Below are 45,176 nucleotides of genomic sequence, written 5' to 3' on the forward strand. Positions count from 1 at the left end.
ACGGACAATTTCACTCTGCACCTCAAGAGGTGGCAGAGGAATAATAACATTCTCCATCAGCTTTTTCGATACATTGAAGCGAGTAACGCCGCTTGCGGTTTTACCGATCTGGTATCGTAAATCGCTTGAACGGAACAGGTGCTTTGCGAAGTCCGGCAACATGATACTTAAATCATTGAAACGGAAGAAGAAGCAGAAACTATTCAGATACAGCTTTTCTTCTGTTTTAACGGTTACAACAGAAGAAATACCACATTCGTCTGGGGTCTCGGAAGAACCTGTGAAAATAACATCTCCGTACTGCAATGTACGCTGTTTCTCTCTATCAGCGATTTTTACTCTGTCCTCTACATCAATCTGCAATGCAGGGTTAGAGTAAACATTCTTATAGGTAATGAACTTTGCGTTGCCATCGGTAAAATCGTCTTTCGATTTGCCCGTCAGACCACCAAAGAACGTTCCCAACTCTCCAAGCGTTTTATGCGGAACACCGTCTGGACAGTAGAGGGAAATCAATTCGTCTAATTTACTCATTATTGCCCTCCTTTTCCGCAAGTATCACTTTCAGAGCTTTGCCATTTTCATCTTTCCATGCGGTCAGTCCGTTTGTGCTTGCTCCTGTCACAAAATTTGCGGCTGTGGAAGCACTCTTGAAAGGGACATCTTTGATTACTCTTGTACCATCAACCACACCTACACGGGATTTTTCAATGGACTTTGCACCTCTGAATTTCTCGCTATATGCAATCGTTTCAGAAATAACGCTATCTTTCAGAACTACAAAAGATTTACTTGCCATATCATACTCAGCTACGGCTTTTATGTTTGAACGAGGTCTTGTCAAATACAGTCTCATACGCCCACCTCGATTTCTGCGATAATCTTCGCAATTTCATCACGGAGAACCTGTTCACGGGCAACGATTTCCTCAATCTCGGCATTGAGCTTTACAATGTCGATTTTTTCTCTGGTGTCCTCTGCTTCAACATAAGTGGACACGGAAAGATTGTAGTCGTTTTCTGTGATTTCTTCATAGCTTGCCAGATGGGAGAAGTGTGCTTCCTCCGCACGGGCGGCAAAGGTCTCCACGATTTTGTCCATGTTCGCCTGTGTCAGCTTGTTGTTGTTCGTAACCTTGATGCACTCGTTGGAAGCATCAATAAACAAGGTCTTGTTGTCGGACTTGCCTTTCTTCAAAACCATAATGCAGGTTGCAATGGAAGTACCAAAGAACAGATTGCTCGGCAACTGGATAATGCAGTCGATAAAGTTATTGTCAATCAGATACTTTCTGATTTTCTGCTCTGCGCCGCCACGGTACATAATGCCGGGGAAACAAACGATAGCCGCCGTACCGCCTGTTGCAAGCCAAGATAGGGAGTGCATGATAAACGCAAGGTCAGCCTTGGACTTCGGTGCAAGAACACCAGCAGGAGAAAAACGAGGATCGTTGATCAGCAGAGGATTATCGTCACCCGCCCATTTGATCGAGTAAGGGGGATTGGAAACGATCAGCTCAAACGGCTCGTCATCCCAATGCTGCGGTGCGGTCAAGGTGTCCTCGCAGGCAATGTCGAACTTATCAAAGCCCACGTCATGCAGGAACATATTGATACGACAGAGGTTGTAAGTCGTGATATTGATTTCCTGTCCGTAAAAGCCGTTTCTGACGGCATCCTTACCGAGAATCTTTTCTGCTTTCAGAAGCAGAGAACCCGAACCCTCTCGTGTCAAGCGAATGACACAAAATGTATTGTCTATTTTTGGACAACAAAAGAGAGTGATTTCTCACTCCCTCATGCGTCTATTTCCATATGATTTTCTGAACAATACTTCCCTCACATAGGACAGAGTCAATGTACTTTTCCATTAACTCCCTTGTAAGCTCATTGTCCTTAAAGACCTCATCTTGTTTAGACAGTTCCTCTATTCTTTCCGATAGGCTTTCAAGTTCTTTGTCGATGCTCTTTTTGTTTTCTATGAATTTGAGCTTTGTAATTTTACCAAGTTTGTATTTTTCAAAGTCTGAAGTCTTTTTAGCTTCAAGTCTTGCGACTTGCTTTTCCAAATCTTTAATGCTTGCCCTATCCTTTTGCTCAGCTTTAACCTCTCCATATTTTTCTTTAATAAGAGTTAACACCTGTTCTTCCAGTTTTTCAGCTCTTGAGTTCTTATGCTCCACATTGTTGCATTTACAAATTCTACAATGAAAATACTTGTGTACTCTTACGCTTCCATCAAGCCTCGGTCTTTTTGACTGAACAAATCCCAAGATGTGGTTACAAGTAGGGCATTTAGCAAAGCCTTGAAGTGGCGAATGCTGTCTCCAAGGGTAATCAGTGTTCTTACCTTTAATAAAGCGTCTGCTTTCTTTTATGGCTTGAACCTTATCAAATTCTTCCTGAGAGATAATAGCTTCGTGATGGTTATACACCCTGCCCCATTCCTCTTTTGGATGAAACTTGAAGCTTCCAGGTGTCAGCACTGATTTTTCTTGCATATTAAAAACATAAGTGCCTGTGTAATTTTCGTTTGAGAGCATATCCGTTACAGTTCCGTTTGTCCAAGTAGGATTTTTTCTGTTTTCCGAAGATACGATTTTATACTCGTAGTCCATATTGGTAAGCTCTTTTTTACGCTCATTCGGTGTTGGGATATTCTCCGCATTCATTATGGCTGCAATCTTTCTGGTAGCCATTCCGCTTAACGCTAAGTCGAACACTTTTCTGACTATCCAAGCCGTTTTTTCATCAATGATAATATTATGCTTATCAGCCGGATCTTTCATATATCCAAGCGGAGGACTCCAGGCAAGGAATTTTCCTTGCTTTTTAAGTTCCGTTGAAACCGACTTAATCTTTTGTGAAATATCCTTTGTGTAAAAGTCATATAGCAGTCCCTTGAACTGAATATCAAGGTCTGTTCCATTTCCTTTTTCTTTGGCACTGTCATATCCGTCATTGATGGCTATAAATCTGATACCAAGAAACGGAAAGATATTTTCAAGGTAATCGCCAAGAGCAATATAGTCCCTCATAAACCTTGATAGGTCTTTTACGATGATTGCGTTAATCTTTCCGGACTTTACTTCCTCAAGCATTCTTTGAAAAGAAGGACGCTTTTCGTTTGTTCCGGTGTAACCGTCATCAATATATTCTTCCCTTTGAAAAGACTTAAACTCTTCATTTTTATTGAGATAGTCATTCAGATATTGCCTTTGATTTATGATGCTTTCGCTCTCGTCTTTCTTCATCTGATCTTCTACGGAAAGTCTGATATAAAGGGCTATCTTACTCATTTTCTGCACCTCCCATCAGCATATCCATATTAAATTTAAAAACCACCTCAAAGTTGTGATTGGCATAAACGATTATCTTTTCTACCAGGCTGTGAATTAAATCGCCTGAAAGCTTTTCAATTTCCTTTGCCGAGAATACATCCTTTATCCATTTGAGTGATTTTCTCTTTTCCTTTTCAAGCTCCTTCGCCTTGTTTTCAAGGGCAATCACTTCATTGTTAATCGTTGCTATATGACTTAGAGCAATTTCTCTTTTCAATGAATAAAGCTCTCTGTCAATCTTTCCAAGGCTATATTCCTCATACGCCTTTTGAATGAGCAGCTCTTCTTTCAGCACCTTATCTTTTAGCTTATCAATATCTTTTATGGCAAGGGAAAGCCCCTCATCAAATCTCAAAGACACTCTTTCAATAAACTTTTTCTTACTTGTAGCTTTGGTAATAAACTCGGATACCCTATCACTGATAGCCTTATCTAAATCTCTTTCCATGACGAAGACACTTTTTTCTTTTTCAAGTGTTCCCGTATAGGTGTCATTTTGAAAAGAATAGTAAAGTCTATCCTGATTTTTACCGTATATTCTTGTTCTTCTAAAAAGCTCTTTGCCGGTGTTATTGTTGAAAACCAAGCCCTTATATCTATTTTCATAATCTCTTTCAAAGTCGTGCATTTTGGCAGCGAAACGATGATTTTCAAGTCTTTGTTTTCTACCCTCAAGCACCTTTTCAAAATCTTCTGTTGAAATAATAGGTTCGTGAGCATTTTCAAATACTATCTGCTCATTTTCCTCTACAAAATGCTGTTTTACACCCTTTGCAAGATTTTGCTGTCTTACTCCCTGCACCAATGTGCCGGTATAAGCTCTATTTGTAAGGATTTTAGAAATAGTAGACTTATGCCACTGTGATTCTCCCTCAAGCCTGTAAACTCTTCCGGTCTTGTAGTAAACCATCCCTGTGGCATAGCCTTTTTTATTAAGGTATTTTGCAACTTCATATTGGCTTTTTCCCTCAAGCGTTAAACGAAACATCTCTTCTACTATAAAGCGAACTTTTTCATCTACCTCTAATTTCTGTCCCTCTTTCAGCTTTACAACCTTATATCCGTAAGGCGGAACAGTACCGATAAAATATCCGTTTTTTGCCCTGTTATGCTTGCTTGTTTTTATCTTGACGGAAATATCTTTGGCATACATATCGTTGACGATATTTTTAAGCGTTACCTCAAATGACTTTTTTGAGTCTAAGTTCTTTACGGTATCAACCTTGTCATTAACCGAGATAAACCTAACGCCTAAAAACGGAAATACCTTGTCAATCAGTCTTCCCATTTCAAGATATTCTCTGCCAAGTCTTGATAAATCTCTTATGATAATGCAGTTTATCTTTCTATCCTTAATATCCTGCATCATCTCCTGAAACTGAGGTCTTTCAAAATTTGTTCCGCTGTATTCATAATCAGTGTATGTGTTTAATACCTTAATGTTTTCTTTTAAGGCATATTCTTTACAGCAAAGCACCTGCGTTTCAATGGAAGAAGATTTCTCTCTCCATTCTTCTTTTCTTTCAGATGACAGTCTTGTGTAAATACCTGCTTTATAAAATACCTTTTCTGTACTATCCTCAGCCTTTTGAATGTATCTTTTGGAAGTCCTTGCCATCAGCAAACACCTCCCACCGCAAGTTTTGGCATATTCATTTCTAAGGCTTCGCCATAAGCTCTGCCTATGGTAAATACTCTCACCTTATTTTCATCTAAAGCCTTAAACTCGCATTTTTCACTGTCTAAAATTGCCTGCATTAGATTTACTGTATCCATATTATTAAAGACAAAGTTTATGGCGTTATCTTCGCCAATCTCTATGCGGTCAATGAAAGACACCAAGGATAATCTATTCAGCGTACCCTCTTCTACATTAGGAATAATATCGGAAACAAAACTACCCTTATCTTTAATTTTTTCTTTTAATTCTTCTATCGTTTTTTGCTTTGTAATAATTTGTTTCTCAATCTCCCTAATCTTAAGAAGATAATTTTTTCTAAATCTCTCAAACTCTTCTGTGGTAATAAGCTCTTCCTCCAAGTCCATATAAAGAGAGCCTCTAAGTCTTTCGTACTTTTTCTTCTCTGCTTTTAAGGAGTCGAAATCAGCCTTGATTGTGAGCTTAGAAACATCAATTTTACTTACCTTTTTAAGAAGCTCATTATATTTTGAAAGATAATCATTCAGAGCGTGAATGGTAGCACCTATTACATAATCTTCTTTAACGCTGTGCCTTGTGCATTCGCCCTTAATGTTGTATTCAGAACATATATAAAAGATGTTGTAGCCATCTTTTGACTTAACTTTTCGTCTAATCATCGGGCTACCACAATCTTTACAGTAAAGCATTCCTGACAGAATGCTCGGATTTTCTTTTGAAGCTTTTACATCACGAAGCAGCATTTTATTTGCCAGTGCAAATACGGATTTTGAAACAATGCTTTCATGAGCATTTTCTATTGTGATCCAATCATCCTTGGCTACATCGACTTCTCTTTTGGATTTGTAATTGAGCTTTGCCGTCTTGCCTTGTTCTAAAACGCCTATATATACCTTATTGGTGATGACTCTGTTGACCATCTTAGCGTCCCACTTGGCATCTTTTACGATAAAACCCGTACTAAAGTTATCGCCCTTATTTTCCTTATGCCTTGACGGAGTAACCATACCTATGCTGTTTAGAAAATCAGCGATTGCCTTTGAGGAATATCCCTCAATTTTCATATCAAAAATACGGCTGACAATATGAGAAACCTCCGTGTCAACCACAAGCTTATGTTTATTCTTACTGTCTTTCTTATAACCGAATGGAGCGAAAGAGCCGATAAATTCTCCGTTTTTCCTTTTGACCTCCTTAGATGATTTTACTTTCATAGAAATATCACGGCAGTAACTGTCGTTAATAAAGTTTCTAATAGGAAGTATCAGGTGGGTATCGCTCACATCAGCGTTGTCGCTGTCGTAATTATCATTTACGGAAATAAAGCGTATACCTTTTTCGGGAAATATCTTTTGTAAGTATTTGCCGGACTCGATATAATCTCTACCGAAACGGGATAAGTCTTTTACGATAATTATCTTAAACTTACCTGCGTTTAAGTCTTCAATCATATTCTTGAAGTTCGGTCTGTCAAAATTAGAACCGCTAAAGCCGTCATCTACATACTCATTCGATATGGTAATGCCGTTTTCTTTAGCATAAGACTTGATAATTTGTCTTTGATTTGAAATAGAATTGCTTTCTGAAATATCCCCGTCCTCTCTTGAAAGACGAAGATACATACAAGCGATATTATTGTTCATAAGAACCCTCCTAAAATTTTATTTTGGCAAATAGTCATTTAGGAAGATTGCTTCTACCGCTTATATTGTACCGCACTCGGATTTTTATGTCAGCCCTATAGTTTTATGACCGACCTTAAGAGGTGCATTTCAATAATATCCAGCAAATCAAGCTTTTCGCTCTTGCTGCTTGAGTAGGTTATCTTCTTCTCATAATTTTTCTCTATTTGCTTTTTATCTTCATTTTTCTTGTTTTCATTTTTCATAATCATAACCTCGCATTTTATCAAATATAAGTTTTTTGACATTGGTAGGTGCATTGGCTGCTACATAGGAATCTCACCTCCGCCCCCTGTTCCAGACGAGGCGGCTTAAACTATTGAAGTATCATTATCACCACTTGCATCATCGAAATAAGTTGCCACACTTATCTTTTATGTATTCCTATCTGTCGCTCGTTTTCTTCTATCCTCGGTTAGCTCCGGTATTCATTTGAACCGATTTTCATCAGCAGAAAAGTCTTGGCGTAGGTCATAATTCTTAGCAAGCGGATAAAGTCCTACCTTGGTCTATTCAGTTGTCAAAGAACAAATAGCTTTCGCTATGAGAGTTGCTTTTAAGTTTTGGGATATAGATTTCTCTATCACGAAAGAAGCAATTACCCCCTCACTATGTACAGTGAAAATTCGACCTTGATGTTAACCACTTTTATGAGAAATTTTTGAGAAAATAAAAAAGCACCTACTTTATTTCAAGTAGATGCTTGCAGATATACTGGCTTTTAATTAGATTAAACTGAGTTTCTCTGTTCTGTCTTTAATAATTTTATTGCTATTATTGAAATATCTTTTATATTCCTCTTTTTGATTTGGAATATATATATCTTCTCTCTTTAACGGAATTATCAATCCTTTTTCCAAATCTGAACTGACCAAATCAATTATAGACTCATCATATATAAAACCCTCTAACCCAAAAAATGATATAAACTTATCAAAAGTTCTAAATAAAGCAAACCAATCGCTGTAATTTTCAATCGCATAATTTATCTTTGAATTATCATTTAAATACCATTTTTTTTATTGCAAGAAGTGTTAAATCAAATCTATCATAATATGAATTTTCTCCACTTCTCGCTTGATTTACTGTTGTTCCTTGACCTCTTGGGAATACCATATGACCTCCAATAGTTCTGGAAATCATTAAGTATTCAACAATCTCTTCGTCAGCTAATCCTGCTTGTTTTGCCCAATAAACAGAAGCTCCTATATAATCTGATGACAGTCTATACTTACCATCATCAATAAATAATGTATAGAAATCTCCATTGTTAAAATTTTGGCACTTATTTTCTATAGAGTTTAGTTCTAAGCTATCTAACCGTTCTTTACTAAAGAAAATCTTCTCTATATCATCATAAAGTTGTTCGCTACACTTATCAGGATCTTTTCTTGTCTTTAAATTAAACCCAATTGGATATTCGGGATATAAGTCGAACAAATAATTTTTTAATTTCAAATATACCACCTCTAATTTGTATTTTCTTATTTAATCATACCCTATCTGAAGTATGTTTAACAATGCACAAAATATCACCCTCAAATATAAAGGGTAGCAGGCGGATTTGACTCCGCCTACTATAATACTGCTTTACACTAAATCATTTAGTAGTTCCTTTAACTTTTTCAAAATCTTATTTCTTCGTTTGAACAAAGCCGGTGCTGATATTCCTTTTGATGTTGCTATCGAGCGAATAGACTCATCCTGATAGTAAAGTCTTTCTATGACTTCTCTTTCCTCATCATTTAACGAGTCAATCGCTTCTCTAACCCTGTCGATAAGCATCTTGGTTTCAACGATTTTTTCCAAATCGTAATTCTCATCGGCAATAGTATCCTCAAAGGAATATTCTGTGCTGAGGTCAGAAAAAAAGAGCAACTTGTGTTGTCTGTCAAGTCGCTCTAAATATCTTTCCCTATTTGTAATTTGCCAGTAGCTTTTATAGACTTCTTGGTCTACTTCGATTTTTTCGTCTCCAACGAAAATGTAGTATTTCTTATCCATTTTTTCCTCCGTGTTCTTTTGAATTTGTTTGCTTGTAAAAATCCAAAAGAATGTGGAGGACTTCTTATCCTTTTCATAAGCCTCCTAAAAATGGGCATAAAAAAAGACCATAAGTTTTTCACTTATGGTCTTTGCCCGTGATATTAAATTAGTTCCGTCCCACTATATACACTTTAGCATATATGAAGTTCGCTTAGAGTCCCCTCTTTGTCCGATGATTGTCCGTAGGTACTCCGTCATTAGTCCGCAACAACTCCGTATTTTATCCGCCTTTTATCCGATAATTTTTCTTTTAAGTCTTGCAGAGTCATAGTCGGACAAGCTTTTTCAGGTACCAGTAAAATCATACTGTCAGGCAACCCCTCAATACTGTCTACGATGTCATCATCTAACCTTTTCATAAGAAGAGCCACTTCATCTTTATTCCTCAAATCATATATGGGCATTATCTTCATCTCTGTTCTCCTTTCGATTTTTCATCACTGATTTCTTTTAAAAGAGTCGGAAGAGCGTATCCCCAAAGTGCTATGCCCATAATGGCGATCGCTTCATTTTTCCGCTCGTAGAATGATGTCTTTTCTAATGCAACCTTTCTCATTATCTCCTCGTTTGAATATTTATCACGGCTAAGATAAGAGTATTGAATTATCGTATAGTAGCACTGACCGTGAACAGGATATTCTTTTAACCTTATCAATGCACTGTCGATAATATCAATCAGCCATTTCGTTTCAAAAAGATGTCTGACCCTTGCTTCAAAATCATCAAGGACTCTATCGGGAGCAAAACTTTCCAGATATGAAAGTGCCTCTCCCAAATCACTCCCATAGGTTACTTCCTGCTCGCAGACAAGGCACTGTGCCGTATTTTTTACTGACCAAACGACATTTCTGTATATCGAAAGTACGGCTTTTGCTTTCAGTTTGGTCGGTAAAAAAGAAAGCTCATGACTCTCATAGAGCCTTTCCAATTCCCTAAGCATTTTCCCCTTCGCCATCTGCCCTCACCTCGCTTTGTTTCCCATGTATTTCTTAAAACTTACCGCAAAATATTCATTGCATTTAAGTTCTTCAGATGTTATAATAAGTGTACTTAAGTTCTATTTAATTATACACAAAGAAAAAGAGAAAAGCAAGTACCTAAATTCACTTTATATTTTTTAGGTGAACTTAGGTTCAATAGGAGGATAAAATGAACTTTGGAGAAAAAGTGAGAAGCTTTAGAACCGAAAACGACTACACCCAGGACGAATTTGCAAAACTTATCGGCGTAAGCAAAAGAACGCTGCTTTTGTATGAGCAAGGGAAAAGATACCCGAAGCAAAAGGAAGTCTATGAAAAAATAGCCGAGGTTATGGGCTGCGATTATAACTTTCTTATGACGGAGGAAGATGAATTTTTGGAAGAAGTTTCTAACAGATACGGCACAACGGAAGTTGCAAAAGTCAGAGCTTTAGCCGAGGGAGTAAGCAGTATGTTTGCAGGCGGTACTTTACCCGAAGAAGATATGGAAGAAGCATTCCAGGCAATCACAAGAGCCTACTGGAAAGCAAAAGATATTAACAAGAAATATGGTAAGAAGAAAGATAAATAAAGGTGAGCTATGACAAACGATTGGATATACGAAAAAGCCAATGCTTTGGTCAGAAAGTATTTTACTCGTGATCCTTTTGAGCTTGCCAAAGACCTCAATATTCATCTTGAAGTAATGAACAACATGACTCATCTTCTTGGAATGTATCAGGTCATACAGAAAAACCGTTTTATCTTTCTTTCCGCAGATTTACATCCAAGTATCAGGAAAGTTGTCTTAGCTCATGAGATTGGACACGACCAACTTCATAGAAATTACGCAAAGGCAAATGCCTTTCACGAGGTTTCTATCTTCAGAGAATTAGGTTGCCACGAAATAGAAGCAAATATTTTTGCGGCTCATCTTCTGATTAATGATAAAGAAATCATACGGCTTTTAGAAAATGAAGATGTATCGGATCGCTCTCTTGCTAATGAGCTGGGCGTGGAAATCAACCTTGTAAACTTGAAAATATCTGAGTTATACAAGATGGGCATACTTTCCTCTTCCAGATACAATATCGAAAGACCGAGAACAGAATTTCTGAAAGACTATAACCCCATAAGAGATAGAGATAATTCGACTTATTAAAAGCTCTCAAAGGACGCTGACAAATAATTCTATGCAGGATATAATAACTAACAAAACTCAATACTCGCTTAACGCTTAATCTACAAATCATTCTTTTGTAGCAAGCACAGTCTTTGGATAGCCAAAGACGGAAAAATCGATGAAGCAGGAACCCGACCCTGCTTCTTTTTTTATCAATTTTTAGCTTGTTAGGGAGAACCCTAAGACCCCGAAATACACCGAAAGGAGACGAAATTATGGAAAACAGAGAAAGAAATATTCAGCTAATCGTAAGAGTTAATGAAAAAGAAAAGGCACTTTTTGAAAAGAAACGAAAACTTGCTAAGTGCAAAAATATGAACCTTTTTATTAGAAAATGCGTTCTTGAAAAGGAGATTTATCAGGTTGATTTACAGCCCTTTGCAGATTTGCAGGGACTTCTTTATAACGCTACAAGCAACATCAATCAGATTGCAAAACGAGTGAATTCTACAGGAATTATCTATAGCGATGACATCAATGATATGAAAAACCAGATAGACCACATTTCAAAAGAGATATGGCAAATTCACTCTCTTCTGCTTGGAAGAACTGCCGAAACTGGAGATGATAAGTAATGGCAATAACAAAAATTCACCCTATAAAATCTACGCTTAATTTGGCGATTGACTATATAACCAATGCCGAAAAGACGGATGAAAAAATCCTAATCAGCACCAATAAATGCCACACAGCTTCCGCTCACACACAATTTTTAAGGCGAAGAGAAGAAAATAATATAAGAGGTTCTGTACTTGCAAGACATCTTATTCAATCGTTCTTGCCGGGCGAAGCTACGCCTGAAATGGCACATCAAATTGGTCTGGAACTTTGCAACAGAATACTTAAAGATGAGTATGAATTTATCCTCTCTACCCACATTGACAAAGGACATATCCACAACCATATCATCTTTAATAATGTAAATATGGTAACGGGCAAATGCTATCAGTCCAACAAGAGAAGCTATCATCAAATCCGTTATCAAAGCGATAACCTATGTAAAGAAAATAGCCTGTCAGTCATTGACGAATACTACGAAAGATTTAAGAAAAAGTATAGGACGAACGGCAAATCCTGGTATGAAAATGAGCAAGCTAAAAACGGAACTTCTTGGAAAAGCAAGCTTCAGTTTGATATTGACAGAATGATAAAACAGTCAAAAGACTGGGACGAATTCTTGAAAAAGATGGCGGATCTCGGCTATCAAATCAAGTACGGTAAGCACATCGCTTTTAAGCATAAAGACAAGGAAAGATTTACAAGAGCAAAAACTATCGGAGAAGATTATACGGAAGCCAGACTTAAAGATAGACTTTTGGAAAATGAAAACAAAAAGACTTTCACAGTTAAAAAGCGTATTGGAAATATCATTGATATTGCTAACAATGAAAAGGCACAATCAAGCAAGGGATATGAATTCTGGGCTACAAAACACAACCTGCAAGTAGCTTCAGATACTGTTATTTTAATGCGTGAAAAAGGCTTTAAGTCTCTTGCTCAGCTTGATGATTTTATTAAAAAAAGTGCAGACAAAAGGCAAAGCCTACAGGACGAAATTAAGGTACTTGACGAGAAAATAGCTACCCTTTCCGCTACTATGGAGCAAGTCCATACTATAACGAAATACCGCCAAATTTATCAGGCATATAAGAAAGATCCTACCGACAAAGCCTTTGCCGGTGAACATAAATCAGAAATCCGTTTATATAAAAAAGCCCTTACCGACCTTAAAACATCCTACTCTAAAATGCCAAATTCCAAGCAGATTTTTGAGGAGCTTGAACCCTTAAACGAAAAAAAGAATACCCTTATGCAAGAGTATTCTTCATCCAAATCTGAGATGACCGAACTTTATCAAATTAGAAAAAATTACGAGAAATATATGTGGAAAGAGATGGAGAGGTGACTATCACTTCATCTCTTTTTGATTTGCATATATTAAATAACTATCCCTAATATCAATCCATTCCTTGCTTAAAGCATTGTTCAGATTGCAAAATAGCCTTTCAGAAAGAATGATTTTCGATTCAAATACGGCGTTTTCATAGAGTAGTAACACTTCTATTATTTGTGGTAAAATTACACTTGCTTTCGCTGAATGCTTTTCATATGAATTACATATTTCGTTTGCTTTCTCATACACATCTTCAGATGACTCTTTAAGAGAATTCAACATAATAGCTCTATCAAAAAAACTGCTGGATACTATAAAGCTTAGCAGTAATGATGAGTAATCATCCATCCCGCTAATAAAAAGTTTTAATACAAAGAATAAAAAAGCAACAACTGATAAAAGATAATATGGAAATGACATTTTAGCTGCTATACGAGATGTGAATAGGGAATTCTCGTGTATGTTCGCCAATAACTTTATTTCCTCTTTTGATATAGAAGCATTATTATAATAAGGTTCACTATTATAGTTTGGAATTCTTTTTTCATTAAAACTATTATCAATAAGCCCCGTTTCTCTAATCCGATGCCCTTTATCAAAAAAAACATTTTTGTAATGTGATGACATATATTCGACCACTAATACTACGCCTACTATAGAAAGAAAAATCTTAGCAGGTATAATCAATGTTACGCCCTGAAAAATAGCTAATGCAAATGCCAGCACACCGAAAACATCTTGACCTATTGCAAATCTTTTTGAAATAATAAAATCTTTATTCTGAGGATTTTCTGCTGACATTTTTACCATCCTTCGTTAATATCATATATGCTTCTGTTATAAATTCATTCTTATACGAAGCATTTTTTATAATAGGCAACATATATTTTCCGTGACAATCTCTAAGCTTTTTACCCGAACCGCAAAGACACGGAATATGACCTCTATATTTGTCCTCATAAATCATAATTACCATCTTCTTGTATTGATCTTTGGTCAACTTCAAATCATTTAAATAATAATCTAGTAACCCTTTATATCCGTGTTTTCTGTCACCAAATGGATAAGTATTGTATTTTTCAAACCAATCCAAGGTGTATATAAAAGCATTCACAAACTTCTTGATAAAAGCTATCAAAGACGGGTTTTCATTTAAAAAATATATCATTTCACCTATTGTAGCCAAACAAACATTACCATCCTGATAAATATGTTCTATATGTTCTGGATAATCAGATACATAAAACTTTGGAATGCTATTGGGAAAGTTTTTTTGAACTATGAGCTTAATATTTCTTTCGCCTTGAGCAATATGTCCATCATAATCCAGGGAGTATTTATATACCCCTTGGATTATCCACTCTATATCATTTTCAACCATTATTAATCTCGGCTGACTATCTAATATTTGTTTGACTTCATAACTCAATCCATAACTCATACTACTTCTTCCAAGGTTTTGTAGGTGTAATTATTGTAGGCGTTTCAAAAGTTTCTGCAAATACTCTTGTGTTAATATCATTGTGAATACTTTGTTTGAATTTTCGTTCATCCTCAATATTCATAAAGTCGTTTAATGCCGAAATCCATTTACCCATATTACTCAGCCTATTATCTGTATATCGTTCAATAAGATTTTCTCTTAAATCAACTGGATTTAATATTTTGCCATCCTGCATTAGAGATATAGTTTTATTACTAAATCCAACAATAAAAGCATTTACTATGTCTGAAACCGATAAAAGCCATTCGTTTTTTATGCTGTCTGCAACTAAAGCTGAGATTAAAATTGACGATGGCTTGTCTCCCCTCAATTTGCTTCTGTCATAATAAATATCTCTATGTCTCTTTATAAACTGGACAGCTCTTTGCAAACTTGATCTATAGTAGTAAGTTGGTATTTTCTCTGCACTTGCAAACACCATCCTTATGTCGTATGGCAAATTATTGTATTGCTCTGATTTCATATCAGTACTTAAATGCTTATTACTAATTTCCAAAAACCAATCACCAAATCCGAGAGGATTACTGGTAAGCCAATCATAGTCAGATGATTCTTTATTTGTTATGGCAACAGTTTTCCGTGCATTTGAATACGAAACTCCCGAGTTAATAATGTCGTTCTTTATCGAAATATCTTCGTCAACTGATGGGACAATATCCAAAGAAAATCCAACACCATCAGCTACTTCTGCATATTTTAGCGTCCAGCAATTTCTATCTTCTTTTTCTAACTTATCGGAATAAATTCCACTTTCTTTTATACAATTTCCAACATCATTTTTTACACTTTTTGCATTAGTGTCTTCCTTTTTTCTTTTCAATATCGCCAATACATCTAAATCATAATCATGTTCTTTACCATCACGGTATGGGCGTATCGTTGTACCTATCAAAAATGAACCCTGTGGATAAAAATCAGAATCCAAACCTTGTTCATCTAAGTATTTTGATAAGGCATCATACTTATCTCTAGCATTTTTCTCCATAGTTGGAGATAAATCCAAATCAGATAATGATTTCAATATATCTTTATCTCTGTTCAACATTTTTAATTCCTCCTAAAAATATATACATCATAGTGCAATTATTTCTTTATAATTTTACAATCCACTTATCAATCGCTTTTTCAAATTCCTCCATTCTATTATCATTATTAAAGAACGGGAATCCGATTATTTTATAATCATCTGCAAATAATCCTTTAACTGAATGCTCTTTTTCAATCTGCATTGAGAATGCTTCTTTCCAGGCATCCTGTTCCAAAAGTTGATTTCCTTTAGGCTCAACATATCCTTGGTAGGTGAGACTGCCTTCGTTTCTTTTCTTCCTTACAAATAGCAAAAAGTCAGGTTCAAATCGCTCTCCGGCTTCAAAAGAATATATAGCCAATTCAGGAATTCTTTCATTCCTAACAACATAGTATTCTAAATTCTTTTCCTTCAGCTTTGGCTCTATATTGGTTTTGAAATACTTTACAAAAAGCTTTTCTTCGCTCGTTCCGTAGTTGTCATTAAATACATACCAACTCTCATTCGTTAAGTCTAATCTGTATTCTTCATTTGAACAGTTGTTTTGAGAATTTCCTTTTCCACCGTTTCCTTCAATTGACCCTAAGCTGATTTTCTTGTCTTTCAAAATCACTTTAAGCTGCTTAGGTTCAAATTCTTTAGACCCTACATATTCAGGCTTGATAGCCATAACATGCGATGCAACTTTTACTAAGGCGTGCTTCACAGCTGAAAATAAAATCTTTCCATTAACCTCATCTTGAAAATATGTTATTTCCACATTAGAGTTTCCAAGAAACTCATCTGAAGTTAAAAACTCCCTCATTGATTTTAGAGATGGATATTTTTCTTTAAGTATGTCAAAACGAAGCTCCTCAAAGCATTCTATAGCCCCAAGCAAAATATTATAATCTATATCCTTGAATTTAATACTCTTCAGATTTGTCTTAATGGTACTTGAGTTTGCAGTATCATCGCCTATAAGATTTACAATATTACCTTTGCCAGAAAGAGCTGTGTAGTAATATGTTTTTGTTCTCATACTCGGTTCAAGAGAATGTACTTCATCTCGTCCCTTCAACAATCTCTTATTAGAAAATACATAGCTCTTCTTATAAAAATCACTATCCTTAAACTCATCTTTAAGTCTGTATTCCAAAATGATTGGATCAGGTGCCTGCAATCCTGTTTCTATAAGGGCATTCTTCAATTCTGATATATATCTGGAGTCGTTTTTACTGTGAAAATACATTGTTTCCAAAATACGATTAGGATTCGATATATCGCCATCAAATTTTCTTTTAAATTTAAGTTCCTCATCATCTACAACGAATGGGCAATATCTCGCACCTCTTCCAATAAGCTGCGCTTCTTTAATTGTATAGCTTCCTATCTTTCCACCTGATTTACTTTGTCTTGTATCATACAGACGGACTATATCAAAGAGGTTGAGTACATCCCATCCTTCGTTTAACATATCTACCGCAAAGATAAGTCTAATCGGATTATCAAGATCTTCCAGAGAATTGACTAACAACTGATTTTCCTTGTTATTATCCGAAGAGCCATTCATTATTATCGAAGTATTTTCAGTAAATGCGGTCTTAATTGACTGCTCCAAAAGTTCCAAAGTATCATCCTTATCTTTAAAATAATTTATCGCTTCCGTCAATTTTTCAATTCCAACTAATTCTAAGTTCTGAATTTCGTAACTTGTCAACTCCTTTACTTTTTTAAAAAATTCATCATAGAAACTTTTTGACTCATCTATTTTTTGTGATTTAAGCATAACCACAGGCTTAATATTGAGTTTTAAGTCCGCAAACAAAAACCTCCTGTACTCACTCATTACGAGAGCCATAAGTGTTCTTACCCATAAATCAGTATCTGTTGCGAAGTTCTGGAAGTCTTTTGTATATCCGCTTTCCCTAAAAGAAATAAGCGGATAGTTAAAGATGATTTTATCCTTATATTTCTGTAACACGTTTGCATCTTTTAAATCACAAGTAGCCGTGAATTCAAGCATAATGCTATCTCTATTTCGTGATAAAGCATTTGTAACAGAGTATTCCCAGCTTTTGGCAGCTTCTTCTTCGTCTTTAGTAGGTTTCTTAGTTAGTGAATTGATATGATGGCTCTCATCAGAAATAAAAACTACTTTATTATTCTCAAAGTCATCATAAGTCAGTGAATTTTCTTTCGCTTCACATAAGTCCATATGAAGTTTTTGCGTAGTAGTAAACAATATTTCGATATCATCATCCAAAATATTACCGCTAAAGTTTTCTACCCTTTTTATCTTGACCTTTTTTCCTAAGTACTCTACAACATCATTGAATAGATACTTATTTGAAAGTGGATTGATAAAATTATCAATCGTCTTTTCAAGAACATTTGTCTGATTTACGAAGAATGAAAACTTCCTATATCCCTTTGTATACAAGTACAATATCAGACCTGCCATAATGACAGTTTTACCACTACCTGTAGCCATATGAAAAAGAGTATGGACTTGCTTGTTTTTTCTTAATCCGTCATTATCAAAATATAAAGCAAAGTTTGTAAAAGCATCAATTTGATATTCTCTTAGAGAAATTCTCTTTGATAGTCCGCTTTTTATAATTTCAGGAAAGTCGACATTCATACCAACTTCTTTTGCGACATCTAATTTTTCGTATAAAAACTGTCCCGCCATATTAGACCTCCGCATAGAAAGATTTTGTGAACGCCTTGTCCGACTCACTTATATCATAACTTTCATCGTCCATATCCGAGTAATTTACATAGAGTTTATTCTTATCGACTAAGCTGATAAGAGCTTTTTTCTTTTCTTGAAGTTCAAGTGAATTAAATTCTTCATCAGCTTTCTTAAGCTCTTCCCTTGTGATATATGGAACAATACGCTCATCAGCATATATTTCATTCTTTATTTCAGAGATTATTTCTTCTGAAGCTTCCTGAATCTTTTTAATGAGTGTACTTGCGTTTTCAAGAAGCTCGCAATAAACAAATGATCCTCCGCCTTGCCAATCGACAGATTTTGATATACCTCCTTGTTCTCCATCTATCACTTTTTTCATTCTTTCAACAGTAATATCCTCGATATAGTCCATTTGCTCAACACCTATATATCTACGACCCATTTTATGAGCAACTGCACAGGTTGTTCCAGAACCTAAATGGAAGTCCATAATTAAGTCTCCTACCCCCGATGAAACATTGATAATATTTGATATAAGTAGTTCTGGCTTAGGGTTGTCAAAAGCTTTATCATCATTTGTTATGTTGAATAATTTTCTTAACTCTTCTGTCGCATCTTGATTTTGCCCCCAATCAAGTAATAAATCAGTTATAGTCTTGCCTGATTTTTCCTCTTCTTCCGTTTTATATCTTCTAAAGGAATTGTTTGCAGTAATATAAAGTAAATCTAAATCACAAAATTTAGTAATTTCTTCTTGTGAATTTCTATATTTAGCAATTGCTTCAAAATCATTTGTTACTCTACCATTTTTAATATAAACATCTTGTAAAAATTCAGTTGACATTGTTTTATTTTGGTAAATACCTTTCTTTATTACTGAATTTTTATCTCCCATATATCTTATGCCTGCTTTAATCTTCATTGATACTGCTTTATTTGAAGCATTATCAATACGCTTAGTAGCATCACTTTGCGCTCCCATCTGTAATTTACCTACATTTTTTTGTTCTTTTGCATATACTAAAACAGATTCCATAACTCCAGCTATCCTAGATAGAAATGAAGGCTGCTTTTTCTTTTTCCAGTGCAAATGACCAATAAAATTTTCTCTTCCAAACAATTCATCCATTAGAATATTTAGATATGGCAAAGCTGATGTTCCTACAATACCATTGGCATTTTGTCTTGAAGAATCTATAGAAATAAAGATTAAACCATCTTTTGATAATAATCTTTGAGCTAATTCAAGCCTATTTTTCATAAACGCTAGCCATGTAGAATAGGAGAATGAATCATTATAGCCAAAACTATCTGATCCTGTATTATATGGTGGATCAATGTAAATGCACTTAACTTTGCCTTCGTATCGTTTTAGTAAGCTCGAAAGTGCAATCAAGTTATTCCCTTTGATAATCAAGTTGTCATTCTCATTAAAAGTAATATTTTCTTCGACTCCATCTTTCGTATATCTCTTTGCGTTCGTAAACACTTTCGGAGCAAGCATTTTACTAATTTCATCACTTGCTATAGTCTCATTGTAGAAAATCTCTTTACGCTTCTGATCTTCCTTGTCCTGACCACCTTCAAGGACACAATCTTTATATGGAAAGTCTAATACCACATCATTAGACTTTGAGATGAAGTCTCCGCCATTAGTTAATCCGATTTTATTTGTATATTTCGTATATGAGTCCGGTAAGAATTCCTTAGACTCAATAAACCAGGCAAATTTCTGCTTGTCAAAAACAAGTGTGCCGTTTACATTCTCAAAAAATCTTTCTTTGATTTTTTCATCAGATAAAAGTAAAGACAATAATTCTTTGTTCATAGTCATTACATCGCTATAAACAATCGCCTTGAGCAATTTACCATCATCAGAAATATATTTTGAATTTGTATTTAATACTTCCTCGACTATTTCAAAAATATTTTTATTCATTTATTTATCCTCCAAGCTATTTTTTTCAATACAGATTAAATCCCCAATATCTGTTCCAAGTTCTTCACAAATTTTCCCTATAATCGTAAGCGATACGGCATCTCCCCTAACCATTTTTGAAATTGTAGTAGGCGATACCCCCGTTTTATCAATAAGGTCTTTTTTCTTCATATTCTTATCTATTAGAGTCTTCCAAAGTCCATTGTAATTGAATTTCATTTTTATTTTTCCTCGCTCCATATATGTGGATTTTTTATCCATAATATTGTAACATATTCTCCGCAATATTTCTATTCCATAAAAAGAGCTTTTCGTACCGCTCTAATCCAAGTGATATTTCTCCACTATTGATTTATTGATTTTGTATGCGTCCTCTAAATCTTCATCCCAGCATTCACTACCAATGGCTTTCATTGTCCTTAACAGCTCATATATCTTCTGTCTTGAAAATGGCTGTTTATTGTTTTTAAATCCGCGATATGTAGAATAACTTATACCTGCTCTTTCACAGATAACTCGCATATTAAAATTCTCCGACTGAACAATAAGCAATTCTTCTAAGGTAGAGTCATCACTATCTGTTTTACCCTTATAAGAAAAGTTCCACGCTAATCCTCTAAAATTAGCCCTTGTTTCATACTTAGAATAATCGGAATAATCAAGTTTCCCTTTATTTATCAATTCAGTCCATTCTTTATCACTAATCTCTATTTCTCTTGCGGTAAGTTCGCAGTATTCATCATCTGCAAGGTCATCTTTATGTTCCCTATAAAAGCGATATGCCTCTGTAATACTTGCAGTTATAAATGAAGGGTCTTCTCCGTCAACTGATATAATCGGATTCATATCACCAGGGAAGTCATTTTCTTCATCCCAGCTAACTATTTCACTAAATTCAATTTCGTAAATACTTCTAATCTTCTTTTCCATTTTTTTATCTCCTTTTTTGTAATGCAAATTTGTATTATCTTTGTTTTTCTATATAGTAATACTTTTTTGCATTAGTATCAATGCCTTTTTAATACATTTTTGCATTTATATTTTAAAAAATGTGTCCTAACAAAAAAAAAAGCCGGTGCAGTCCGAAGACTGACCGACAAATTCTTATCTTTCTGCTTCTTTGGAAGCTTCTTTTTTCTCAATAGGCTTTGCTTTTTCTTCCGCCTTAAACTTCTTAATTGCTCCAAGGACAGACTCTTTCTTTTCTTCCTGGCTTTTCATCTGCTCTTTGGCTTTCAAGAGCTTAGAAGCAAGTATCCTCACATTCGTATGCTCTTTACCATTATCATCAATAGATTTTCGCTCCTGACCGAAAATCTTTACAAAATCTCCCTGCTTAAAGTCCTTTGGAATATCGCCCTTTTCTCCATAAGCAGAGCAATTCGTATAATACTTATTACCATCATCGTCCTTTGACACAACGGAGAAATTAACTACCTTAAAAGCTTCTCCGTTCTTGTTTTCTCGTTCTACTACCTCGACTTCGCCTACCACATTTCCGACAATATTTACCAGATCGTTATCCTCTTTCTCAAGGCTCGAATTTTCCTTAATCTGACCGCTTTCACGAAGTTCATCAATCATATAGTCAAATTCTTCGTTAAGCAGTGTTAATGAGTCGTTGTTTGTGTAGTTGTCATACAATATATCCAGTGCTTCCTTGTCATTCACACCCTTTTCAAAACTGATTAGAGCCTTTGTAAAGTCTTCGTAGTTCTCGTTTGCCATCTGCTCGATGGTATTTCTCATTTCCTTGTAATTCATTATTCATACCTCCATATTTGTTGTTAAAAGCGAATAAGGAACTTAAATCAAACCCCTTATCGTTCATCGTGTTCTTTTGATTTTGTATCTTTTACTTCTTTTTCTTTCTGCTCTGACTGAAATGACTTAATCTGCCCTAAGATAGATGGCTTTTCCTCCTTTGCGTGGAGATTATCTTCCACATCGTAGGTAGTCTCAAAGTAGTCGCTATCCCTAAAGTCATTATCATACCTGTCAGGCACTCCATCATTATCCAAATCCTTTGCAAGCGGATCATAGAAATTGCCCTCATCATCAATTTCAAGTCCTAACACTTGCTTTAATTCTTCCTCATCAACAGAAACAAATGCACTAAATTCGCCGTTTTCCATTTCAAACTTCATGCAATCAAGAGCCTTTTCTTCGCTGCCGTTTTCTTTTACATAATCGTAATGACTTATCTCTTTGCCGTTTACAAGCTGCGTAGCCGTAAAATCCTCAAGATTAAGTTCAAACTGTATCTCATGCTTTTCATCAGGTGTATTCGTATAGGCAATGCCTATATGCTTTAAATCAGGGTATAGCGTATTAAATTCATCATATCTATGATTTTCTTCATACTCTCTGTTGCAGAAGTCAATAATAGCTCTTTTCACATCTTCCACTAATGGATTTGGATTTTCTTTTTCTTCCACCTCTCCCATATCAAGGAGCTTATTTAATTCCGCCAGTCTTAATACCTTAGTTTTCAGTTCATCCGCCTTTTCAAAAGGCTTTTTTAATTCCTCTTTTGCATTTTCAAGCTGCTCTTTGGTACTAATGAGTTTTTCTTCAAGTCTCTTTAATTTTTCAGGCATTTTCTCAAGGGCATTATCAAGTCTTGTAATGTTACCGTCTGCACTTGTTCCAAGCTCTCCTACTGTTTTAGAAGCACCATTTAAGCTGAAATTATGCTCATTGGTAAAAAAGTTGTAGCTCACTTCCAAATCCATATTTCGGTACTTACCGATGACCTTGCTCTCATTTACTTTTACTGTCTTTATGGTTTCAAGCAGCTTTTCGCCTGCTTCTTTTTTATCCGTTATCTTCACTCCGTTAATGATTATAGAAGTAAACTTGTTTTCTCCATCTCCTTGCGGTTCTATGCTTGATATATCCTTTTTAACAGCTTCAATAAGTTTCTCAAGCTTTGCGATTTCATGAGGATAGGTTTTTGCAACCTTATCTTCCAAGCGATAGCGATTTGACTTGTAATTGGCTTCAAGCATTTTAAGCTTCGTAACCTCATTATCCAAGTCCATTTTTTCTTTGATTTTCGGATCACCTGTTGCAAGGGCTTTAATCTCCGCATAGTTAAGGGAACTTTCATCCACATCTTCCGCCACTCTGACAGGAGTCTTTGAAGTCATAATCTGAGAAATGAATTTTTGCTTATTCTCTATGGTCTGCCAAAGGTAAGCATCAAAGGTGTTCTCGGTAATGTAACGATAGATATTAACTTCTTTATTTTCATTTCCCTGACGGACAATTCTACCCGCACGCTGCTCAAGGTCTGCCGGTCTCCACGGCACATCCAAATCGTGCATTGCAATCAGCTTATTTTGCACATTAGTACCTGCTCCCATCTTTTGAGTCGAACCCATTAAGATACGGATTTCTCCTTTTCTTACCTTTGCAAAAAGCTCATCCTTTTGCTTATCGGAATTAGCTTCATGGATAAAGGCGATTTCTTCTTTTGGTATTCCCATTGCCACAAGCTTATCCCTTATATCATCATAGATATTAAACTCTCCGTCTCCCTTTGGTGTAGACATATCCGAGAAAAGAAGCTGTGTAGATTTATTCTCTTTTGTCTTATCCCAAATGGCAAAGACATTTTTCACGCAGACATTGACCTTGCTATCAGGATTATCAGGAAGCAAAGGATTGATTAAACGCTGATCTAAGGCAAGTTTCTTACCGTCATTGGTAATCTTCAGCATATTATCTTCTTCAGGCTCTACTTCCCTATTTCTGACCTTATCCGCTCTTTCAGACAAACCTTTTAATATCTCTTTTTGCTCATCACTCGGCATTGTCTTAACAACTTCATAGTGGGCTTCAGGTGTAGGAAGATTTAACATATCCGCGGTTTGAATATCTGCCACTTCCTTAAACATACTCATAAGCTCCGGAAGATTATAGAACTTAGAAAATCTTGTCTTTACTCTATATCCGGTTCCTTCAGGAGAAAGCTCAAATGCTGACTGTGTTTCTCCAAAGGTAGAAGCCCATGAGTCGAAATGCTCCAATCCATTTTTCTTAAGGTCTTCATACTGCAAGTATCTTTGCATAGTGTAAAGCTCCGTCATCGAGTTGCTGACAGGCGTTCCTGTGGCAAAGACGATACCTTTCCCGTTTGTCATCTCGTCCATATAACGGCACTTCATAAACATATCGGATGACTTAAAGGCTTCGGATTGTCCAATGCCAGCTACATTTCTCATCTTCGTATAAAGATAAAGGTTCTTGTAATTATGGGCTTCGTCCACTATCAGCTTATCAACGCCAAGCTCTTCAAAGGTAATGACATCATCTTTCTTGAAATCATCATTTAGTTTTTCAAGCCTTGCCTCTAACTTCTTTCTTGTCTTTTGTAGCTCTTTAACTGTGAAATTCTGATTTCTGTCGTGCTTGTATTCTTCAACATAGTTAATGATTTCATCAATCTGATCCTGAATATGTTTTTGTTGATATTCTTTACTCATCGGGATTTTTTCAAACTGACTATGCCCGATTATTACCGCATCATACTCGCCTGTTGCAATCTTTCCGATAAATCTTTTTCTGTTTTTTGGCTCAAAATCTTTCTTATCAGCCACCATAATATTGGCGGACGGATAAAGCTGCATAAACTCTCTTCCGATTTGTCCAGTCAAGTGATTGGGAACAACAAATAAAGACTTCGTACACATTCCAAGCCTTTTTGCTTCCATAGAGCTTGCTACCATTTCAAAAGTCTTGCCGGCACCTACCACATGAGCAAGAAGTGAATTTCCGCCATAAAGAATTCTTGCAATAGCGTTTCTTTGATGTTCATATAGGTCAATTCCCTCGCCCATCCCCTCAAAGGTTAAATTACTGCCGTCATACTCACGGTTTCGGATTGAATTGAATTTCTCGTTATATACCTTTACAAGTCTGTTCCTTCGCTCCTGATCGTTAAATATCCAGTTCTTAAACTCTTCTTTCAGAAGCTCCTGTTTTTGTCCTGCAAGCATCGTTTCTTTTTTATTTAAGACCGATGTTTTAGAGCCGTCAGGATTTATTATCTGGTCAAATACCTTTGTTTCCTTTAAGTTTAGAGCATCTTCAATCAGCTTGTAGGCACTCACTCTTCCTGTACCATAAGTCATTTCAGCAAGGTCGTTGCCCCTATCTTTACTTTTCCCCTCAACATTCCATTCACTTGTAAGATGAGAAAACTTAACCTTTATATCCCATCTTGCCCAGCCCGGTGTCTTTAAGGTTTCAAAGACAAATCGTTCAATATCCTTTGTAGGTATCCAGGTAGCACCGAGTCTTACATTTATCTCGCTTGCTTCAAGTTCTTTCGGCATAACCTTTTGAAGCTCTGCCTTTTGAAATTCAAGGCGGTTTAATTCATTTGCAAGCAATTCCTTTTCATCCGTATTTTCATCCGGAAGCATTCTTTGTGCCTGGCTTAACCTTGCAATATAGCTATCCACAATACCTATCTTTTCTCTGATATTTCCGCTTAGATACTCATCTTTTGTTACATAGGCATACTTAAAGGAATTATTCTCATCACTACAGCTAAACGGCAAATCGCCGTCTTCAAGGTCAAATGAAAGTTTCTGATTAAACCTTGTATTCTCCTCTCGAATATTTAGGAAAATTTCTCCTCTAAGTTCCGAAATGATAGTGCTTCTGTCCTTATCCGTTAGACCTTGCATATATTCAAAGTCCACATATCCCTTTTGGGAAATGGAAAGCACCAAGGCTTCAAGTGAGGTATCCACATGGTCAATTACTCTTGCCTTTGTGATAGTACGCTTGGAGAAAATATCTCCCTTTGCCTTAAAGTTATCTTCCTCATCAAGTATCTCAATGGATGATACAAGAGGAAAATTACTGTCTTCTCTTAAAGCTCTTGTGTTTGAAAGGTTATTTACAAAGCCGTGCTTTTTAGAAAAGCTGTCATAGACCTCATTTAATTTCTCCTGAGAAGCCTTTATCTCTTCATCTGTAAAATCGTCCTTTTGGCTTTTGATAACATCTTTTAAGGCTTCATTCAGCTTGAGATAGTCCTTAATCTTTTCTTTGTTCTTATCCGACACCTCTTTTTTTATAAAGAGCGAGTTTTCCCTGTAATACACATCGTTATCAATAACGGTATAGGAAAAGTTTTTGACATCGTCCGTTGCCGGAATGGAAGTTATCTCATCATCAAGAAGCTCTATCTCCTCATACTTACTATATTTAGAGATTTCCTTACTTGCCTTTTCAAGGCTCTCTCTTAAATCGGTATTTTCTTTTGGAAGACAGGAAATAGTATTTCCAAATCGTCCCGATACTTCACGCATTGTGCCAAGCACCATTTCAGGATGCTCTACAAAGTATTTATTGTAGGTTAGCCCATTTTCATCTTCAGCTAAATGTACCCAGGGCTCATCACGCTCAAGAACGCTGTCTCTTTTCTTTAAGAAGATAATATCGCTTGTTACTTCTGTTCCTGCTACTCCCTTAAAAGTGTCGTTTGGAAGCCTGATTGCTCCTAAAAACTCAGCCCTTGCATTTATATATTTTCTGATGCTTTCATCTTTCTTATCCATTGTTCCGCTTGATGTGATAAAGGCGATAATACCGCCATTTCTAACCTTGTCGATGGATTTTGCAAAGAAATAGTCATGGATTAAGAAGTTATTTCGGTTATACTCTCTGTCATTAACCTTAAATTCTCCGAAAGGTACATTCCCGATTGCTACATCAAAGAAATTGTTGGAAAAGCTTGTTTCTTCAAATCCCTTTACCTGTATATCGCTATTGGGATAAAGAAGCTTTCCGATACGACCGCTGACAGAGTCAAGCTCAATTCCGTAAAACTTTGACTTACTCATTTCATCCGGAAGATTTCCGATAAAGTTTCCAACTCCCATACTCGGCTCTAAGATGTTGCCGCTGTTAAAGCCCATATCTGAAAGTGTCTTATATACGCCGTCAATAACTGTTTTAGGCGTAAAAAAGGCAGTTAAGGTTGACTCCTTAGCTGCTTCGTATTCTAAAGGTGATAGATTTTCTTTTAGGAATTTTCTTGCGGTCTCCCACTGACCGCCCTTTTCTTCATCGAATACTTCAGAAAGTCCGCCCCAGCCGACATATTTTGCTAATACTTCCTGTGCTGTATTGTCAAGCTCTCTCTCTCCCTTTTCAACTCTTTTTAGCATTGAGATGGCTTCCAGGTTATTGTTTAACCTTTCACTTGGTGTGAGCTTTTCAGGTAAAATCTCCTCTGTAATTTTGAAATTGGAAGCTTTCTCTTTTGGTTTATCCTCAAGTCCGAATAGTCTTTCCAAATCACTTTCAAGCCTATATGGGATAACCTCTGAGCCGGTCATCATACCACCTAAATATTCCGCATTATCCTTTATGGTAATGGTCTTTAATCCACCGCCTATATCGTCAAATCTTGTTATGGTAAAGTCTTTATCTTTGTAATGGACTTCATCTCCAACAATAAGTTTCGGTCTTTCAAAACTTATCTTTCCCAAAAGCTCTTTTTCATTCACAAAGCTTACGATTGGCATTTGACGGTTGCCTTTCCTTACAGGATCAAGCCACAAATCATTTTTGTCGATAATTTCGTTCTTGCTTACCTCGTGAATGATATAGGCTTCGTTCTTCATATAGACTGTTCTTCCAGGAGATAAATCCAATTTAGACTCTGTAGCAGCTTCTTCCTTTTCTTCGCTTAGATATTCAAAAATATTTCCTTGAACGGCTTCTTGATTTTCTAATGCAATATCACTTTCTATCGCATAATCATTTATCTTAAAAGCTTCATATTTGCCACTATCTATTAGCTTATCTACTTTTTGACTTTCCTCGAAACTGCTTCCACGATTAAGAGAGTATTCTTTTCCCTCAATAGCAACTTTTCTTCCTGTATCTTCAAGACTAATAGCAAAGCCGTCTTTTTTACTTGCAAGAATAAATTCATTTCCGACTTTAATTGCCACTTTCTCAAATTCGTTATCTGAAGCTATTTCTTTAAGGCTGTCCACAAATTCGCTCATCGTTACAAAGTCTATATTTTCCTTGAAGCTTTCAATCTGTTCTATACTCACCTCATCATTTACAAGGTAGCCTTTAAGCACATTGAATTTCGCAATATCAATGTCAAGGTTTTTGAGATATTGTATCTTCTCTGCTGTAACACCGTCTTTACCTTTGTTCCAGTCATCAATCAGCCATTTTAACTGCTCCATTTTCCAAACAGGAAGATTGGGCTCGGCAATTTCAGTGATTTCATTACCATAAAAATCATATTCTTTAATGGCACTTAAAATCTCATCTAACTGCTCATCATTAAAATCGCTGATGGAAATATTAGTGCCTTTAAGAGCTTCTTCAAGCTTACTTGTTGCAAGTCTGCTTACAGCTTCTTCTCTTGAAACCTCATATTCTTCCATAATTGAGATTGCTTCTTCAGCAAAATTAGGGCTTAATTCTTCTACATACTCATCCGGTAATTCATTTTCTGATGCTTTATGAATTATATCTTCTTCAAAACTAAGCTCGCCGTTAAAGACCATCTGAAGCTCTTCTTCGCTCATCTGCTTTTTAAGCTCTGTGTCTTTAAGTTCCCTAAATGTTTTCGGGAAATCTTCTAAGATAAGTCTTTGTGCATTTAACTCCTTTAGCTCCTCAAGATTGAAATATCCCCATTCAGGTTCAATCCCAAGTACAAGTCCAAAGGCATCGCCACTTTCTCTATCGTATTCCGTCATATACCAGGTCCAATTACTTCTAAATGGAATGATATATGCAGCGTGTACTTCCTTATCGGCAAGGGAGATACTTTCCTGCTCATAAAGTTTCGGCACTCTTTCAAGCATTTCATCAGTCATCAGCACATCGGGATTGTCTTTGGAATAGAAAAAGGAAGCATTTTCAGCTCCCTCTTGCATTTTTCCTATGCCGTTTTCTTCTACGCTTCGACTACTTCTTTGATTGTTATTTCTTTCAAGGCTGAAATCATCGCCTGATACTTTGGATCTTCCTCGCTTACTATATTCTGGGCTTTCAAGAGTTTCGGCTTCTCGTTCCTCATAAAGTTGATTGCTCTTTTCTGAATTTCCATTAAGTGAGATACCAGCTTCTTCTCTTTGTAAAGGTCGATTAGCATCTGATAGTTCGCTTCGTCCTTGCTCTCTGAAAGATACTCCAGTCTCATCACTGCGTAAGTCGGATTCGGAAATTCCTCCATAAAGATCTTCTCTTCTTCCAGGCTGCTTAGGGTCTTCTCCTTGATTATTGCTACTATCTCGTCCGTATTCTCCACTCCCGAAAATTCGGTTTCTTTGCTCATCATTTCTTTCGTCATCTGATCGAATAACATTATCATTTCCTCCTAAATCATTTAATTTAATTTCATTATAATCGGCACTAAGGTTCTTTGTCAGGTCTCGATTTTTAGAAAAATTTCTTGTTCTTCTTCTTGTCTCCTCAATGATGTGGCTGCAAGCATTTGAAATACAAGTACCGACACTCATTAAAGATATGTTGTCGATAGACTTAAAATTTTCTCTTAAATTATCCATCGGAAACGGATAATCAATATGAAATCTGTTTGAAACGGCATAAGCTACCGAATTTCTCATAAAGTTTGCAAATGAGTTTCTGTCTTCATCTGCAATTCTTAAATTGTTTGCAAGCTCGTAAATACTCTCATCAGCATATATTCGGCTCAAAGTATAAAGATTTTCAGTTAAACTATCGCTTGCCTCATATCCCTGCAAAGTAATCATGTCTTTTAAAGCTTCACCGTCATTTTCTTTATCAAAAGACCATAGCTTAACCTCGTTGACATTTCTGTCCATTGAAGTTGTCTGGCTGACATCGAAGATGTATCCGACCTTTTGAAATGCGTTACTGTTATTTAGGATTGGTATGCCCTTTTGCCCTCTCATAACAGTACGATTAAATCGTTCTCGCCATAAATCAAAGCTTGTGCAGGCTGTGGCATTCGGATTTTTATCATAGATACTTAATTGACTTAAAAAGTCGTATTTCTGATTGTTTCCGACAACCTTTAAGAGCTTCAGATATTCGCTTTCGCTATCTAAAATATCTCTTTTTACAAGCTCCATAATATTGTAAAAATCGTTCGTTCTCATTCTTACCTCCTGTATATTTCATTCAAAATCGCTTCAAGCACATTTACCACAATGCTGTTGCCTGCTTGCTTATAAAGAATAGATGATGTTTTACCCAGTCTTTTCGGATAAATGGCTCTTATCTTATCGAAATCCTCATCATCAAAACCCATAAGTCTTAGGCATTCCCTTTCCGTAAGATACCTGTACTTGCCGTTTCCTATATCTATAAGTCCCGAATTTGGCACTCTTACTTGCTTTGTGGAAATAGTATAGGCGTACTTTTCTATGACTTTTAAGCGACCTTTGAAGTTCTTATTTTTAGGATTACCCGATAAGTATCTGAGCATCGACTCCTGTCTTACTTCATAAAGGTCTGAAACACCTTTTTCAAGGAAATCAGCAATGCTTCTTGTTTCCACTTTTTTAAGAGCTTCAAAATCAAAATCATTTTGTCCGAGTAGGCTCACAACAAAGATACGCTTTCTGTTTTGCGAAATACCGAAATCCATCGCATTTAATATCTTGTATTTGCTCTCATATCCGAGCCTTTCCATTTCTTTTAGGTAATGAAAAAAGGAAGTTCTCATATTCTTATCGAGAACTCCCTTTACATTTTCCCAAAGGACAACCTTGGGCTTTTCTTTCATTTCTTCAATTATCCGTATCGTTTCAAATAACAGGCTGCTCCTTGTTCCACTTCCTTTTTCTCCGCCTTTTTTAAGTCCGCTACGGCTGAAATCTTGACAAGGACTTCCGTGCATTACAAAGTCTATTCTTTCATCCGGTGGATAATACTTCACTATATCCTGCGGCTTAAAATCTGCTCCATAAAGTGCGTTATAACTTTTTACACAGTTCTTATCAACTTCCACATAATCAATTATCCTATGTGGGATTTTTTGCCTTATGAATGCCTTTCTTATAGCACCGATGCCACCGAAAAGCTCCAACACATTTATCTCTTCTATCGTAATCACCTCCAATAAAATAAGGGAACAAGATAATCTCTCATTCCCTTAAAACTTACTTTCTGTATTTTTCTATTGTCTTTTTAATCTCAGCTTCAATTTCTTTTAGAAACTCGTCCTTACTTGCCTTTCCCTGTGCAATATCCGATAGCTTCATTTCCCATTCTGCCGTTGTCTTTGCGGACTTAAAGGCATCCTCAACAATGGTTATAAGGCTAATTCCTTTATGCGTTGCAACAAGATTTTTCTTATCTCTTTCGACAAATCCCTTAAAAATCAGATTTTCAATAATTCCTGCCCTTGTTGCCGGAGTGCCAAGTCCTTTTCTTTCCACTTCTACGCCTTTTTCTAAGGCATCATTTCCTGCAATCTCCATAGACTTTAATAGCGTATCTTCAGTAAAGTGTTTCGGAGGTTGGGTAAATTTTTCTTTAATCTCTTTATTTTCAACGCTTAAGACATCGCCAATGCTTACATCAGGAAGCTCCATATCTTCATCTTTTTTCGCCTTATATTCTCTAAGGTATTTTGTAAAGCCATCGTCTTTAATAACCTTTCCGGTACTCGTAAATTCAAAGCCGTCAAATTCAGCTATAATCTTCGTTGTATTCTCGATTAGTGGATAGCCTACACTTGCGTGAAGCTTATTAGAAATCAGCCTATATACCTTTGCTTCACTCTCAGGAATACTCGATAAATCTTCACTCAGCGAACTTACTGTCGGGATAATCGCATGATGATCTGTAACCTTTTTTGAATTAAACACCGTCTTGATACGCTCTATGTCAAAGTAATTTTTGCCCAAAATGTTATTGACGGTACTTGTAATCATATCTTCTGTTAAACACCTGCTGTCTGTTCTTGGATAAGTAATCAGTTTCTTTTCATACAGGTTTTGAGCATAGTCAAGTGTCTGCTTGGCACTATATCCAAAATATTTATTGCATTCCCTTTGAAGTGTTGTAAGGTCAAGAGGTAAATCAGGTTTAGTAATCTTTTCTTTTTGAATGACATCAGTTATTTCAATCTTATCGCCCACTAAATTTAAGAGCTGCTCTGCTGCGATTTCATCATCAATTATATCTGTTGATAGTGTAAAACCATCCATAGATAGCTCCACTGTATAGTATTTCTTTTTCTTGAAATTAGCTATCTCATCATCTCTTTTTACAATCATAGCAAGAGTCGGTGTCTGCACTCTGCCAACTGAATAATTTTGCTTATATAGGAAAGAATAGAGCCTACTGATGTTCATTCCGACAAGCCAGTCTGCAATGGCTCTTGCCTGTGCCGATTCAAAGAGATTATCATAGTCCTTTCCATCTTTTAGGTTATCGAAGCCCTCTTTAATTGCACTATCTTCCATAGATGAAATCCAAAGACGCTGCATTTTCTTTTTGCATTTAGCTTCGTTATATACAAGTCTAAATATGCTTTCTCCTTCACGACCTGCATCGCAAGCATTGATAACCATATCCATCTCTTTATCGTTCATCAACTTTTTAAGGATAGCAAATTGCTTCTTAGTTGCCTTTGCCACATCATACTTATATTCCTTTGGAACAATCGGTAAATCAGCCATATTCCATTTTGCATATTTTTCATCATAAGCATCCGGATTTGCCATCTGAATTAAATGTCCAACGCACCATGATACTTTATAGCCGTTTCCCTCATAATATCCGTCTTTTTTATTTTTCGCTCCGATAACCTTGGCGATAGATATAGCTACGCTCGGTTTTTCCGCTATCACAAGTTTATGTTCCATATATATTTTCCCTCCTGTTTCAATAAAAAAGAGCGAAAGATTTTACTCTCTCGCTCTGCATTTTGCACCAAATATTATATTATTTTTGGTGCATTTTATTCTTCATCTTCAGAAGCTTCACTTTCCTCGTACTCCTCGGCTTCCGAGAAAAAATCGTCATCTTCTTCAAGATTTTCAAGTTCCTCTTTCTCTTTCTTCTTTACAACCTTGAAATAATATCCGCCACCTAAAGCACCTGCTACTACAAGAGCCAAAAGGATATATGTGCCTAAATCACTCTTTTCTTCTTTTTTCTCAGGCTTTACTTCTTCCTTTACAGGCTCTTCTTTTGTAATCTCCTGTTTCGGTGTTTCTTTCTTTTCAACCATATTTAGAAGATCGTCTTCAGATACTTCCGTTAAAAGCATGACATTCTCACTATCCTCATCGTGGTTGATGATTAAATGAAAGGTCTTACCATTTTTCGTCTGAAATGTAATGAACTGCCTTGCATCTGCTGAATAAATATCTCTTTGAGTGCCATCTCCAGTATGGTGAATTGGATATGCTCCGTTTCCATTGTCTACATTTTCTGTAACAGACCCTCTAGCCTGTGATGGTGGTGTTGCTACCCCTTTATTGGTATTAGTCGCTTGATTGTTTGAGTTATTGGTCTCGTCTCCATTTGGATTCTTAGGCGATAACTTATTTGGATATCTTGTTATAGGCTCTTCTTTTTGCTCTATAACTGTCCCTTCATTTGGATTTTTGATGACTGGTGCACTTGTGCTTGGTTTTGCTACAGACGTCATTGGTGTTTGCTGCACATATTGAGGAATTACAGTTTGTGTTGATGTTTTTGCTTGTGTGCTGCTCAAGTTTTTAAGCTGACTTTCAAGACTGGTAATCTTTTCATTTAGCTTTTTCATTTCATCTTTGGCTTGATCTTGTTCAATTAAGTCTAGGTTCTTTTGAGTGAAATTATCAGTCAGCTCTTTCTTTAAAGCTTCTAGTTCTTTTTCAAGCTTCTTAATGAGGTCTTCTTGACTCTTAGTCAGCTTGTCTTTGTCTTTTAGCTCGTAGTTTAGTTCAAATAATTCTCTTTCTAGCTTTCTTGCTTCATCTTCAAGCCTTTTCATTTCCCTTTGATCGGCTTGTGTATTTGTATTGTTTGTTGATTGCTGATTTTGAGGAGTTTTCTCTGACACATAATCTACTACACGAATGACAAAGTCATCTTTTCCTTGGACTTGATAGAAGACAAAGTCATCGACAAATTCCATATCCCTTGGAAGTAGTTCAAAGTCCTTTGCTCCTAAAATATATCCCTTTTCAAATTCTTTGACATACTCTTTGAAGAAACTTCCATTTTCAAACATATAGATGATTTTGACTTGAAACTTTTGAATTTCAGACTCTACTGGAGTTTCTTCTTTCTTAATAAGCTCTACTTTTCTGATGATAAGGTCATCTGTGCCTAAAACCTCATAGCCTGTAAAGTCATCTAAAAATCTCATATCTTCAGAGAGGACTTCAAGGTCTGCTTCTTGCACCATATAGCCCTTGTCAAATTCTTTGGTGTATACCTTGTAGATATTCCCATCTTCAAATACATACTGAATTTTAACATGTACTTTCTCCGTTGTGATTTCAATATTTCCCCCTGTCGTTGTATCCACCTCTCCTTGTGCAAAGGCAATTTGTTTGTCGATTAGAATTGCTCCAACTATTGAAACTAACACAAGGGATAATATGACGAGTAGTATGATTTTCTTTTCCTTATTTTTCATTTTCATAGTTTTCACTAGCTTTCTCCTTTTCTATTTTTACTTTTTTATTCTCTTTATCTTTATTGACCTTGTTCATCAAATCTTCGATGGTTATATTGTTTTTCCTACAAATCACGATGATTTCTTGGTCTTCCAATTCTTTTTCTTGCATAAATAAAGGCTCTAATTCCTCATCGATTAGAGCCTTTTTGAATAAGAGTTTTTGTATTTTATTTTTTACTTGATTTAGTTCTTTTCCCATAAGGTCTCCTTTCTAATTTGGTCTACCAAAGCCATAGAAGTGGTCTTGCCAATATTTTGTATTGATAGAAGTATACTGAATTGGATCTCCAGCATGTAGCATCATGCCATTACCTGCATAAATACCTACGTGAGAGATTGGTGTGCCACTGTTGTAAGTGTTCTTGAAGAAGATAATATCTCCTGCCTGTGCCACACTTGGACTGATTGGTGTACAGTAGTTCTTGTAAATTCCCCAAGCTGTTGTCCTTGGCATATTTGCAACTCCAGACTTTGTAAAAGACCAACAAACAAAAGATGAGCAGTCAAAGTTTGACGGTCCATTCGCTCCAAATACATATCTTTTTCCTATGTGTTTCTCTGCTTCTTGAAATAATTGTTGGATAGTAGCATCATCAAAGGCAATGCCAGGATTGCCAAAGTTTGGATTGTTGACGATTTCAGATAAATCTCCACTTCCGCTACCAAAGAAGTCTCCCATATTCCCCTGTGAAGCAAGTAGGGCTTCATAATGTAGAATGTTGTCGGGATAAGAAGCAAAGACTTCCCGAACGACTTCGTCCATCTCCCTTTTAGTAAGGGTTACAATCAGTTTCTTATATTCATAGGGAACTTCATAGCTTCCTGTTTGGGTATTGCCATCTCCATCAGTATAAGTGTAATACTCAGTCCGATACCTGATTTCAATTTCTGTGTCATAGGTCAGTTCATACATTTGGTCAAATAGGTCTTCTAAGATACTTTCCACCTGTGAAACATCCTCTATCTGTCCACACCTTGAAGTGATATAGGCGAGGAGTTCATGGGTTTCGTGTCCAATCGTCCCACCCATATTGATGATGTATTCGTCATAGCCAGGGTAGTTTTCTTCTACACTGTCGATTTCGTCTTGAAGTTCCTGTTCCATGCTTGAAAACTGTTGATTGACATCGGATAAAGTGTTTTCGTTGGATAGGTAGGTGGTGGTAAGCACGCTATTGACCCCATTTAGCATTCCTGTGGCTGACATAGAGGAGAAGTTAATGACAAAAGTACCCAAGATTAGGATAGCAATAATGATTAGAACAGCTCCTTTGGCTCTACGAATGATCACTTGCTTAGCTGATGTAATGGTATTAAGGATTCCTTGCTTTAGTCTGTCTACCACCCTTGTTTCATTTTGCTTGTAGATAGCCGACTTCATTTGCTTTTTCTTTTGCAACTTCTTCATGGCACTTGACTTTTTGTATTTTTCCGTCTTTTTCAGATCATTTACTTGTCTTTTAAACTCTAATTTGGACTTTTTCTGCCTTGCCTTGAAGTCATTTTGTGAAAAGGCATAAGACTTTTGGTGTTTCCTCTTTCCATTGTAATTTTTGACTCCATGGATAAGCTTTGAACTGGCATCAGCTACCTTTTCTCCAGCTTCTACCCCTTGGTTTTCATTGCTTCCTTGAGAGAGATAATCTCTTATTGTTTCACTTCCTTTTGCCACTCCCCCTAAGACAGACACTTTCCCAATCTCTTTTTTTAGCTTGGACTTTTGCTCGGTGTTAATCATGTTCTTTTTCTGTCTGTCTTTGACGGTTTCCTTGCCATTACTTGTCGTAGAAGCTACTTCGGTATTTTCAGGCAAAGAGTCTTTCTTTCTGGTAAAGAGTTTGTCTGAGTAATTTTTTCTCTTAAGAAGCTGTTTTTGTTTAGGTTTTGCTTTCTTTTCAAAGGCTTTATCTTTTTCTAACCCATCTACGTCATAGGTAGACTCGAAGTAGTCGCTATCACGAAAGTCATTGTCATACCTGTCGATAATACCATCATTATCTAGGTCTTGAGAGAGTGGATCATAGACTGTTTCTTGGGATAAAATGATGCCTTCATTTTCTCTGATTCTTTCAGCTACTTTTCTTTGAAAGTCCTTTTTCTTTTCTATCTCTTCTTGGCTTAAACTAGGCTCTTCAGCTTTGAGATATTCTTTTTCTTGTGGTTTTGCAAAGGTCTTTTTCTTTCTCTTGCTCGACTTAATAGGCTTTGAAACAGTTTCATCAGCTTGTATAAGCTCTATAACTTCAACTTGCCTATGACTTTGAATCTGAGTATTTGCTATTGGAACATGTTCCGTTAATTTCCCATAATCTTCATTGACCTGGTCTACAATATTTTCTTTATTAAAACCGTCATCATCAACTATTTCTTCAGACAAATTTTCTTGCATAAAATCCTGTAAAGCCTTTGACTTATCCTTTTTCTTTATGTCTATCTTATTGGATAATCTGTCTTCTACAAAACTTTCCTTTGTTTCTTGTGGTTGGATAACTTGTGTATTCCCATCTACGTCTTTGACTTCAATGGCTTCCTTGACCTTTGGACTTTGAGAAGACTTTCTTTTCTCTAAGGGCGTTTCTTGAATAGTAGCATCCCTTTTACTTGTCTTTTCAAGTACCTTATCTTGAAACCTCTCACTATCCCTAATGATTTTTGCCTTGTAGTCATCTGAATGTTTGATCCTTTTAAAATCATCTCCAGTGATTTTATCTGAATTACCTTGGTGATGTTCTTGATTTAGCTTGATCTTTTCATGTAGTTCTCGCTTTCGTTTTTTACTCATAGACCTACCTCACTTCTTCAGGTTTAGTCGTCATTTTTTGATAGAGAATGGTATCCTTCGGGAACTTATCTACAAAGGGAACGATGGTATTGCCAAAGAAGACCAGTCCCTCTCCAGCATTGGAGTTGGTTACATATCTTAATTGTGGTGGAGAAATCTTCAGTTTAGTCGCAAGAATATCCCTATCACCTGTCGCCTGATTGAGCATCAAGACAAAATCTGTGTTGTCAAAGATATTTTCTATTTCTTTACTAGCAAGCAAGTCTTTCACATTTTGGGTTATCCCTGTCGGTATCCCTCCCCATTTTCTAAAACGCTTCCAAATCTCGACAGAATACTGGGAAGTCTGTTCGTCTTTTAAAAGCAAGTGAAACTCATCTATATAGTATCTAGTGGACTTGCTTCCCCTATTTTGAGACACCTTGTTCCATACCTGGTCTTGGATGACTAGCATACCGATTTTCTTAAGTTGTGTTCCAAGCTCCTTGATGTCAAAGCATAATAACTGCTTGTTCAAATTCACATTGGATTGATGATTAAAGACATTGAGCGACCCTGATACATAAATTTCCATCTCCGTTGCGAGTTTTTTACCAACTTTCTCCTCTTGGTTTTTGAGCATATCGTAAAGGTCTTGAAGGATTGGCATATTTTCAGGTTTTGGATCTTCAAAATACTTTTCATAGATTTTAGGAAGACACCTGTCTATGACAGACTTTTCTTCAGCCGTTAGTCCACTACCACCTACAACAAGTTCAAGCATAGACATAATGAAGTTTGCCTTGTCTTTGAGTGGTGCATCTCCATCTCCATAATTCATATTGATATCTAATGGATTCAGATAGTCCTTGCTCTTAGCTGAGACTTTGACTACTTCTCCATTAAACTGACGGACGAGGTTACCGTATTCTCCCTCTGGATCGCAGATTATGACATCATCATCTGTGACCAAAATTGCATTTGCCATTTCCCTTTTTGCAGAGAAAGACTTGCCAGAACCAGGTGTCCCAAGAATGAGTCCGTTAGGGTTCTTTAGCTTCTTCCTATCTGCCATAATCAGATTATGACTCAGTGCATTTAAGCCATAGTAGAGACTATTGCTTGAATTAATGAAGAGTTCCTCTGTCGTAAAAGGCATAAAGACTGCCGTAGAAGAAGAGGTAAGCCCTCTGTCTATCTCCACTTTGTTAACTCCTAGAGGTAGAACTGAAATAAATCCCTGTTCCTGTGCATGGTCTAGTCTTTTAATTTGACAGTTATGCTTACTTGCGATGGAAGATATCTGAGCAATGGTGTTATCTAGTTTTTGAATAGTTTTAGCAAAGTTCATAAAGACAATGGATATCACAAACATTCTTTCATCACGACTTTGTAAGTCTCTTAAAAGTAGCTTAATGTCATCTCCATAGGTGTTGATATCACTGGGAATGATATCCATATCATAACCTGCTCTTACTGCCTTTTTCTGTTCCTCTATCTTCATTTTGTCTATATCTGTATTCTTTCGTTTGACCATCTTGATTGCTTCTGTCTGCTCAACTGCCTTGATATGAAACGAGATATTGATGTTGTCATCTATGTCTAAAAACTCTGCAAGCATTCTGTCTGAAAGCTCGCTTGCAAGGATTTGAAGATGACTGACAGCTCCGATAAATTTCCCGAACTTAAAGTATTTGCTTGGGATAAAGTTAAAGCTATCCGGTGTTATTACCGTCTTTGTGCTTTCCCTTGGCTTTAAGTCTTTGTAGGAAAAAGAAAAGAGCTTATCGGGATTTAATATATCGTGTAAGACTTTCAGTCTTTCTTCTCCCGTTAAGCCCTCGGCTCTAACTCCCATATTTTTTAGATTTGACAAAATATCAAGTTCCAGTCTTTCAAGTTTGACAGTAGCCTGTTCTAAATTATCCGCTTCTACGCCAAAGGTGATATACTTTGATTTTTTAAGTCCGTTATTACCCTTTGCAAGCTGACTTTTAAGCATTTCACGAAACTCAAGGCGAATATCGTCATATCCGTCATTTTTATCAGGAATTTGAATAGCAGCCTTCAGTTCATTGTTTCTTCCAAGCTGATTAATATATGAAAACTCAATATCAACACTCGGATCAAATGAATTTAAGACATTGGCAAACTGATTAAAGATAAGGTCTTTGTCTTCTTCTAATGCAAGCTGATAGTTAATATCCTGAAAGGCAATGCACTTATTAAAGTGCTTTTCGTCAAGCTGACAAATACCGCTTTTTAGCATTCTAAGATACGGAATAGTGTCTTCAACCGTAAATCTTTTTGCTTCCTTTTTTAGGATAAGATCAAGAAAAGATTTCTTTTTCTTTCCCTTTCCCGTTTTGTCGCTTCTTAAATTTTTCTTGTTTTGTGCCAAGATTTTTTGATTTTTTTCTAAGCTTATCTGCTGTATTTTTCTTTTCTTGTTCAAGGTAAACCTCCTTTCTCACTCTCTTACCGGGATGATAAAATTTGTGCAGATAGATGTACTTAAAGTATTTTTCAAATGTCAGTCCGTCCTTTTCAAACAGCGTTATAAAAAAGATTGGCAAGGTCGCTACAATCAGGAAAATAACCGCTATATCGTTCGGCACAAACTTTCTCATAAAAAGATAAGTAGGAATGCCTACAAGTGCTGCTACCGAAAATCCGATAAGCTGTCTTCTTGTTAAATTGAAAGCCACCTTTGTCTTAACTTTCTTTAAATCTTTTGGGATTGGTACATACGCCATAGCTTACCTCCCACAGTTTCTGATATTTTCTATTTCCTCAAAATGCTCATAGACAGTGCCGATTTCATCTCTTATCTCTTCAAGCTCCTCTGCCACTATTTTGCTGTGGCGATTTAGAAAGTCATTTTCCATGCTTTGAAACATTTTGATGTCGGAAATTTCTCTTTTAATCTTCTTTCTGAACCTCTTTTCGGAAATAGCAGCCGTTACCATTCCAATAAGTGAAACTGCTGCAATACCGTACATACAAATATTTTTTCTCATATATTTTCCCTCCTTAATGTGCATTCATCACGCTTTTAGCAAGTGTTCCGCTCTTTAGAAGCATTAAACCGAGCAGCACTGAATAGCCAAGTACGGAAAAGATGCTTGCGTGAATATCTGTAATTTCTATCGTTTTTATTAGAACAGCGTATATGCCGAAGCAAACCATTAAAAACAGTCCCTGTAATCCAAGTGCGAACAAACCTCTTATATAGTTATTTCCGATTTGCCCCCACTCCTTATTTCCCATTGTGGCAAAGGGTATTGCGGAAACCGATGCGTAAATATATATCTCAAACATTCTTCCGTAAACTACAAGCATAATGACGATTGAAACCGCCTGTATCGCCAGTTTTACCATTGATGTTTCAAGAAGTATGCCGAGCAGTTCTCCTAAGCCTTTTTCTTTTAATCCATCTACCATTGCCACGATTTCATCTCCGGTAACAACAGCAGAAGTGTTAATCACTCCTGCTGCCTTGTTCACCAGATTTTGTGCGACATCAAATACCGCCATCGAAAAATCAAAGGCGTGAGACACAAGCCAGACGGCTACCCACATCTTGATGATGTATTTAAAGAACTCAAAAGTGTCCGTGTCGTGCATATTGTTCTTTTGCATAACCATATTGATAAGTTCAATGCAAAGCACTGCCGTAATAATCAGCCCTGCAATCGGAATAATCACAGAGTCGTTTATGCTTTTGATAAAGCTAAATACTTCCGAGTTCCAGCTCATAGGCGTTTGTCCCACATCCGTTGCCATCTTTCCGACTTGATTGTTGATGTCAAGGAACATATCTTCCAAGTTTGCCTGGATTCCGCCGAGTAGAAGGTCTTTGAAAAACTCTTCTATCTTGTCGAAAATTCCAAACATAGGCTATCTCCTTAATTTAAGACATTTGCAAGAAGTGGGATAAGTTTAAGCCCGATAAGGACAATGCCTCCGCCCGCCATCAACTGCTTGATACCCTGAGACTTCGCTCCAGGATTGTCGTTACCATAACCTTCCATCAGATTGATAACACCCCATGCTCCAAGACCTGCACCTACCGCCATTACCAGCGTTTTTAATACATCTACTCCTGCTGTGAAAAATTCCATATTAGTTTTCCTCCTTATTTTCTTGTTTTTCAATCTTGTTCATTGATCTAACGATAAAGTTCTTGTAGGTTTTATCCTCTTTGACTCTCTCTTTGAAGTAGCCAAAAATGTGGATAAAGTCGCCTTTGTTGAAGTCTTTTGCGACTTCCGCCTTTGCTCCGTAAGCAGAGCAGTTGATATACTCCTTGTCTTTGCCGTACTTCTTGACAAGCGTGAAGTTGGCAACCTCAACGGTTTCTCCGTCTTTCTCAAATGAGCTGAACTTTGGCTCAGCCACAAGGTTTGCGTTGATGTTGAGTAATTCTTGCTTTGTTTCCATATTTTCTTGTTCTCCTTTTTCTTTTGGGCATAAAAATAGAGAGTGCTAAGACTCTCTTCATGGCTTTCGTTATTTAATCTCCGTTTTTTAAGTGGGACTTCTTATCCTATTCATATCTCCTCCTCGAATTTTGGGCAATAAAAAAGCGAATAAGATTTTTTTCTTAATCGCTCGTGTGAGTGCATTTGATTTTAGGCACTATTAAATACACATTAAAAATTATTTTTTAGCATAAACGACACAGCATTTATTATTTTCTATAAGCACTACGCTTTTGGAAACTTTATTTTTTTCCGCAACATTTCTTGTACTTCAAACCACTACCACATGGACATTTTTCGTTTCTAGATATCTTTTTTGCAGACATATTATTAGCTGCCATATTACATTCTCTTAAGAGTTTGTTTTGTTCGTTTATTGATAACTCATTAAAATCAGGAGCACTTGAACCTATCACTCTAGCCGGACCAGTACTAGTAATGATATATCCAGGATCTCCCTCAACTTCAATAAGAGAAAATTTACTTCCGCATCCTTTACAATAAATATTTGTTAAATCATGAGGTGGTTTCCAATGATTAGTGATTCCACACATACATGTTAAATCAATTACTTCTTGTGAACCTATAAGACCTTGCCTTATAAAAAAATAATATTGATTATTTCTTGTTTTCAAATCTGTAGTTATCTTTGAAACGATAGAGGATATTGAATTTTGAAATTTCCCAAAAACACTAGGCTCTAATGATTTTTTTAATGAAGCCATAACAGATGGCAAGTATGTTTTCACAAAGAAGTTTGTTGCCGTTTCTAAAATTTCATATTTTAATTCGCTAAAATTTTCTGTACTTGGAAGATATGGACTAATATCATCACTAAAAATTACTTCTGGAGCATCTGAAGCTGTAAAAAAGGTTGAAACATATCCAATATGTGTGAACTCAGATGAAAATGCGAACAAGTTTTTGATTTCTTCTTTAAAATCAGTATCTAATGACAAATTTAAACTATCAAATAAAAAATCAACTTTTTCACCAAAGCTTTTCTTGTCACACTTTGTAATGGAAGATTCTTGTCCTCTAACCCGCTTATTATATTCAAGATTTCCAAATTCTGTTAAAGAGTTTTGAATAGCTGAATTAAAAAGGGCTTGTCTAATAGATTTTGTTGCATACCTATCAAAGCTGTATAAGGATGTAAGAACTTGAAAGTTCATTTCTTTTGCATCTAAAAGCACAAGTTGATAAGCATCTGCTACTAAAGAATCTATAAACTGGCGTGTTGATGTTACTAGGTTGTTATAGTCAATAAAATCCTTTTTTAATTTTCCTACAGTTTCAACTGTTATTCCAACTCTATCATCAGGTTGAGAATAATATGCAAATTTCTTTATTATATTAATGTCATTAAGCAAAATTCGGGGAATAATTGTTCTGAAATAATAAAATCCCTTGGAATCATCTTTAAAATCATCGGAAACATAACTATCATTTTTATATGCTACATCTAACTGATTATATATATCCAACAAAGAACTCGATCCCCAAAGTAAAAGACTATTTACATACTTAATATTATTGCAAAGAACTTCATAATTATTTAAAGCGGCGGTAGATTTTCTTTCAGATAGATTATCTGCAATACTTTTTAAAACATCTATTTCGTTCATAAATCCTCCTTGCCAATAGATTTTAATATTATTTTTTCTATATCATAGATTGTAGAGTAGCAGTAATCACTCCTGTTGCAACAGTTTTTATAACATCTAAAGTCATTGGAAGTGCCTTATTTTTAATAATGTCCTTAACCTTATTCCAAGTTGTATCTTCTCTAATCTTATCCAAAAAATCATGTCCATCCCAAGTTAAAGAGCTTACACCAAATGAATATATTTCGTTATCAGCATATTGTGCCTTATAATCAGAAATTAAACCCGCCTCGTATAGAAGATTAGAATGGTAGGCTACTTGGTTTCGTGTATACCCCTCGATTTCAAGATTGTATATTGCCGTTGAATCATACAATTCTTCAATTTTAAACAAGATTTTTCTGCATAAATCCATATCTCTTTTCATAAAAAATCCTCCCGTTATTTAGCCACTTTCTCAATCATATTATACAACCGTTCAATGTTAAATGCTCTTAATTCTAATAATATCTGTTTGACTTCTCAGCTTTACCTGTCCTCGCCTTTTAAGATAGTCCTCAACATCAAACAAATTCTTCTTGTCATAATCCTCTAAAAGCTTGTAATTCTTATGTTTGGTGATATCGAACTTGTCGGAGAGAAAAGGTCTTACGCCTCTAAGTTGAAATATACATTTTCCGCCGTCCATAACCGTTATCTCGTCTTGGCTCATAAGGTCTTTCCCGGTTTTTTGATAATTTAGTCCAAAAGACTTCTGATTTGACCTCGTTTCCGATGTGTTATATAGGTCTATTGTTTCCTTTCCAAGCGTTTCAGAGAGTTCTTTAAGCGTTGTTTTCTCCTTGCCGCCTAAGAATAGGGTAGAGTCGCAGTTTCCGATAATTGTATCGGCGTGATCCTTGTAAATAGCCTTTAGCTGAGATTGAGCTTGTAAGATAATGCTTGCAGAAATCTCCCTTGACCTTATTGTTGCAATCAGTTTTTCAAACTTCGGAATTAAGCCGATATTTGCAAACTCATCAAGCAAGCACCTTACATGGACTGGAAGCCTACCGCCATACACATCATCTGCCTTGTCGCATAAGAGGTTAAAGAGCTGAGAGTACATAATTGACACAACAAAGTTAAAGGTGTCGTCCGTATCGGAGATAATGACAAATAGTGCTGTCTTTCTATCTCCGAGTGTATCAAGCTCTAATTCGTCCTCACTCATAAGCTCTCTAAGTTCCTCAATGTCGAATGGAGCGAGCCTTGCACCGCACGAAATCAATATACTCTTAGCTGTTTTGCCCGCCGCAAGCTTGTATTTCTTGTATTGCTTTACTGCAAAGTGGGCGGGATGTCGTCTTTCCAATGCTTCAAAGAGTCTGTCAATGGGATTCATGTATGTTTCGTCATCTTCTCTGACTTCTGAAGCATCAATCATATCAAGGAGCGTTTTGAAGTTTTTTTCTTCCTTCGGAGCTTCGTAAAATATATACCCGATTAGTGCCGTGTAATATAATTTTTCTGCTTTAACCCAAAAATCTTCGCCCGCTTTTTCTCCTTCACCCTTAGTGTTGGCGATAATGGTCTGTACCAGTTTCAATATGTCTTTTTCGCTTTTCAGATAGGCAAAGGGATTGTATTTCATACTTTTCTTGAAGTTTATGGTATTTAGAATCTTTATATCGTAACCGCTATCTTCAAGCATTTTCCCGCACTCCAACACGAGAGTTCCTTTCGGAAGCGTTTCGTCA

Annotated in this window: 38 protein-coding genes and 1 pseudogene; 4 read left to right on the forward strand and 35 right to left on the reverse strand. The window is 36.2% G+C overall.

The features are described from left to right. The 12 genes and pseudogenes from DS742_RS23480 to DS742_RS23530 all read right to left on the reverse strand — a co-directional run. The coding region (locus tag DS742_RS23480) for a restriction endonuclease subunit S (protein ID WP_147325854.1) at positions 1-534 on the reverse strand (534 nt) is incomplete at its 3' end. After that, positions 527-856, reverse strand: coding sequence for a DUF4357 domain-containing protein (locus DS742_RS23485; RefSeq protein ID WP_117419389.1), 330 nt, complete (start codon positions 854-856; stop codon positions 527-529). The genes DS742_RS23485 and DS742_RS23480, both read right to left, overlap by 8 nt. Next, a pseudogene (locus DS742_RS23490) lies at positions 853-1,722 on the reverse strand (type I restriction-modification system subunit M); the annotation flags it as partial. The pseudogene DS742_RS23490 and the gene DS742_RS23485, both read right to left, overlap by 4 nt. Before the next feature lie 82 nt (positions 1,723-1,804). Further along, complete coding sequence (locus DS742_RS23495) at positions 1,805-3,298, reverse strand: recombinase family protein (protein ID WP_117419390.1); 1,494 nt, start codon at positions 3,296-3,298, stop codon at positions 1,805-1,807. Further along, the gene (locus DS742_RS23500) at positions 3,291-4,958 is read right to left on the reverse strand and encodes a recombinase family protein (protein ID WP_117419391.1); all 1,668 of its coding nucleotides are present in this window, start codon (positions 4,956-4,958) and stop codon (positions 3,291-3,293) included. The genes DS742_RS23495 and DS742_RS23500 overlap by 8 nt, the downstream gene beginning before the upstream one ends. Next, positions 4,958-6,643, reverse strand: coding sequence for a recombinase family protein (locus DS742_RS23505; RefSeq protein ID WP_117419392.1), 1,686 nt, complete (start codon positions 6,641-6,643; stop codon positions 4,958-4,960). The genes DS742_RS23500 and DS742_RS23505 overlap by 1 nt, the downstream gene beginning before the upstream one ends. Positions 6,644-6,738: 95 nt before the next feature. Then, the gene (locus tag DS742_RS29020) at positions 6,739-6,888 is read right to left on the reverse strand and encodes a hypothetical protein (protein ID WP_002843633.1); all 150 of its coding nucleotides are present in this window, start codon (positions 6,886-6,888) and stop codon (positions 6,739-6,741) included. Between the two features lie 519 nt (positions 6,889-7,407). Beyond that, the gene (locus DS742_RS30160; protein ID WP_437126209.1) at positions 7,408-7,671 is read right to left on the reverse strand and encodes a DUF6994 family protein; all 264 of its coding nucleotides are present in this window, start codon (positions 7,669-7,671) and stop codon (positions 7,408-7,410) included. Positions 7,672-7,681: 10 nt separating this feature from the next. Beyond that, complete coding sequence (locus DS742_RS29610) at positions 7,682-8,140, reverse strand: DUF6994 family protein (RefSeq protein ID WP_242996715.1); 459 nt, start codon at positions 8,138-8,140, stop codon at positions 7,682-7,684. 132 nt (positions 8,141-8,272) lie between these two features. Continuing rightward, complete coding sequence (locus DS742_RS23520; RefSeq protein ID WP_117419394.1) at positions 8,273-8,686, reverse strand: RNA polymerase sigma factor; 414 nt, start codon at positions 8,684-8,686, stop codon at positions 8,273-8,275. Positions 8,687-8,925: 239 nt separating this feature from the next. After that, positions 8,926-9,141, reverse strand: a complete 216-nt coding sequence (locus DS742_RS23525; RefSeq protein WP_117419395.1) for a hypothetical protein — start codon at positions 9,139-9,141, stop codon at positions 8,926-8,928. Further along, positions 9,138-9,683 (reverse strand): hypothetical protein, encoded by a 546-nt coding sequence (locus DS742_RS23530; RefSeq protein WP_117419396.1) that lies wholly within the window; start codon positions 9,681-9,683, stop codon positions 9,138-9,140. The genes DS742_RS23525 and DS742_RS23530 overlap by 4 nt, the downstream gene beginning before the upstream one ends. Positions 9,684-9,877: 194 nt before the next feature. Between DS742_RS23530 and DS742_RS23535 the strand changes: the two genes are divergently transcribed. The 4 genes from DS742_RS23535 (at position 9,878) to DS742_RS23550 (ending at position 12,776) form a co-directional block, all read left to right on the forward strand. Then, complete coding sequence (locus DS742_RS23535) at positions 9,878-10,279, forward strand: helix-turn-helix domain-containing protein (protein ID WP_117419397.1); 402 nt, start codon at positions 9,878-9,880, stop codon at positions 10,277-10,279. A 9-nt stretch (positions 10,280-10,288) separates the two neighbouring features. Continuing rightward, the gene (locus tag DS742_RS23540; protein WP_117419398.1) at positions 10,289-10,849 is read left to right on the forward strand and encodes an ImmA/IrrE family metallo-endopeptidase; all 561 of its coding nucleotides are present in this window, start codon (positions 10,289-10,291) and stop codon (positions 10,847-10,849) included. A gap of 236 nt (positions 10,850-11,085) precedes the next feature. Continuing rightward, on the forward strand, positions 11,086-11,445 hold the full coding sequence (locus DS742_RS23545) for a plasmid mobilization protein (RefSeq protein ID WP_117419399.1): 360 nt from the start codon (positions 11,086-11,088) through the stop codon (positions 11,443-11,445). After that, entirely contained in the window at positions 11,445-12,776 is a 1,332-nt protein-coding gene (locus tag DS742_RS23550; RefSeq protein WP_117419400.1) for a relaxase/mobilization nuclease domain-containing protein, read from the forward strand. The genes DS742_RS23545 and DS742_RS23550 overlap by 1 nt, the downstream gene beginning before the upstream one ends. Positions 12,777-12,779: 3 nt before the next feature. On the opposite strand, the gene DS742_RS23555 is transcribed toward DS742_RS23550, so the two are convergent. The 23 genes from DS742_RS23555 to DS742_RS23665 form a co-directional block, all read right to left on the reverse strand. Continuing rightward, positions 12,780-13,565 carry a hypothetical protein gene (locus tag DS742_RS23555; protein WP_117419401.1) on the reverse strand — a complete coding sequence of 262 codons (786 nt, stop codon included), beginning with the start codon at positions 13,563-13,565 and terminating at the stop codon, positions 12,780-12,782. Beyond that, the gene (locus DS742_RS23560; protein ID WP_117419402.1) at positions 13,540-14,205 is read right to left on the reverse strand and encodes a YecA family protein; all 666 of its coding nucleotides are present in this window, start codon (positions 14,203-14,205) and stop codon (positions 13,540-13,542) included. Before DS742_RS23560 ends, DS742_RS23555 begins: the two co-directional genes overlap by 26 nt. A 1-nt stretch (position 14,206) precedes the next feature. Continuing rightward, positions 14,207-15,313: a nucleotidyltransferase domain-containing protein gene (locus DS742_RS23565; RefSeq protein WP_117419403.1), complete on the reverse strand. Its 1,107-nt coding sequence runs from the start codon at positions 15,311-15,313 to the stop codon at positions 14,207-14,209. Between the two features lie 46 nt (positions 15,314-15,359). After that, complete coding sequence (locus tag DS742_RS23570; protein WP_117419404.1) at positions 15,360-17,969, reverse strand: DEAD/DEAH box helicase family protein; 2,610 nt, start codon at positions 17,967-17,969, stop codon at positions 15,360-15,362. A gap of 1 nt (position 17,970) precedes the next feature. Further along, on the reverse strand, positions 17,971-19,914 hold the full coding sequence (locus DS742_RS23575) for a DNA methyltransferase (protein ID WP_117419405.1): 1,944 nt from the start codon (positions 19,912-19,914) through the stop codon (positions 17,971-17,973). Then, positions 19,915-20,133 (reverse strand): helix-turn-helix domain-containing protein, encoded by a 219-nt coding sequence (locus tag DS742_RS23580; RefSeq protein ID WP_037607075.1) that lies wholly within the window; start codon positions 20,131-20,133, stop codon positions 19,915-19,917. Between the two features lie 102 nt (positions 20,134-20,235). Continuing rightward, positions 20,236-20,844 (reverse strand): hypothetical protein, encoded by a 609-nt coding sequence (locus DS742_RS23585; protein ID WP_117419406.1) that lies wholly within the window; start codon positions 20,842-20,844, stop codon positions 20,236-20,238. Positions 20,845-21,018: 174 nt separating this feature from the next. Then, the gene (locus tag DS742_RS23590; RefSeq protein ID WP_117419407.1) at positions 21,019-21,678 is read right to left on the reverse strand and encodes a DNA-binding protein; all 660 of its coding nucleotides are present in this window, start codon (positions 21,676-21,678) and stop codon (positions 21,019-21,021) included. A 56-nt stretch (positions 21,679-21,734) separates the two neighbouring features. After that, positions 21,735-30,056, reverse strand: a complete 8,322-nt coding sequence (locus DS742_RS23595; protein WP_117419408.1) for a helicase-like domain-containing protein — start codon at positions 30,054-30,056, stop codon at positions 21,735-21,737. A gap of 2 nt (positions 30,057-30,058) precedes the next feature. After that, positions 30,059-30,991 carry a DNA cytosine methyltransferase gene (locus DS742_RS23600; protein WP_437126208.1) on the reverse strand — a complete coding sequence of 311 codons (933 nt, stop codon included), beginning with the start codon at positions 30,989-30,991 and terminating at the stop codon, positions 30,059-30,061. Between the two features lie 70 nt (positions 30,992-31,061). Next, positions 31,062-32,774, reverse strand: a complete 1,713-nt coding sequence (locus DS742_RS23605; RefSeq protein ID WP_117419410.1) for a DNA topoisomerase 3 — start codon at positions 32,772-32,774, stop codon at positions 31,062-31,064. 95 nt (positions 32,775-32,869) lie between these two features. Further along, a complete protein-coding gene (locus tag DS742_RS23610) occupies positions 32,870-34,549 on the reverse strand; it encodes a CD1107 family mobile element protein (protein WP_242996720.1) in 1,680 nt (559 codons plus the stop codon). Next, positions 34,533-34,784 carry a conjugal transfer protein gene (locus DS742_RS23615; RefSeq protein ID WP_117419411.1) on the reverse strand — a complete coding sequence of 84 codons (252 nt, stop codon included), beginning with the start codon at positions 34,782-34,784 and terminating at the stop codon, positions 34,533-34,535. Before DS742_RS23615 ends, DS742_RS23610 begins: the two co-directional genes overlap by 17 nt. Before the next feature lie 12 nt (positions 34,785-34,796). Beyond that, positions 34,797-37,367 carry a C40 family peptidase gene (locus DS742_RS23620; protein ID WP_117419412.1) on the reverse strand — a complete coding sequence of 857 codons (2,571 nt, stop codon included), beginning with the start codon at positions 37,365-37,367 and terminating at the stop codon, positions 34,797-34,799. A 4-nt stretch (positions 37,368-37,371) separates the two neighbouring features. Then, positions 37,372-39,783 (reverse strand): VirB4-like conjugal transfer ATPase, CD1110 family, encoded by a 2,412-nt coding sequence (locus DS742_RS23625; protein WP_341457690.1) that lies wholly within the window; start codon positions 39,781-39,783, stop codon positions 37,372-37,374. Then, a complete protein-coding gene (locus DS742_RS23630) occupies positions 39,677-40,102 on the reverse strand; it encodes a PrgI family protein (protein ID WP_242996717.1) in 426 nt (141 codons plus the stop codon). The genes DS742_RS23625 and DS742_RS23630 overlap by 107 nt, the downstream gene beginning before the upstream one ends. A gap of 3 nt (positions 40,103-40,105) precedes the next feature. Next, entirely contained in the window at positions 40,106-40,366 is a 261-nt protein-coding gene (locus tag DS742_RS23635; RefSeq protein WP_117419414.1) for a hypothetical protein, read from the reverse strand. A gap of 13 nt (positions 40,367-40,379) precedes the next feature. Then, positions 40,380-41,243 carry a VirB6/TrbL-like conjugal transfer protein, CD1112 family gene (locus DS742_RS23640; RefSeq protein WP_117419415.1) on the reverse strand — a complete coding sequence of 288 codons (864 nt, stop codon included), beginning with the start codon at positions 41,241-41,243 and terminating at the stop codon, positions 40,380-40,382. An 11-nt stretch (positions 41,244-41,254) separates the two neighbouring features. After that, complete coding sequence (locus DS742_RS23645) at positions 41,255-41,470, reverse strand: Maff2 family mobile element protein (protein ID WP_117419416.1); 216 nt, start codon at positions 41,468-41,470, stop codon at positions 41,255-41,257. Position 41,471: 1 nt separating this feature from the next. Next, positions 41,472-41,789 (reverse strand): single-stranded DNA-binding protein, encoded by a 318-nt coding sequence (locus tag DS742_RS23650; protein WP_117419417.1) that lies wholly within the window; start codon positions 41,787-41,789, stop codon positions 41,472-41,474. Between the two features lie 283 nt (positions 41,790-42,072). After that, complete coding sequence (locus DS742_RS29615) at positions 42,073-43,458, reverse strand: YecA family protein (protein WP_242996718.1); 1,386 nt, start codon at positions 43,456-43,458, stop codon at positions 42,073-42,075. Positions 43,459-43,495: 37 nt separating this feature from the next. Next, on the reverse strand, positions 43,496-43,864 hold the full coding sequence (locus DS742_RS23660; protein WP_117419418.1) for a DUF2513 domain-containing protein: 369 nt from the start codon (positions 43,862-43,864) through the stop codon (positions 43,496-43,498). Between the two features lie 57 nt (positions 43,865-43,921). After that, positions 43,922-45,176: VirD4-like conjugal transfer protein, CD1115 family (locus DS742_RS23665; RefSeq protein ID WP_117419420.1), on the reverse strand; the 1,255-nt coding region annotated here is incomplete at its 5' end.

This window comes from Lacrimispora amygdalina, assembly GCF_003432035.1.
GTDB classification, from domain to species: domain Bacteria; phylum Bacillota; class Clostridia; order Lachnospirales; family Lachnospiraceae; genus Lacrimispora; species Lacrimispora amygdalina.

What these genes read in the sequence shown, in the direction of transcription:
- DS742_RS23575 (WP_117419405.1), bottom strand. Translation starts at nt 19,914, where the DNA reads ATGAATAAAAATATTTTTGAAATAGTCGAGGAAGTATTAAATACAAAT.
- DS742_RS23495 (WP_117419390.1), bottom strand. Translation starts at nt 3,298, where the DNA reads ATGAGTAAGATAGCCCTTTATATCAGACTTTCCGTAGAAGATCAGATG.
- DS742_RS29615 (WP_242996718.1), bottom strand. Translation starts at nt 43,458, where the DNA reads ATGAACGAAATAGATGTTTTAAAAAGTATTGCAGATAATCTATCTGAA.
- DS742_RS23635 (WP_117419414.1), bottom strand. Translation starts at nt 40,366, where the DNA reads ATGAGAAAAAATATTTGTATGTACGGTATTGCAGCAGTTTCACTTATT.
- DS742_RS23630 (WP_242996717.1), bottom strand. Translation starts at nt 40,102, where the DNA reads ATGGCGTATGTACCAATCCCAAAAGATTTAAAGAAAGTTAAGACAAAG.
- DS742_RS23530 (WP_117419396.1), bottom strand. Translation starts at nt 9,683, where the DNA reads ATGGCGAAGGGGAAAATGCTTAGGGAATTGGAAAGGCTCTATGAGAGT.
- DS742_RS23585 (WP_117419406.1), bottom strand. Translation starts at nt 20,844, where the DNA reads ATGGAAAAGAAGATTAGAAGTATTTACGAAATTGAATTTAGTGAAATA.
- DS742_RS23485 (WP_117419389.1), bottom strand. Translation starts at nt 856, where the DNA reads ATGAGACTGTATTTGACAAGACCTCGTTCAAACATAAAAGCCGTAGCT.
- DS742_RS23540 (WP_117419398.1), top strand. Translation starts at nt 10,289, where the DNA reads ATGACAAACGATTGGATATACGAAAAAGCCAATGCTTTGGTCAGAAAG.
- DS742_RS23615 (WP_117419411.1), bottom strand. Translation starts at nt 34,784, where the DNA reads ATGGGAAAAGAACTAAATCAAGTAAAAAATAAAATACAAAAACTCTTA.
- DS742_RS23620 (WP_117419412.1), bottom strand. Translation starts at nt 37,367, where the DNA reads ATGAGTAAAAAACGAAAGCGAGAACTACATGAAAAGATCAAGCTAAAT.
- DS742_RS23640 (WP_117419415.1), bottom strand. Translation starts at nt 41,243, where the DNA reads ATGTTTGGAATTTTCGACAAGATAGAAGAGTTTTTCAAAGACCTTCTA.
- DS742_RS23580 (WP_037607075.1), bottom strand. Translation starts at nt 20,133, where the DNA reads ATGAAATTCAATTACAATGGACTTTGGAAGACTCTAATAGATAAGAAT.
- DS742_RS23535 (WP_117419397.1), top strand. Translation starts at nt 9,878, where the DNA reads ATGAACTTTGGAGAAAAAGTGAGAAGCTTTAGAACCGAAAACGACTAC.
- DS742_RS23605 (WP_117419410.1), bottom strand. Translation starts at nt 32,774, where the DNA reads ATGGAACATAAACTTGTGATAGCGGAAAAACCGAGCGTAGCTATATCT.
- DS742_RS23505 (WP_117419392.1), bottom strand. Translation starts at nt 6,643, where the DNA reads ATGAACAATAATATCGCTTGTATGTATCTTCGTCTTTCAAGAGAGGAC.
- DS742_RS23650 (WP_117419417.1), bottom strand. Translation starts at nt 41,789, where the DNA reads ATGGAAACAAAGCAAGAATTACTCAACATCAACGCAAACCTTGTGGCT.
- DS742_RS23500 (WP_117419391.1), bottom strand. Translation starts at nt 4,958, where the DNA reads ATGGCAAGGACTTCCAAAAGATACATTCAAAAGGCTGAGGATAGTACA.
- DS742_RS29020 (WP_002843633.1), bottom strand. Translation starts at nt 6,888, where the DNA reads ATGAAAAATGAAAACAAGAAAAATGAAGATAAAAAGCAAATAGAGAAA.
- DS742_RS23520 (WP_117419394.1), bottom strand. Translation starts at nt 8,686, where the DNA reads ATGGATAAGAAATACTACATTTTCGTTGGAGACGAAAAAATCGAAGTA.
- DS742_RS23560 (WP_117419402.1), bottom strand. Translation starts at nt 14,205, where the DNA reads ATGAGTTATGGATTGAGTTATGAAGTCAAACAAATATTAGATAGTCAG.
- DS742_RS23610 (WP_242996720.1), bottom strand. Translation starts at nt 34,549, where the DNA reads ATGAAAATGAAAAATAAGGAAAAGAAAATCATACTACTCGTCATATTA.
- DS742_RS23660 (WP_117419418.1), bottom strand. Translation starts at nt 43,864, where the DNA reads ATGAAAAGAGATATGGATTTATGCAGAAAAATCTTGTTTAAAATTGAA.
- DS742_RS23545 (WP_117419399.1), top strand. Translation starts at nt 11,086, where the DNA reads ATGGAAAACAGAGAAAGAAATATTCAGCTAATCGTAAGAGTTAATGAA.
- DS742_RS23525 (WP_117419395.1), bottom strand. Translation starts at nt 9,141, where the DNA reads ATGAAGATAATGCCCATATATGATTTGAGGAATAAAGATGAAGTGGCT.
- DS742_RS23550 (WP_117419400.1), top strand. Translation starts at nt 11,445, where the DNA reads ATGGCAATAACAAAAATTCACCCTATAAAATCTACGCTTAATTTGGCG.
- DS742_RS23595 (WP_117419408.1), bottom strand. Translation starts at nt 30,056, where the DNA reads ATGAGAACGAACGATTTTTACAATATTATGGAGCTTGTAAAAAGAGAT.
- DS742_RS23645 (WP_117419416.1), bottom strand. Translation starts at nt 41,470, where the DNA reads ATGGAATTTTTCACAGCAGGAGTAGATGTATTAAAAACGCTGGTAATG.
- DS742_RS23565 (WP_117419403.1), bottom strand. Translation starts at nt 15,313, where the DNA reads ATGTTGAACAGAGATAAAGATATATTGAAATCATTATCTGATTTGGAT.
- DS742_RS23555 (WP_117419401.1), bottom strand. Translation starts at nt 13,565, where the DNA reads ATGTCAGCAGAAAATCCTCAGAATAAAGATTTTATTATTTCAAAAAGA.
- DS742_RS23590 (WP_117419407.1), bottom strand. Translation starts at nt 21,678, where the DNA reads ATGAATTACAAGGAAATGAGAAATACCATCGAGCAGATGGCAAACGAG.
- DS742_RS23570 (WP_117419404.1), bottom strand. Translation starts at nt 17,969, where the DNA reads ATGGCGGGACAGTTTTTATACGAAAAATTAGATGTCGCAAAAGAAGTT.